Source organism: Altererythrobacter chaiwopuensis, from assembly GCF_054957755.1.
Map to the genome: position 1 here is coordinate 115,344 of NZ_JBTXJG010000002.1, position 56,804 is coordinate 172,147.

The 56,804-nt window shown below is 63.0% G+C and carries 53 protein-coding genes (2 of these 53 cut by a window edge); 31 read left to right on the forward strand and 22 right to left on the reverse strand.

Annotation, left to right across the window (positions count from 1 at the left end; all coding sequences use genetic code 11):
* The 3 genes from ACX2DJ_RS11125 to ACX2DJ_RS11135 all read left to right on the forward strand — a co-directional run.
* Positions 1 to 114: the end of an acyl-CoA dehydrogenase family protein gene (locus ACX2DJ_RS11125; protein WP_462572697.1), read on the forward strand. The gene continues 1,530 nt to the left of window position 1, outside the view; only the last 114 of its 1,644 coding nucleotides appear in the window; its start codon lies off the left edge, out of view; its stop codon occupies positions 112 to 114.
* Between the two features lie 110 nt (positions 115 to 224).
* Positions 225 to 1,376, forward strand: a complete 1,152-nt coding sequence (locus tag ACX2DJ_RS11130) for an acyl-CoA dehydrogenase family protein (RefSeq protein WP_462572698.1) — start codon at positions 225 to 227, stop codon at positions 1,374 to 1,376.
* Positions 1,376 to 2,128 carry an acyl-CoA dehydrogenase family protein gene (locus tag ACX2DJ_RS11135; protein ID WP_462572699.1) on the forward strand — a complete coding sequence of 251 codons (753 nt, stop codon included), beginning with the start codon at positions 1,376 to 1,378 and terminating at the stop codon, positions 2,126 to 2,128. Before ACX2DJ_RS11130 ends, ACX2DJ_RS11135 begins: the two co-directional genes overlap by 1 nt.
* Positions 2,129 to 2,141: 13 nt before the next feature.
* Here the strand turns inward: ACX2DJ_RS11135 and ACX2DJ_RS11140 are convergent, their stop codons facing one another.
* Entirely contained in the window at positions 2,142 to 2,309 is a 168-nt protein-coding gene (locus ACX2DJ_RS11140; RefSeq protein WP_462572700.1) for a hypothetical protein, read from the reverse strand.
* 1 nt (position 2,310) lies between these two features.
* A complete protein-coding gene (locus ACX2DJ_RS11145) occupies positions 2,311 to 2,484 on the reverse strand; it encodes a hypothetical protein (RefSeq protein ID WP_462572701.1) in 174 nt (57 codons plus the stop codon).
* A 173-nt stretch (positions 2,485 to 2,657) separates the two neighbouring features.
* Here ACX2DJ_RS11145 and ACX2DJ_RS11150 point away from each other — a divergent pair, with 173 nt between their 5' ends.
* Together ACX2DJ_RS11150 and trxB are read left to right on the forward strand one after the other, a co-directional pair.
* Complete coding sequence (locus ACX2DJ_RS11150; protein WP_462572702.1) at positions 2,658 to 3,437, forward strand: tyrosine-protein phosphatase; 780 nt, start codon at positions 2,658 to 2,660, stop codon at positions 3,435 to 3,437.
* 77 nt (positions 3,438 to 3,514) lie between these two features.
* On the forward strand, positions 3,515 to 4,489 hold the full coding sequence (gene trxB / locus ACX2DJ_RS11155) for a thioredoxin-disulfide reductase (RefSeq protein ID WP_462572703.1): 975 nt from the start codon (positions 3,515 to 3,517) through the stop codon (positions 4,487 to 4,489).
* Positions 4,490 to 4,511: 22 nt separating this feature from the next.
* Here trxB and ACX2DJ_RS11160 read toward each other — a convergent pair whose 3' ends face one another.
* Genes ACX2DJ_RS11160 through ACX2DJ_RS11170 form a run of 3 tightly spaced genes read right to left on the reverse strand, consistent with a single transcriptional unit; the run spans position 4,512 to position 6,423 of the window.
* Positions 4,512 to 4,958: an MAPEG family protein gene (locus ACX2DJ_RS11160; RefSeq protein ID WP_462572704.1), complete on the reverse strand. Its 447-nt coding sequence runs from the start codon at positions 4,956 to 4,958 to the stop codon at positions 4,512 to 4,514.
* Positions 4,955 to 5,404 (reverse strand): MAPEG family protein, encoded by a 450-nt coding sequence (locus tag ACX2DJ_RS11165; protein WP_462572705.1) that lies wholly within the window; start codon positions 5,402 to 5,404, stop codon positions 4,955 to 4,957. The genes ACX2DJ_RS11160 and ACX2DJ_RS11165 overlap by 4 nt, the downstream gene beginning before the upstream one ends.
* Before the next feature lie 59 nt (positions 5,405 to 5,463).
* A complete protein-coding gene (locus tag ACX2DJ_RS11170) occupies positions 5,464 to 6,423 on the reverse strand; it encodes a threonine ammonia-lyase (protein WP_462572706.1) in 960 nt (319 codons plus the stop codon).
* 201 nt (positions 6,424 to 6,624) lie between these two features.
* Between ACX2DJ_RS11170 and ACX2DJ_RS11175 the strand changes: the two genes are divergently transcribed.
* From ACX2DJ_RS11175 to ACX2DJ_RS11185, 3 genes are all read left to right on the forward strand, one after another.
* A complete protein-coding gene (locus ACX2DJ_RS11175) occupies positions 6,625 to 7,848 on the forward strand; it encodes a saccharopine dehydrogenase family protein (RefSeq protein WP_462572707.1) in 1,224 nt (407 codons plus the stop codon).
* Between the two features lie 249 nt (positions 7,849 to 8,097).
* A complete protein-coding gene (locus ACX2DJ_RS11180) occupies positions 8,098 to 9,276 on the forward strand; it encodes a carboxynorspermidine decarboxylase (RefSeq protein ID WP_462572708.1) in 1,179 nt (392 codons plus the stop codon).
* A 183-nt stretch (positions 9,277 to 9,459) separates the two neighbouring features.
* Positions 9,460 to 10,680, forward strand: a complete 1,221-nt coding sequence (locus ACX2DJ_RS11185) for a type III PLP-dependent enzyme (RefSeq protein WP_462572709.1) — start codon at positions 9,460 to 9,462, stop codon at positions 10,678 to 10,680.
* 56 nt (positions 10,681 to 10,736) lie between these two features.
* On the opposite strand, the gene ACX2DJ_RS11190 is transcribed toward ACX2DJ_RS11185, so the two are convergent.
* From ACX2DJ_RS11190 to murI, 6 genes are all read right to left on the reverse strand, one after another.
* Positions 10,737 to 11,513 (reverse strand): hypothetical protein, encoded by a 777-nt coding sequence (locus ACX2DJ_RS11190; protein WP_462572710.1) that lies wholly within the window; start codon positions 11,511 to 11,513, stop codon positions 10,737 to 10,739.
* Positions 11,514 to 11,601: 88 nt separating this feature from the next.
* On the reverse strand, positions 11,602 to 12,036 hold the full coding sequence (locus tag ACX2DJ_RS11195) for a hypothetical protein (protein ID WP_462572711.1): 435 nt from the start codon (positions 12,034 to 12,036) through the stop codon (positions 11,602 to 11,604).
* A 215-nt stretch (positions 12,037 to 12,251) separates the two neighbouring features.
* Positions 12,252 to 12,944, reverse strand: coding sequence for a nitroreductase (locus ACX2DJ_RS11200; RefSeq protein ID WP_462572712.1), 693 nt, complete (start codon positions 12,942 to 12,944; stop codon positions 12,252 to 12,254).
* 80 nt (positions 12,945 to 13,024) lie between these two features.
* A complete protein-coding gene (hemA, locus tag ACX2DJ_RS11205) occupies positions 13,025 to 14,245 on the reverse strand; it encodes a 5-aminolevulinate synthase (protein WP_462573081.1) in 1,221 nt (406 codons plus the stop codon).
* A gap of 128 nt (positions 14,246 to 14,373) precedes the next feature.
* Positions 14,374 to 14,847 (reverse strand): hypothetical protein, encoded by a 474-nt coding sequence (locus ACX2DJ_RS11210; protein ID WP_462572713.1) that lies wholly within the window; start codon positions 14,845 to 14,847, stop codon positions 14,374 to 14,376.
* Positions 14,848 to 15,648, reverse strand: coding sequence for a glutamate racemase (gene murI, locus ACX2DJ_RS11215; RefSeq protein WP_462572714.1), 801 nt, complete (start codon positions 15,646 to 15,648; stop codon positions 14,848 to 14,850).
* A gap of 116 nt (positions 15,649 to 15,764) precedes the next feature.
* Between murI and plsY the strand changes: the two genes are divergently transcribed.
* The 5 genes from plsY (at position 15,765) to ACX2DJ_RS11240 (ending at position 21,046) form a co-directional block, all read left to right on the forward strand.
* On the forward strand, positions 15,765 to 16,355 hold the full coding sequence (gene plsY / locus ACX2DJ_RS11220) for a glycerol-3-phosphate 1-O-acyltransferase PlsY (protein ID WP_462572715.1): 591 nt from the start codon (positions 15,765 to 15,767) through the stop codon (positions 16,353 to 16,355).
* A gap of 16 nt (positions 16,356 to 16,371) precedes the next feature.
* Positions 16,372 to 17,487: a DNA-processing protein DprA gene (gene dprA / locus ACX2DJ_RS11225; protein ID WP_462572716.1), complete on the forward strand. Its 1,116-nt coding sequence runs from the start codon at positions 16,372 to 16,374 to the stop codon at positions 17,485 to 17,487.
* 84 nt (positions 17,488 to 17,571) lie between these two features.
* Complete coding sequence (gene topA / locus ACX2DJ_RS11230; RefSeq protein ID WP_462572717.1) at positions 17,572 to 20,100, forward strand: type I DNA topoisomerase; 2,529 nt, start codon at positions 17,572 to 17,574, stop codon at positions 20,098 to 20,100.
* A gap of 92 nt (positions 20,101 to 20,192) precedes the next feature.
* Positions 20,193 to 20,465, forward strand: coding sequence for a hypothetical protein (locus ACX2DJ_RS11235; RefSeq protein ID WP_462572718.1), 273 nt, complete (start codon positions 20,193 to 20,195; stop codon positions 20,463 to 20,465).
* Complete coding sequence (locus tag ACX2DJ_RS11240; protein ID WP_462572719.1) at positions 20,462 to 21,046, forward strand: response regulator; 585 nt, start codon at positions 20,462 to 20,464, stop codon at positions 21,044 to 21,046. The genes ACX2DJ_RS11235 and ACX2DJ_RS11240 overlap by 4 nt, the downstream gene beginning before the upstream one ends.
* An 11-nt stretch (positions 21,047 to 21,057) precedes the next feature.
* On the opposite strand, the gene ACX2DJ_RS11245 is transcribed toward ACX2DJ_RS11240, so the two are convergent.
* From ACX2DJ_RS11245 to lepB, 4 genes are all read right to left on the reverse strand, one after another.
* On the reverse strand, positions 21,058 to 22,311 hold the full coding sequence (locus tag ACX2DJ_RS11245; RefSeq protein WP_462572721.1) for an MgtC/SapB family protein: 1,254 nt from the start codon (positions 22,309 to 22,311) through the stop codon (positions 21,058 to 21,060).
* A 184-nt stretch (positions 22,312 to 22,495) separates the two neighbouring features.
* Positions 22,496 to 23,392, reverse strand: coding sequence for a GTPase Era (gene era / locus ACX2DJ_RS11250; RefSeq protein ID WP_462572722.1), 897 nt, complete (start codon positions 23,390 to 23,392; stop codon positions 22,496 to 22,498).
* Positions 23,393 to 23,501: 109 nt separating this feature from the next.
* Positions 23,502 to 24,173, reverse strand: a complete 672-nt coding sequence (rnc, locus tag ACX2DJ_RS11255; RefSeq protein ID WP_462572723.1) for a ribonuclease III — start codon at positions 24,171 to 24,173, stop codon at positions 23,502 to 23,504.
* Positions 24,170 to 25,000, reverse strand: a complete 831-nt coding sequence (gene lepB / locus ACX2DJ_RS11260) for a signal peptidase I (RefSeq protein ID WP_462572724.1) — start codon at positions 24,998 to 25,000, stop codon at positions 24,170 to 24,172. Before lepB ends, rnc begins: the two co-directional genes overlap by 4 nt.
* Before the next feature lie 49 nt (positions 25,001 to 25,049).
* Here lepB and pgi point away from each other — a divergent pair, with 49 nt between their 5' ends.
* Complete coding sequence (gene pgi, locus ACX2DJ_RS11265; RefSeq protein WP_462572726.1) at positions 25,050 to 26,591, forward strand: glucose-6-phosphate isomerase; 1,542 nt, start codon at positions 25,050 to 25,052, stop codon at positions 26,589 to 26,591.
* Here pgi and ACX2DJ_RS11270 read toward each other — a convergent pair.
* Entirely contained in the window at positions 26,583 to 27,329 is a 747-nt protein-coding gene (locus ACX2DJ_RS11270; RefSeq protein ID WP_462572727.1) for a DUF2189 domain-containing protein, read from the reverse strand. The genes pgi and ACX2DJ_RS11270 overlap by 9 nt on opposite strands.
* Positions 27,330 to 27,752: 423 nt before the next feature.
* Here ACX2DJ_RS11270 and ACX2DJ_RS11275 point away from each other — a divergent pair, with 423 nt between their 5' ends.
* A complete protein-coding gene (locus ACX2DJ_RS11275) occupies positions 27,753 to 29,165 on the forward strand; it encodes a DEAD/DEAH box helicase (RefSeq protein ID WP_462572728.1) in 1,413 nt (470 codons plus the stop codon).
* A 100-nt stretch (positions 29,166 to 29,265) separates the two neighbouring features.
* On the forward strand, positions 29,266 to 30,612 hold the full coding sequence (gene gorA, locus ACX2DJ_RS11280; RefSeq protein WP_462572729.1) for a glutathione-disulfide reductase: 1,347 nt from the start codon (positions 29,266 to 29,268) through the stop codon (positions 30,610 to 30,612).
* A 1-nt stretch (position 30,613) separates the two neighbouring features.
* Here the strand turns inward: gorA and ACX2DJ_RS11285 are convergent, their stop codons facing one another.
* Complete coding sequence (locus tag ACX2DJ_RS11285; protein WP_462572731.1) at positions 30,614 to 31,726, reverse strand: NAD(P)/FAD-dependent oxidoreductase; 1,113 nt, start codon at positions 31,724 to 31,726, stop codon at positions 30,614 to 30,616.
* Positions 31,727 to 31,793: 67 nt separating this feature from the next.
* Here ACX2DJ_RS11285 and ACX2DJ_RS11290 point away from each other — a divergent pair, with 67 nt between their 5' ends.
* From ACX2DJ_RS11290 to ACX2DJ_RS11325, 8 genes are all read left to right on the forward strand, one after another.
* The gene (locus tag ACX2DJ_RS11290) at positions 31,794 to 32,813 is read left to right on the forward strand and encodes an NAD-dependent epimerase/dehydratase family protein (protein WP_462572732.1); all 1,020 of its coding nucleotides are present in this window, start codon (positions 31,794 to 31,796) and stop codon (positions 32,811 to 32,813) included.
* On the forward strand, positions 32,813 to 33,535 hold the full coding sequence (locus ACX2DJ_RS11295; RefSeq protein WP_462572734.1) for an SDR family oxidoreductase: 723 nt from the start codon (positions 32,813 to 32,815) through the stop codon (positions 33,533 to 33,535). The genes ACX2DJ_RS11290 and ACX2DJ_RS11295 overlap by 1 nt, the downstream gene beginning before the upstream one ends.
* A 67-nt stretch (positions 33,536 to 33,602) precedes the next feature.
* Positions 33,603 to 35,150 (forward strand): acyl-CoA carboxylase subunit beta, encoded by a 1,548-nt coding sequence (locus tag ACX2DJ_RS11300; protein WP_462572736.1) that lies wholly within the window; start codon positions 33,603 to 33,605, stop codon positions 35,148 to 35,150.
* Positions 35,151 to 35,409: 259 nt separating this feature from the next.
* Complete coding sequence (gene mce / locus ACX2DJ_RS11305) at positions 35,410 to 35,859, forward strand: methylmalonyl-CoA epimerase (protein WP_462572737.1); 450 nt, start codon at positions 35,410 to 35,412, stop codon at positions 35,857 to 35,859.
* A gap of 27 nt (positions 35,860 to 35,886) precedes the next feature.
* Positions 35,887 to 36,672 carry an enoyl-CoA hydratase-related protein gene (locus ACX2DJ_RS11310; RefSeq protein WP_462572738.1) on the forward strand — a complete coding sequence of 262 codons (786 nt, stop codon included), beginning with the start codon at positions 35,887 to 35,889 and terminating at the stop codon, positions 36,670 to 36,672.
* Between the two features lies 1 nt (position 36,673).
* Positions 36,674 to 38,923, forward strand: a complete 2,250-nt coding sequence (gene scpA / locus ACX2DJ_RS11315; RefSeq protein ID WP_462572739.1) for a methylmalonyl-CoA mutase — start codon at positions 36,674 to 36,676, stop codon at positions 38,921 to 38,923.
* A gap of 232 nt (positions 38,924 to 39,155) precedes the next feature.
* On the forward strand, positions 39,156 to 40,181 hold the full coding sequence (gene bioB, locus ACX2DJ_RS11320; protein ID WP_462572740.1) for a biotin synthase BioB: 1,026 nt from the start codon (positions 39,156 to 39,158) through the stop codon (positions 40,179 to 40,181).
* A gap of 171 nt (positions 40,182 to 40,352) precedes the next feature.
* On the forward strand, positions 40,353 to 42,377 hold the full coding sequence (locus ACX2DJ_RS11325; protein WP_462572741.1) for an ATP-binding protein: 2,025 nt from the start codon (positions 40,353 to 40,355) through the stop codon (positions 42,375 to 42,377).
* Here ACX2DJ_RS11325 and ACX2DJ_RS11330 read toward each other — a convergent pair.
* Entirely contained in the window at positions 42,358 to 43,104 is a 747-nt protein-coding gene (locus ACX2DJ_RS11330; RefSeq protein ID WP_462572742.1) for a hypothetical protein, read from the reverse strand. The genes ACX2DJ_RS11325 and ACX2DJ_RS11330 overlap by 20 nt on opposite strands.
* A 754-nt stretch (positions 43,105 to 43,858) precedes the next feature.
* Here ACX2DJ_RS11330 and ACX2DJ_RS11335 point away from each other — a divergent pair.
* Positions 43,859 to 44,929, forward strand: a complete 1,071-nt coding sequence (locus ACX2DJ_RS11335; RefSeq protein WP_462572743.1) for an MBL fold metallo-hydrolase — start codon at positions 43,859 to 43,861, stop codon at positions 44,927 to 44,929.
* 11 nt (positions 44,930 to 44,940) lie between these two features.
* Entirely contained in the window at positions 44,941 to 45,921 is a 981-nt protein-coding gene (locus tag ACX2DJ_RS11340) for a glutathione S-transferase family protein (RefSeq protein ID WP_462572744.1), read from the forward strand.
* Here ACX2DJ_RS11340 and ACX2DJ_RS11345 read toward each other — a convergent pair.
* Positions 45,918 to 46,868: a formylglycine-generating enzyme family protein gene (locus ACX2DJ_RS11345; protein ID WP_462572746.1), complete on the reverse strand. Its 951-nt coding sequence runs from the start codon at positions 46,866 to 46,868 to the stop codon at positions 45,918 to 45,920. The two genes, ACX2DJ_RS11340 and ACX2DJ_RS11345, sit on opposite strands and share 4 nt — an antisense overlap.
* A gap of 207 nt (positions 46,869 to 47,075) precedes the next feature.
* On the opposite strand from ACX2DJ_RS11345, the gene ACX2DJ_RS11350 reads away from it, so the two are divergent.
* On the forward strand, positions 47,076 to 47,321 hold the full coding sequence (locus tag ACX2DJ_RS11350; RefSeq protein WP_462572748.1) for a hypothetical protein: 246 nt from the start codon (positions 47,076 to 47,078) through the stop codon (positions 47,319 to 47,321).
* Between the two features lie 58 nt (positions 47,322 to 47,379).
* Positions 47,380 to 49,116, forward strand: coding sequence for an arylsulfatase (locus ACX2DJ_RS11355; RefSeq protein ID WP_462572749.1), 1,737 nt, complete (start codon positions 47,380 to 47,382; stop codon positions 49,114 to 49,116).
* Here ACX2DJ_RS11355 and ACX2DJ_RS11360 read toward each other — a convergent pair.
* Complete coding sequence (locus ACX2DJ_RS11360) at positions 49,110 to 49,955, reverse strand: hypothetical protein (RefSeq protein WP_462572750.1); 846 nt, start codon at positions 49,953 to 49,955, stop codon at positions 49,110 to 49,112. The two genes, ACX2DJ_RS11355 and ACX2DJ_RS11360, sit on opposite strands and share 7 nt — an antisense overlap.
* A gap of 13 nt (positions 49,956 to 49,968) precedes the next feature.
* Positions 49,969 to 51,642: a sulfatase gene (locus ACX2DJ_RS11365; protein WP_462572752.1), complete on the reverse strand. Its 1,674-nt coding sequence runs from the start codon at positions 51,640 to 51,642 to the stop codon at positions 49,969 to 49,971.
* A gap of 340 nt (positions 51,643 to 51,982) precedes the next feature.
* On the opposite strand from ACX2DJ_RS11365, the gene ACX2DJ_RS11370 reads away from it, so the two are divergent.
* The 3 genes from ACX2DJ_RS11370 (at position 51,983) to ACX2DJ_RS11380 (ending at position 56,076) form a co-directional block, all read left to right on the forward strand.
* On the forward strand, positions 51,983 to 54,553 hold the full coding sequence (locus ACX2DJ_RS11370) for a TonB-dependent receptor (RefSeq protein ID WP_462572754.1): 2,571 nt from the start codon (positions 51,983 to 51,985) through the stop codon (positions 54,551 to 54,553).
* Positions 54,554 to 54,561: 8 nt separating this feature from the next.
* Complete coding sequence (locus tag ACX2DJ_RS11375) at positions 54,562 to 54,960, forward strand: hypothetical protein (protein ID WP_462572755.1); 399 nt, start codon at positions 54,562 to 54,564, stop codon at positions 54,958 to 54,960.
* An 81-nt stretch (positions 54,961 to 55,041) separates the two neighbouring features.
* On the forward strand, positions 55,042 to 56,076 hold the full coding sequence (locus tag ACX2DJ_RS11380) for an alpha/beta fold hydrolase (protein ID WP_462572757.1): 1,035 nt from the start codon (positions 55,042 to 55,044) through the stop codon (positions 56,074 to 56,076).
* A 30-nt stretch (positions 56,077 to 56,106) separates the two neighbouring features.
* Here the strand turns inward: ACX2DJ_RS11380 and ACX2DJ_RS11385 are convergent, their stop codons facing one another.
* A protein-coding gene (locus tag ACX2DJ_RS11385) for an MFS transporter (RefSeq protein WP_462572758.1) crosses the window boundary here: on the reverse strand, positions 56,107 to 56,804 show its 3' portion. 763 nt of this gene lie beyond the right edge of the window; only the last 698 of its 1,461 coding nucleotides appear in the window; its start codon lies off the right edge, out of view — the gene reads right to left on this strand; its stop codon occupies positions 56,107 to 56,109.

Genomic DNA, 56,804 nt, shown 5'->3' on the forward strand with positions numbered 1-56,804 from the left:
TGGATCGATGCGCGCGTGCTTTCGATCTTCGAAGGGGCGGAGGAAACGCTGGCGCTGAAGGTGATCGCGCGCGGATTGCTTGAGGATTGGGTCAAGAAGCACCCGGCTGGCTAGATCGCCGTTCACTCGGCTGGAACAAGAATGTGCTGTCAAAATTCGGCCTTGCGGATTTCACCAATGGCCCACATTCCCTTTACCCATGACCTTGAACACGGTGCGCACGCATGTTTGATGATTTCACTTTCGCTGAAATCCCGCCTGGCGATGATGATTTGCGCCAGCAGGCGCGTAGGCTGGCGCGCGAGGTGACCGCAGACATGACCATGGCGCAGCGTGCGCGTTCATGGTCCGGCTTCGATGCCGGGTTCAGCCGCAAGCTGGGGCAATCGGGCTTGCTTGGCCTCACCTTGCCGCAGCAATATGGCGGAGGTGGGCGCGGCCCGTTCGCGCGCTTCGTGGTGGTGGAAGAACTGCTTTCCGCCGGGGCGCCGGTGGCGGCGCACTGGATCGCCGACCGCCAGAGCGCGCCGCTGATCCTTAATTACGGCACAGAGGCGCAGCGCGAATTCTATCTTCCGCGTATCTGCCGCGGAGAGGCATTGTTCTGCATCGGCATGAGCGAGCCGGGCTCGGGATCTGACCTGGCATCGGTGCGCACCCGGGCGGAGCGGACGGATAGTGGCTGGCGGCTCAACGGCCAGAAGATCTGGACCTCCAATTCGATGCATTCGGATTACATGATCGCGCTGGTGCGGACATCGGGCGGGCCGGATGACCGGCACAAGGGGCTCTCGCAATTGATCGTCGACCTCAAGACACCTGGAATAAGCGTGAGGCCGATCGAGGATCTGGCGGGCGATGCCCATTTCGCCGAAGTGTTCTTCGACAATGTCGACCTGCCTGCCGAGGCGCTGATCGGCGAAGAGGGGCAGGGCTGGCAGCAGGTCACCGCCGAGCTGGCGTTTGAGCGCAGCGGACCGGAGCGGATCTATACCAGCGTGGTGCTGCTCGATGGCTGGCTGGCGCATCTGCGCGCGGTTGGGCTCCGTGACGAGGCAACCCTGGCTCTGGCGGGCAGTTTCATCGCGCGCATGGCTGCCTTGCGGGCGATGTCGATCGCCTGCACCGCGCGCCTCGCGGCGGGGGAAAGCCCAGTGGTCGAAGCCTCGCTGGTCAAGGACCTTGGCACTGGCTTCGAACAGGATTTGCCGCTGGCGATAGCTGACGACCTTGCAGCGCATCCCGATGAAGCAGTTGACCCTGAGCTGCGGCTGGCGCTCGACTACATCACCCTTGTCGCACCCAGCTTTTCGCTGCGCGGCGGCACGCGGGAGATACTGCGCGGCATCATTGCGCGCGGATTGGGGCTGCGCTGATGGACCGGAACGAACTTCTCGAACCGTTCGAGCGCATGCTTGCCAAGCTATTTCCGGCTGAGCGCGTGCGCGAGATTGACCGGGGCGCACGGTGGGATGCCGAACTGGCAGAGACCGAAGCCTCGGGCTTTCTTGACCTATTGGCAGGCGAGGGTGCGGGCGGCGCGGGATTGGCATTTGACGCCGCGATCCCGCTGTTCATGGCGCTGGGCGGAAGGCTAGCCCCGCTCGAGATTGGCAGCGCGATGATCGCGCGCGCCGGGCGCGGCGAGGCAAAAGCGCGATATGCAGAGGCAATCCTGCGCGCCGCAGCAATCGCCGGGGCCGCCAACCATTTGCTCGAGATGACGACGGCCTATGCCAATGAACGGGTCCAGTTCGGCAAACCGATCGGGCGCCAGCAGGCGCTGCAACAACAGCTTGCGGTGATGGCCCAGGATTGCATCGCCGCCAGGCTCGCCGTGGAGCTGACCGGCAGGGGCGGCGAATGGCCGGATGCCTTGCGCGCGGCGCTGGCAAAGTCGGCGGCTTCAGCTGCGGCACCGCGCATCGCCAATATCGCGCATGGCGTGCACGGCGCGATCGGCATCAGCGCGGAATACGACCTGCAACTCTACACCCGGCGCATGCATCGCTGGCGGGTGGAGTGCGGATCAGAGAGCCTGCACAATCGCATGATTGGCGCGGCTCTGCTCGGCAGCGATGCCAGTTCGGTCGATTGGCTGCGCGGGGAAGTGTTTGGCGAAACCTGACCTTGGGGCCTGATCAGTTGCAGGCGCCTTTGAACAGCGGCGGCAGGCCTGCCTTGCACGAAACGCGCAGCGCCAGCCTTCCGGCCAGCGCTACGACCACGCCGGTTACGCTCTGGCTGCGCGAGAACACTTCCATTGCGAAGGCGGTTTCCTTGCGGGTGAATTCGGCCAGGCGCGCCATTTCAATCCGGCCTTCTGCCTTCGGCCAGGTCGCGATCGGCAATGGCTGCCTGCTCGTAAGCTGCGGTGCGCTCTGCCTTGGCGATATGCGCCTCGATCACCCAGGGAAGCTCGACTGCAGTGGTCGCCAAAAAGCCGATTGCAACGGCAATGAAGGCGTCACGCTGGCTTTTCATGTGCGGCTCCTTTGGCAAGAGGGTTCACTTGGAAATTCGCACGAAATCCATGTCAGGTTACAGGCTCCTGACGCGACGCGGGGTTGCAAATCGGGCGAAACGCGATCGCTTGCGGCGGGCAACATCGGTTTCGCCGCTTGAAAGAGTGTGCATGCCCTGCCACGCCAGAATGCATGATTCGGGATCGTTTCCTCACCACTACTGCGATTCACAATTTCCGCGATTATGGCGGCTATGCAGTTGCGGGCGGAGGCCATGTGAAGACCGGCCAGTTGTTCCGTTCCGGCCATCATGCCGATGCAGACGAAGGCGATCTCGCCACGGTTGCCGGGCTTGATCTGCAGCACGTGATCGACCTTCGCGGCGATAGCGAGCGGGCGCAGAAAACCTGCCGCCGCCCTGCCGGTTTCGCGGCTGAAGTGCTTTACTTCGAAGGCGAAACCGCGGGTCTTGCGCCGCATCTCCAGGCTGCCGAGGGAAGCGTCGATGCCGCCAGCGCGCACCGCGCGATGGTCGAGCTGTATGGTGCCCTGCCCGAGCGAAAAGGGCTCAACGATATCCTCAAGCGTTATTTTGCCACTTTGGCGCAATCCCGGGGCACAAGCCTGGTGCATTGCGCAGCCGGGAAGGACCGTACCGGCATTGCGGTCGATCTGCTCCACCACGTGCTCGGCGTCCATCCCGATGATGCGATGGCGGATTACCTGCTCACCAATAATTCCCCTCGTAATGAACAGCGCATCGCGCACGGGATGGAATTGATGGGCGAGAAATATGGCGGCATCGATGAAGCCACGGTGCGGGTGCTGATGGGGGTCGATCCGGCATACCTCGAAGCTACGCGCAGTTCCCTGAAACGGCAGTTCGGTTCGACCGACGCCTATCTGGAGCAGGTTCTGGGCGTCGACGCGTCGAAACGAGATGCGTTGAAAGCTGAACTTGTGGATGTGTAACGCTTTCCTTGCCGGGGCGAATTGAAGCACGGGGAACGACCGCCTAAGTCAGTCGCCGACACCAACAGGATTTCACTATGGCAACCCATCGTACCAAGATGCTCATCATCGGCTCAGGCCCGGCTGGCTATTCCGCCGCGATCTATGGCGCGCGCGCCATGCTCGAGCCGATCGTGGTGCAGGGCATCCAGCCCGGCGGCCAGCTGACCATCACCACCGATGTCGAGAATTACCCCGGTTTTGCCGATGTGATCCAGGGCCCGTGGCTGATGGAGCAGATGCAGAAGCAGGCGGAACATGTCGGCACGCGGATGATGTGGGATACGATCGTCGAGGTTGATCTGGCGGGCGGTCCGCCCTTCCGTGCAGTGGGCGACAGCGGCGATGAATACATCGCTGACAGCCTGGTGATCGCCACCGGTGCGCAGGCCAAATGGCTGGGCGTGCCGGGCGAACTGGAACTGGGCGGCAAGGGCGTGTCAGCCTGCGCCACCTGCGACGGGTTTTTCTTCCGCGGCAAGAAAGTGGCGGTCATCGGCGGCGGCAACACGGCGGTCGAAGAAGCGCTCTATCTCACCAACCATTCCGACGATGTTACCCTGATCCACCGCCGCGACGAATTGCGCGCCGAGAAGATTCTGCAAGAGCGGTTGTTCAAGTCTGACAAGATCAGCACGCTGTGGAACAAGGCGGTAACCCGTTTCGAAGCGGGCGAGGACGGTGCGTTGTCGCACATTGTGCTGCAGGACACCCAGACCGGCGAGGAATCGACCCTTGCGGTTGACGGTGCCTTCGTTGCGATCGGCCATTCACCGGCAACCGAACTGTTCAAGGGCAAGCTCCCCATGGACGCGAACGGTTATCTGCTGACCGAACCCGGCTCACCCATGACCGAGATTCCCGGCGTATTCGCCGCAGGCGACGTGACCGACCACACCTATCGCCAGGCGGTGACTGCTGCGGGCATGGGCTGCATGGCCGCGCTTGATGCCGAGCGCTTCCTGGCAACGCTGGATTTTGCCGCGAAGGAAGCAGCCGAAGCCGCGGAATAGGCGGCTCCGGCAATCTTCCGGGTCAGAAGTGGATGTCGAACACGCTCACGGAAGCGTGAAAGACCAGTGCGATCAGCACCAGGCTTGACAGCGCGAACAGCACGAAACGCACCAGCACCACATTCGCGGTTACCTGGATCAGCGAGTGGATCACCCGCAAGCCGACATAAATCCATCCGAGCAAGGCGTTCATGCCGTCGCCCTGGCCGATGATCGCCAGCACTATCGCCACCGCGTAGAACACCGTGGGCTGTTCGTGCAGGTGATTGTAATTGTCTGCCTTCCAGTTGACCCGATCGGGCAATTTCGTGCGCAGGACAGCACCGGTCGTGCCAACCAGTTTTGATGGCGGGCCGATATCCTGTGACTTGGACATTGCCGGAATGCGGGTGGCGTACATCCACAGCCACATCACCATGGTCCATGCCGCAAGTGCGACGACGGGTTGCAGGATAGCCATTCCGATCATGCGACAACTCCGGGATCGGCCAGCAGGGTCACCGACAGTGCACGAACTGCCAGCGCAAGCAGAGCCAGCGTCGAGAGAATGAACAGCATGAAACGGACCGCAACCACATTGACCAGGGCCTGCCAGAGCGAATGAATGATCCGCAGCCCGACATAGGCCCAGGCCAGCAGCACGTCGATCGCGCCAGCACCCATGATCGCAAGGATGATGACCGTGGGATAGAAGATGGTGGGCTGTTCCATCAGGTGTGTATAGTTATGTGACTTCCAGTTCACCTTGTCGGGGATCGCACCTTCGAGATCCTGCCCACGACCCCCGGGCTTGCTGTTTTTGAGGTCCATTCCAGACTTGGCCATCGCCGGAAAACGTGTCCCGGCGGTCCACATCAGCATGGCCAGTGACCACAGAACGAGCACTACAGCCGGGGCGAGTATTTGAGCTTGCATGGGTTTCCCTCCTCCTGGATGCGAAACTGCGCAGGCGGCGTTCAATTGTCAAACGCAACCTATGACCGGCCTGAGATGGTTTGCGCAAATGTTGGCGGATCGACATTGCCGCCGGTGAGCATGATGACCGTGTTTTCGTCTAGCGGTACCTTGCCCGCCAGTGCCGCCGCCAGCGCCGCCGCGCCGCCCGGTTCGACCACCAGATGCAGCTGTTCGAAGGCCAGGCGCTGCGCCGCGCGCACTTCCTCGTCCGTCACGGCAATGCCAGGCTCGCTGCGCCCCAGCAGGAGGTCGAGGTTGATCTGTTTGGTCGCCAGCGGCTGCAAGGCATCGCAAATCGTCCGGGGCGGGTTTGGCCCCTGGCGCACGATTTCTCCGGCGCGCAGGCTCTGGCCGATCTGATCCCATCCGGCCGGTTCCACTGGCACGATGGCGCTGTCCGGGCAGGCGAGGGCGAGTCCCGCCACAAGTCCGCCGCCGCCGCAGGGCGCAACGATCCTGCTGGGTTCGCGGCCCAACTGTTCGGCGATTTCGATCCCGGCGCTGCCTTGCCCTTCGATCACCCAGGGATCGCCAAAGGCGTGCACCAATACTGCCCCGGTTTCTTCGCAGATCCGGCCCGCGATTTCGTCGCGATCTTCGACCGGGCGCTGATAGATCACCATTTCGGCCCCAAGCGCGCGGGTGGCATCAAGCTTCACCTGCGGCGCGTCATGCGGCATCACGATGGTGGCGGTAATGCCCAGCCGCCGGGCTGCCCAGGCCACGCCCTGCGCATGGTTGCCGCTGGAAACCGCAACTACGCCCGCCGCGCGCTCCTGCTCTGAAAGTGCGGTCAGCCGGTGCCAGCCGCCGCGAATCTTGAACGCGCCGATCGGTTGCAGGTTTTCCGCCTTCACCCAGCAGCGTGAGCCAAGGATTTCGACCGGCAATAGCGGAGTGGACGGCAGGATCGCGGCCACCTTGGCGGCAGCTTCGATAACGCCCTCGCGGGTGGGCATATGAAAAGTCAAGTTCATGCACGAAGGCCTACAGGATGGAACACATGGAACACAGTCCTGACATTGGAATCACTCCCGGTTTTTTCGAAGCTGCAAGGATGGCGTCATAGGCCGAACATATCGACTCGCCGAGTGGGTAGGAAAGCGCCGGATCGATTTACGCACCCTGCGCATTGCCCTAGAGAGCCCCGCAAGATTCGAATTCGAAAGGTAGCCTTCATGTCCACAGTACTCGTCATCGGTGCCGGCGGTGTCAGCTCGGTCTGCGTCCACAAAATGGCGATGAACAAGGAGATATTCTCCGACATCCACCTCGCCAGCCGCACGAAGCGCAAATGCGATGCGATTGCCGAGAGCGTGAAGGCGCGCACCGGCGAGGCCGTGGCGACTTACGAGGTCGATGCCGAGGAAGTGCCGGCGATGGTCAAGCTGATCCGCCAGATCCAGCCCAGCCTGGTGGTCAATCTGGCGCTGCCTTACCAGGACCTGCCGATCATGGATGCCTGCCTGGAAGCGGGGGTCAACTATCTCGATACCGCGAATTACGAGCCCAAGGACGAGGCCAAATTCGAATACAAATGGCAGTGGGCCTATCATGACCGGTTCAAGCAGGCCGGGCTTATGGCGCTGCTGGGTTCGGGCTTCGATCCGGGCGTGACCAGCGTGTTCACCATGTGGCTCAAGAAGCACAAGCTCAAGACCATCCGCACGCTCGACATCCTCGATTGCAACGGCGGCGATCACGGCCAGCATTTCGCCACCAACTTCAACCCTGAAATCAACATTCGCGAAGTGACCGCGCCCGCGCGCCATTGGGAGGATGGCGAATGGGTCGAAACCCCGGCGATGCAGGTCAAGACCGAGTTCGATTTCGAAGCGGTGGGGCCGAAAAACGCCTATCTGATGTATCACGAGGAGCTTGAAAGCCTCGCCAAATTCGTGCCCGAGCTGGAGCGCGCGCGCTTCTGGATGACCTTCGGTGAGCAGTACATCACCCACCTCACCGTGCTGCAGAATGTCGGCATGACCAGTATCGAGCCGATCAAGTACAAGGGCGTGGAGATTATCCCGCTGCAATTCCTCGCCGCCGTCCTCCCCAAGCCGGAAACCTTGGGCGAAACGACCAAGGGCAACACCAATATCGGCTGCATCGCGACCGGTGAAGCGCTCGACGGCTCAGGCGAGAAGACGTTCTACATCAAGAATATCTGTTCGCATGAGGCCGCTTACGAGGAAACCGGCAATCAGGCGGTCAGCTATACCACCGGCGTTCCCGCGATGATCGGCAGCGCGCTGATGGTGCAGGGAATCTGGAGCGGTGCCAATGGAGAAGGGGGCGTGTTCAATATGGAGCAGATGGACCCCGACCCCTTCATGGACATGCTGAACAAGCACGGCCTGCCGTGGACGGTAGAGGAGCTGGACGGGCCGGTGGATTTCTAGTTTTGTTTCACGCAGAGACCCACACCCTCTGCGGACTCCTTTCCTCTGCGGTCTCTGCGTGAACCAACAAAGGCACGATATCAGACATGCAAACCAAAGCAGGCGATCCGGGCCAACTCGTCATTGCGAGCGTAGCGAAGCAATCCAGCTTCGGACCCCTCGCTTTATTGCAGCGTCAGAAGATGGATTGCCGCGTCGCCCCGAAGCAAGTTCGGGCCTCCTCGCAATGACGGACAAGAGTAAGTGAGTATGCAAACCAAAGCAGGCGATCCGGGTGCCTTCGCCCACTTCGACCTCAATCGCGTCGACAGCCCCGCATTCGTGGTGGACGCGGCGAAGCTGCGCGCCAATTGCCAGGTGCTGGCGGACATTCGCGATGCGGCGGACATCAAGGTGCTCGCCGCGCTCAAGGCGTTTTCCATGTGGTCGACCGCGCATATCATCGGCGAATATCTGGACGGGGTGTGCACCAGCGGGCTGTGGGAGGCGCGGCTTGCAAGCGAGTTCTATGATGGCGAGATCGCGACCTATTCGGCCGCCTACAAGCCCGAGGAACTCGAGGAAATCTGCCGCCTGTCAGACCATGTGATCTTCAATTCGCCCGATCAGTTGCGCCGCGCCGCGCTGATCCTCGAAAATGCGCGGGCAGGGGGGCAGGATTTCGATGTAGGCCTGCGCGTCAATCCGCTGGTGCCGACCGGTGAAGTGACGAAATACGATCCTTCCTCGCCCGGATCGCGGCTGGGCTTCCCGCTCGACCAGCTGACCGAAGAGCATCTGGAGGGCGTGGACGGCATCCACTTCCACAATCTGTGCGAGCAGGATCTGGAGCCGCTCAAGCGCACCTGGGATGCGGTATTCGACGTGATCGAGCCGTATTTCGGCCAGCTCAAATGGATCAACATGGGCGGCGGACACCATATCACCCGCGCCGATTACCAGCGCGAGGAACTGGTCGAATTCCTGCGCGATGTGAAGGCAGATACCGGGGCCGAGCTCTATCTGGAGCCGGGCGAGGCGGTGGCTCTCGATGCCGGCATCCTCGTCGGCACGCTGCTCGATACCGGCTGGAACGGTATGCCGGTGGGGATCACGGATATCTCCGCCACCTGCCACATGCCCGATGTGATCGAGGCGCCCTATCGTCCTGCCATGCTGGGTGAGCTGGAGGACGCGGAGATGCTCCCGATCCGCCTCGGCGGGCCGTCGTGCCTGGCTGGCGATGTGATCGGCGATTACCGGCTGCCGGTTCCCGCCGAACCGGGCGCGCGCTTCGCCTTTCTCGACCAGGCCCATTATTCGATGGTAAAAACCAATACTTTCAACGGCGTGCAGCTGCCATCGATCTATCTGTGGGACAGTGACAGCGACGCACTCGAGCTGGTGAAGCGCTTCGACTACGAGGATTTTCGGAACCGTTTATCCTGACAGCGTTGGTTAGGAAAAGCCCGTCGAAAGATTCGCGTTTCCCCGGAGGGAATCCGCGATTTTCACTTGCGATTCGTCGCAGACGGCCTATATGCGCGCCTTCGCTGCCCCAAGGGGACTTCCTAACCGCAAGGCAGCTTGTCGTTTCATGGTTTCAACAAACCGTTTTGGGGGTCCCTTGAGTTGCACATCTATCCTGACGACGTTTTTGTAGATGCACGGGCTGTAGTCCGCGACCTCCGTCCGGACGAACCCGTCATCCTCAACCGCCCGCATGCTGCGGCGCGCGCTGCCCGCTTCTTTATCGAGAAGTTTCCGGGCAAGTCGCTCTATGCGGTGAAGGCGAACCCTTCGCCCGATCTGCTGCAGGTGCTGTGGGACGCGGGGATTACGCATTATGACGTCGCCTCGATTGCCGAGGTGCGGCTGGCGCGTGGCCTGTTGCCCGACGCCATCTTGTGCTTCATGCATCCGATCAAGACGCCCAGCGCGATCCGCGAAGCCTATATCAAACACGGCGTGAAAACCTTCAGCCTCGATTCGGCTGAGGAACTGCACAAGATCGTCGAGGCTTGCCGCAATCCTGAAACCGGTGAACCGGCGCGCGATCTGCGGCTTGCGGTGCGCCTGCGCGTGTCGAGCGAATATTCGGAGCTTTCGCTGGCGAGCAAGTTCGGCTGCGATCTGACCGAAGCGCCTGCCTTGTTGCAGGAAGCGCGCCAGCATTGCGACTGGCTGGGCATCTGCTTCCATGTCGGCAGCCAGGCGATGAGCCCGTTTGCCTTTGTCCAGGCGATTGATCGCACCCGCGCCGCCATTGCCGAAGCTTCGGTGGTGATCGACATGATCGATGTGGGCGGGGGCTTCCCCAGCGCCTATCCGGGGCTCGAGCCGCCGCCGATGGAAGATTACTTCGCCATCATCGCCCGCCATTTCGAAGCGCTGCCGATCGCTTACAACGCCGAGCTGTGGTGCGAGCCGGGCCGCGCGCTGTGCGCCGAATATTCGAGCATGATCGTGAAGGTGGAAAAGCGTCGCGGGGAAGAGCTTTACATCAACGACGGCGCTTACGGCGCGCTCTACGATGCCGCGCATGTCGACTGGCGCTTCCCGGTGGCTGCGCTGGAAGACGATTTGCGCGATCCGCCGATGGACTTCGCTTTCTACGGTCCGACCTGCGACGATGCCGACTATATGCAGGGTCCATTCGCGCTGCCGGGTGATATCCAGGCGGGCGACTATATCGAGATCGGCATGCTTGGCGCTTATGGCGCGGCGATGAAAACCGGCTTCAACGGCTTCGGCAATGCCGAGCAGGTCGTCGTCACTGACGAGCCCATGATGAGCCTCTATCGCGGTGACCGCGTGCGTCCCGAAATCGATAATGTGGTGAATTTGCGCTAGGCGAACAAGAACCCCGGCAGAGTTGCCGGGGTTCTCGCTGGTGTAACCTGGCTGGCTTACTGCCCGAAGCGGTAAAGGATCTGCACTCCGCCGCCCAGATCGGGGCTGCCGTCGGCAAAGCCGGTATAGCCATAACCCTGCAGGCGCAGTGCCTGACTGAGTTCGAAGGTCAGCGAACCGGTCAGCTCGCTGATGTCGGGCGAAGTCGGCGTTGAGCCCTGACGCCAGTCATAATCGAGGCCCAGCATCACCTTGTCCATCGTGGCATAGATGCCCGCGCCGCCAAGCCACACGTCGCGCAGGTCAAACAGGTCGCTGCTGCCATTGAAGCGCCGCCCGCCATAGGCACCCACGCTGACCGCGCCGAGGCTGTGGAGGACTTCACCCTGCGCGGTGAAATCGGTGCTTCCCGTGCCGAGGAACTTGGCCTCCGAAGCCGTGGGCAGCTTGACCTTGCCGACGGCGTCGAACCAGGTGCTGCTGCCGATTGGCATCGAATAGCCGGCAGTCAGCCATAGATCGCCAATGCCGCTGCGCGAAGTCACGGCGCCGCCGGGGCCGGTGTTCACCCCGCCATCGCCCGGAATGACGCCCGATGGCCCCTTCACATCAAGGTATGAAATCGAGGCCTTGAGGTAAAAATTGTCGGCCTGGTATTTCAACCCCACCGGGATCGCCAGAAAGTCAGTATCGATCGTGTCACCATAATCGCCCGAGGAATAATCGATCCCGGTATTGATCTGCACATATTCGTCCTGGGCCAGGGCCGGAGTGGTCAGCGAAGCCGCAGCTGCCAGCGCGGCAGCAAGTGCTACATGTTTGTGGTCCCTCATCGATATTTCCCTTTGCGCTTATGTGGCGCGGGCCGCGCCCTGGCATGCATCATGCCGCGCGGCCCGCCTCGTCAATTCACCCGGCGAGTTACGGGCGGCCACCCTTTTCAGGCTTTTCCGGTTTCTCGGGCTTTTCGGGTTTCTCGGGCTTTTCCGGCTTTTCAGGCCGCTCGGCCTTTTCCGCACGGGCAACCCGCTCCGGCCGCTCATGGGTCACGACCGCGCTGCTGCCTTCCTCCTTGGTGATGGTGTGGAAATTGCCCGACGGCGTCTCCACCGTCTGCACGAAACCGGTGGTGACGGTTTCGAGCACCGGGGCACCGTTCTCGTCGAGCACCGGTTCGCCGTTTTCGTCAAGCACTTCGCGTTCTTCGGTGATTTCCTCGCGGGTGACGGTCGCACCGCTGGGTTCCTCGGGCGTTTCGGCCTCCGGGTCGGTCGTGCCATCATCCTGCGCGACAAGGGGCGAAAGACCCACGAATGCGATCGACGCGGCTGAAATGGTTAGAAGTGATCTTTTCATGCTGTCCTCCAAAGGGCTGGCGCTACGGGCTTCGTATCACCTGCAAGCGGCATGGGAGGGAAATTGCACTTACCCGACCTGAACGAGAAGAGTTAACGCGTCCGACTGTGGGGTTGATGCGACAAGGCGTCGCATTGCCGGCGGGGCCAGCGTGGATATGGCCCCGGCTTGCGCGTGCCGGAGCATCTCGCACATTTCAGGACAGATTTGTCGCCTTACTCAAACCCCACGAAGCGCACGGCTGCAGTAACCGGCTTGCGGTGGCTGATCACGGCATTCGCCGGGAAGTCCGGGTCAGGCCAGCCCATCGCCACTGCCTTCATGATCACCTGATCGTCAGGGATCCCGGCGTGTTCGCGCACTACGGGTGATTGCATGATGCCCTGCGAGTTGATGACGCAGCCAAGCCCTCGGCTCCAGGCGGCGTTGACGAGCGCAGTGGTGACGGCCCCGCAATCGAAGGCGGTATCGTCGCTGCCCGATAGTTCGCGGTCATAGGTCACGATCACGCACACCGGCGCATCGAACTGGCGGAAGCCGCGCAGCACCCAGTCCTGCCGCCGTTCCTTGTCATCGCGCTCGATCCCCATCGCGCCGAACAGCTGCTTGGCTACCTCGACCTGTCGTTCGCGATGGACTCCCGCGAACGGTTCCCCGCGGCGGAATTCGCGGCTGTCAGGTTCGCCTGCCAGGATGCGTTCGGTGTTGCCCCGGCGGATGCGGTCGAGCGGCTCGCCGGTGATGACGTGGAAATGCCAGGGCTGGGTGTTCATCGAGGTGGGCGAGCGCATCGCCAGTTCCAGCACCTCCTCGATCAGCTCGCGCGGCACGGCACGATCAAGGTAGCCGCGAATGCTGCGGCGCCCGCGCACGATCTCTTCAAAGGTCTGCTCTGGTGTACCGCTCACGGAAATCTCCCCTGCTTGGTGCGGCGAGAGCTAGCGCAGGATTCAGGCATCGCAAAATACGCTACGGCAATGCAGATATTTCAGGCGGCTCGGCGCAGTTCCAGCTCCAGCCGGTCCCAGATTTCCACCAGCGCTTTGGCCAATTCGTCCATCATCGCTTCGTTATGCGCCGGGCCGGGGGTAAAGCGCAGCCGCTCTGTGCCGCGCGGCACGGTGGGGAAATTGATCGGCTGAACATAGGCGCCGTATTCGGCGAGCAATATGTCGCTGATCTTCTTCGCGCGCACCGGATCGCCCACCATCAGCGGCACGATATGCGTCACGCTGTCCATTACCGGCAGGCCGGCATCGCGGAATTTCTGCTTGAGCAGGGCCGCATTGGCCTGCTGCGCGTCGCGTTCCTCGCTCGATTGCTTCAGGTGCTTGACCGCCGCCAGCACGCCAGCGGCAAGAACCGGCGAGAGCGAGGTGGTGAAGATGAAGCCGGGGGCATAGGAACGGATGCAGTCAATGATCTTGCGGTCTGCCGCGATATAGCCGCCCATCACGCCGAATGCCTTGCCCAGCGTGCCTTCGATAATGTCGATCCGGTGCGCGGCCTCGTCCCGCTCCGAAATCCCGCCGCCACGGTTGCCATACATGCCCACGGCGTGCACTTCGTCGATATAGGTGAGCGCGTTGTATTTCTCGGCCAGGTCGCAGATCGCGTGGATCGGGGCGATGTCGCCGTCCATCGAATAGACGCTTTCAAACGCGATCAGCTTGGGCGTTTCAGCATCTTCGGCGGCGAGCAGTTCCTCGAGATGCTCGATGTCGTTGTGGCGGAACACGCGCTTCTCGCAGCCCGAATTTCGGATGCCCGCGATCATGCTGGCGTGATTGAGCTCGTCGGAAAAGATCACGCAACCGGGCAGCAGCTTGCCCAGCGTCGAGAGCGTGGCGTCATTCGAAACATAGCCGCTGGTGAACAGCAGGGCGGCATCCTTGCCATGCAGATCGGCCAGCTCATTTTCCAGCTCGACATGCATATGCGTGTTGCCGCCGATATTGCGCGTGCCGCCCGAACCGGCGCCAACATCATGCAGCGCAGCTTCCATCGCCTCGATCACCTTGGGGTGCTGGCCCATCGCGAGGTAATCGTTCGAACACCACACGGTGATCGGCTTTGGCCCGTTGTGGCCGTGGAAGCAGCGCGCGTTGGGAAACGCGCCCTTGTTGCGCATGATATCGATGAAGACGCGGTAGCGCCCTTCCTCATGCAGGCGATCGATCGCCTTGTCGAAGATCTGGTCGTAATTCACGCCGTCGTCCGCTTCGCTGCTGCAGCCAGGGCTGCTGTCCAAACGTGGCGGATTTAGGGCTTTCGGTTGCGTTTTGCCACTGCGATCTTTGCGAACGACTCGCAGTTTGGCTGGCGGTTCGTGGCGCGTTATTTCGCGGCTGCGGGAAAGGCGGGCAGCGGGTCGGAATCGTCCTTGCGCCAGAACTCCGGCCTGACCGATTCGATGAAGCCCGCTATCTCGGCACGGATCGTGAGCCACAACTCTCGCTCGCCCTGCGCACCGGGGGGAATTGTCTCCATCAGCTCGCCCAGCACCGCGTCGATCAGGCCGATATATAGGTGCGGGCCGATCACCAGCGTATCCTGGTGATGGACGATGGTGGTGCCCTGTTCGATCTTGGCAATGGCCGGGTTTTCCGCCCATCTCAGCAGCAGGAAAACGGTTTCCGCGACCATCCGCCCCTCAAGCTCGGCCTGATTGCCCAGCCCGTGATGGATGAATGAGGTGCGCGCATCGGGCATGTGCCGGTAATACCGCTCCAGCACGGGCGCGGTGATATCGCCTTTCTGCTCGGCCAGCCGGGCCATGCTCGTTTCGGCCAGCGCCATGCGGGTGGCCATTCAGAAATGCTCCAGCCGCTCGATCCCGTGACGGGCAAATTGGGGCGCCAGCGTTTCGAGGTCCGCCAGGGGGCCGGTCGTCACCGCCAGGTCGGGCACGGTGCGGGCGAAAACCTGCCCCTCGGTCAATTGCACGATCCGCCGCGCAATTCCCGCCGCCCCGTCAACCAGCTGCACATCGGGGCCGAAAGCCTGCGCCAGCTCCCCCGCCAGCAGCGGGAAATGGGTGCAGGCGAGCACGACCGTGTCGATCGATTCTCCATCCGGCATGGCGCGCAAGGCATCTGCTGCAGCCTTGATCACCGCCATGTCCACCGGCAGCCCGCGCAGCTTGGCCTCCGCCGCTTCGACCAGGCCGGGCGCGGCGTGGCGCAGCAAGCGGTGGCCGTTGCCAAATTCGGCCTCGAGCCGGTCAACATAGGCCTGGCGCACGGTCGCTTCGGTCCCCAGCAGCCCGATCACCCCGCTGCGCGACTGCGCGGCGGCAGGCTTGATTGCGGGCACCGTGCCAACCACAGGGATCTCCAGCACTTCGCGCACCATGCCCAGCGCGATCGTGCTGGCCGTGTTGCAGGCGATGCAGACAAGGCGCGGGCGATAGCGCTCGCTCAGCCGGCCCAGCAGGCCCGCGACGCGCGCCGCGATCTGCGCCTCCGACTTGTTGCCATAGGGAAGGCCCGCCAGGTCTGCGGCATAAATCACCGGGGCATCGGGCAGCAGTTTGCGAAGCTCGGCCAGCACGGTCAGCCCGCCAACGCCGGAATCGAACAGCAGGATGGGGGAGCTGGCATCAATCGTCATTCTTACTCCGTCCTGACCCTGAATTTGCCATAGCCCTGTTCTTTTCTTTTGCTGACAAACCATTAGAAGAAAGGACAACCCTTCGACAAGCTCGGGGTGAACGGTTAGGAATTTTGATGGGTACTGAAGTAATTCTGGCAGCATTGCTCGGCTATCTGCTCGGCTCGATCCCCTTCGGCCTGCTCCTGACCAAAGCCGCCGGATTGGGCGATGTGCGCAGCATCGGCAGCGGCAATATCGGCGCCACCAATGTGCTGCGCACCGGGAACAAGGGGCTGGCCGCTGCGACGTTGCTGCTTGATCTGGCCAAGGGTTTTGCCCCGGTGTGGATCGCGGGCGAGCTGTGGGGCGGACCAACGATGGCCTTCGCCGCCGGAGCAGCGGTGATCGGCCACTGTTTCCCGGTGTGGCTCAATTTCAAGGGCGGCAAGGGCGTGGCCACCAATGCCGGGGTCAGCTTCGGGCTCGCCTGGCCGATCGGGCTCGCCTATGCGCTGGTGTGGCTCAGCGTGCTGGCGATCTTCCGCATTTCCTCGCTCGCGGGAATGAGCGCGGTGGTGGCCGCAGCGGCCGCCGCGCCGCTGTTTGGTTATCCCGACTATTTCCCGGTGCTCGCGGCAATCGCGGGCCTGATCATCTATCTCCACCGCGCCAATATTGCGCGGCTGATGAAGGGTGAGGAACCGCGCCTGGGCGGCAAGAAATGATACGAACGGCCCGCTGATGGAAAGCGCAGGGTCGCAACCGGTGCTTTCCCAGGAAGAAGCATTCGCACGCATCCGCTTGCTGCGGTCGCCCAATATCGGCCCGGTCAGCTTTCGCCAGCTGCTTGCCCGATTCGGCGATGCGAGCACTGCGCTGGAGGCGCTGCCCGATCTGGGCAAGCGTGGGGGGCGGCAGTATCGCGCGGCGCCGGAGGAAACGGTCGAGCGCGAAATCTCTGCCGTGCGCCGGGCGGGCGCGAAATATCTGTTCCACGATCAGCCCGATTACCCGGCGATGCTGGCCCAGCTCGACAGCGCCCCTCCCATAATCACCTATCGCGGAGACGCCACGCTTGCCGCGCGGCCATGTGTCGCGATGGTCGGCGCGCGCAATGCCTCGGCCGCTGCGATCAAGCTGGCGCGCGAATTCGCCAATGCATTGGCGCAGGCGGGCTTCACCGTGGTTTCAGGGCTGGCGCGCGGGATCGACGGGGCGGCGCACCAAGGCGCATTGCCTGCAACCATCGGCGTGATCGCCAGCGGGATCGACATTGCCTATCCGCCGCAGCACCAGGATTTGCAGGATCGGATCGCGCGCGAGGCTTTGCTGCTGGCCGAACAGCCGCCGGGAACCGAGCCCAAGGGTAGCCATTTCCCCAGCCGCAACCGCATCATTGCCGGGATGGCGGCAGGCACGCTGGTGGTCGAGGCTGCGCCCAAATCGGGTTCGCTCATCACCGCGCGGCTGGCGGGCGAAGCGGGGCGGGAAGTCATGGCGATCCCCGGCAGTCCGCTCGACGCGCGATCGCAAGGGTGCAACCAGCTGATCCGCGACGGCGCGGTGCTGGTGCAATCGCCCGATGATGTGATCGAGCTGCTGAGCGGCTTTGACGGCACGCCGCGTTCCAGCTTCCGCGAGGAGGCGCCAGCGTTTGATTATGATGTGGATGAGCTGGCAGAGGCAGAACCGGCCGACATCGCATCGCTGCTTACCACCGCGCCCATCGCGGTGGACGAGCTGATCCGCCAGGCGGGCGCCGGTGCGGCGGCGGTGCAGATGGCGCTGCTCGAACTGGAGATTGCGGGCATGCTGGCACGGCATGCGGGCGGGCGGGTGTCCCTTAGTACTGCCTGATCAACCCTCTTGACGAAGCGCGAATCCCGGCCCCACCTTCGCGCGTGTGTACACGTATACGCGTAGGGGCTTCAAAAAACCGCAATGCAGCTAGTCATCGTCGAATCGCCAGCCAAGGCGAAAACCATCGAGAAATATCTGGGCGGGGACTTCAAGGTCCTGGCCAGCTATGGCCATGTCCGCGATCTGCCGCCCAAGGACGGCAGTGTGCGCCCGGACGAGGATTTCGCGATGGACTGGGAGCTCTATCGCGACAAGCAGAGCCGCTTCAAGGAAATCGCCGACGCCGCGAAGAACGCCACCCGCCTCATTCTCGCGACCGACCCTGACCGCGAGGGGGAGGCGATCAGCTGGCATGTGCGCGAGCTCTTGAAGAAGCGCAAGGCGCTGCCTGCGAAGGTTGACCGCGTCACCTTCAACGCGATCACCAAGAATGCCGTGACCGAAGCGATGAAGAGCCCGCGCGATCTCGACCAGCCGCTGATCGACGCCTATCTGGCGCGCCGCGCGCTCGATTACCTGTTCGGTTTCACACTTTCGCCGGTGCTGTGGCGCAAACTGCCCGGCGCGAAAAGCGCGGGGCGCGTGCAATCGGTGGCGCTGCGCCTGATCGTTGACCGCGAGCGCGAGATCGAAGCCTTCCGCGCCGATGAATACTGGTCGGTGGTGGCGAAGCTCGAACAGGACGGGACCGAATTCGATGCCCGGCTGGTCAGGTTCGAAGGCAGGAAGCTGGAAAAGCTCAGCCTGGGCAACCAGGGCAGCGCCATGGCCGCCAGGGCCGCAGTCGAAGGCGCGCGCTTCACGGTCGAGGATATCGAGACCAAGCCCCTGAAGCGCAATCCCTCGCCGCCGTTCACCACTTCGACCCTGCAGCAGGAGGCCGCGCGCAAGCTGGGCTTTTCCGCCAGCCACACAATGCGCTGCGCGCAGAACCTCTATGAAGCGGGCGCCATCACCTATATGCGCACCGACGGCGTGCAGATGGATGCGGGGGCGATCATGGCCCTGCGCGAGGCGATCGGCGAGCGCTATGACAGCGCCTATCTGCCCGAAAAGCCGCGTTTTTATGCCACCAAGGCCAAGAACGCGCAGGAAGCCCATGAAGCGATCCGGCCAACCGATTTCCGCCGCGATGCTGCTGGTTCGGGCGATGAAGCCAAGCTCTACCAGCTGATCTTCAAGCGCGCGATGGCAAGCCAGATGGCCGCCGCCCAGCTTGAACGCACCACGGTGACGCTGCGCGATCCTACCGGCACGCATGAATTGCGGGCGACCGGCCAGGTGGTGAAATTCCCCGGCTTCTTCGCCGTTTATCAGGAAGGACTTGATGACAAGTCCGACGATGAGGAAGACGGCCTGCTGCCGGTGCTGCGCAAGGGCGACAGCCCGCTCAAGAAGGGCGTCGAGGCCAACCAGCACTTCACCCAGCCGCCGCCGCGCTTTTCAGAAGCCTCGCTGGTCAAGCGGCTGGAGGAGCTCGGCATCGGGCGCCCATCGACCTATGCCTCGACCATCCAGACTTTGCGGGACCGCGACTATGTGCGGATGGAGAAAAACCGTTTCTTCGCCGAGGAATCGGGCCGTTTGCTGACCGCCTTCCTCGAGCGCTTCTTCCCGACCTATGTCGCATATGACTTCACCGCCGGGATGGAAGACGAGCTCGATACGGTTTCCGACGGGCGTGAGGAATACAAGGATCTGCTTTCCAAGTTCTGGGCGGACTTCAAGCCCAAGGCCGACGAGGTGATTGAGAAGCTGCCATCGGAAGTGACCGAGGTGCTGGACGAATATCTGTCGGACTATCTGTTCCCGCCGAGCGAGGATGGCACCGATCCGCGCATGTGCCCCCTGTGCCGCGATGAAGGCCGCGAGGGCGGCCGGCTGGCGCTGCGCGGCGGCAAGTTTGGCGCTTTTGTCGCCTGCAACAATTACCCCGAATGCAAATATACCCGCCGCTTTGCGCAGCCGGGCGGCGAGGGCGGAGCGGGCGAGGACGACGGCCTGATGGGCACGCATCCTGAAACGGGTGAGGAGATCCACCGCAAGACCGGACGCTTCGGCCCTTACGTGCAGATGGGGGACGGCAAGGAGGCCAGGCGCGCCTCGATCCCCAAGGACATCGACGATTTCGATCTCGGATGGGCGGTGAAGCTGCTCGATCTGCCGCGCATTGTGGGCACGCACCCGGAAACCGGCCAGGAAATCGAAGCCGCGATCGGGCGCTACGGCCCCTATCTTCGCCACGACGGCAAATACGGGAAGCTGCAATCGACACGCGACGTATTCGACGTGGGGATGAATGCAGCGGTCACCATCCTGGCCGAGGCAGCCAATCGCAAGAATGGCGGGGAAGGGCGGGCCAAGGCCGAGCCGATCAAGACGCTCGGCGTGCACCCTACCAGCGGCGGCGAGATCAAGGTGATGCCGGGCCGCTATGGCCCCTATGTCACCGATGGCACGACCAACGCGACCCTGCCCAAGGACGTGAAGCCTGAAGATGTTACCGAAGCGCAGGCAGTCGAGTTGATCAATGCCCGTGCGGCCAAGGGGCCGGCCAAGAAAAAGCGCAAGAAATCAACCGCGAAAAAGAAACCGGCAAGCGCAAAGTAACCATTATGCGTCGGGGCGTGTTCACTGCGGCTTGTTCGTAAATCATCAAGGATTGCGCGTTACTGGTTAACCCTCATCAAGGGTTTGCGAGCGTGATCGAGATCGAAGTCCAGAACGAGACCCACCAGACGCAATCACGGCTGCGCTTTGCCGCAGTGCCGCGGATTGGCGAAGGCTTGCGTCTGCGCGAGCCGGACGGGATCTGGGCGAGTTATGACGTCCTCGACGTGTGGTACCAGAAGGCCGAATATGGCGATGTCTGGATTCCGTTCCTCCATGTCCGCATGACACCAGGCGAAGTTGCGCCTGTGCACCCGCAGCAAGGCTTTGACGCCAAAGGGGAGTTCGTGCCATTCAGAATTTGATCAAGCGGTCCGCCGGCCATAGCGCCGGAAAGAAAGGCCGGGCACTCGAAGGCATGACGCTGGCGGAAAAGCTTGCCGCAAACCGCTACGAGGCGGAGGCCGATGCGAGTGACGAGGTAGAGCCGGAGGATGCCGAGGCAGTGGAGTCAGGCACCGATGCCATCGTGCGCGCAGCCAAGGCAATGCGCGACGTGAACGAAACGCGCGCCGCGCGTGTGCGCACATGCCTGGTGGTGGATGACAGCCGCGTGATCCGCAAGGTGGCAACGAAGATTGCGACCAGCCTTGGCTTCAATGTGCTGGAGGCGGAGAATGGCGAAGAGGCATTGGCCTACTGCAGGCGCGCCATGCCTGATCTCGTGCTGACCGATTGGCAGATGCCGGTGATGAGCGGGCCTGAATTTGTCAGTGCCTTGCGCGCAATACCCACGGCGCATCCACCCAAGGTGGTATTCTGCACCTCGAAAGGGGCTGCAACTGATATCCATGAAGGGATCGCGGCGGGCGCGGACGATTACGTGACCAAGCCGTTCGACGAAAAGGCACTTGCAGCTAAGCTTGAAAAGCTTGGCGTCAGCTGATTGTCTGACACCTAAATCCGTAGATAGCCGATCAGAAGACTCGCGGCCAGCGCCACCATGCTTGCGCCCAATGCCCAGGCGGCTTGCCTGGCTGCGGCGCGGCCATAGGTAATCGTTACGCCCAGCTTTACGCTCATATTGGCCATGATAGTGCCTGCTATCGCCAGCGCGGCGAGCTGCGCGCTGATCGTGCCGGGCTCCAGCCCTCCGGCGGTGATGATCGAGGCGTCGACGTCCATGGTGCCCATCAGGAACAGCAATACGGCGATACCTTGCTCGCCGAAACTTTCCTGTGCCCAGCGTGCTGCCACGGCTGCCACAGCAACGAAGGCGACGAAGCCGAAAGCCGGGAGCAAGGCGATCGGGTTGCCCGGCGGGGCAGGGCCGCTGCTGTGTTCAGATTTGCGGTAAAGCCAGTAGCTCACGCCAAAGGCAACCAGCACTGCTGGGGACAACACTGTCACGAATGGTACCAGCAGCGGGGTGGCGATCAGCGCCACCAGCACGATCACGCGAATAAACATGACTGCTGTGGCCAGCGCGATTCCGGCGTTTTCAGCGCCGCTTCCGTGGCCAGCCCCAAGCCGCTGGGAAAAGCTCTGCGTCACTGCGGTGGAGCTATAGGCTCCGCCGATCACTGCCGTCGCAATCGTTCCGCGTTTGGCGCCGAAAATGCGGTTGGCGACATAGCCCAGGAAGCTGAAGCCGGTGACGATCACCACCACGAGCCACAATATTTGCGGTTCCCACGCGTCATAGGGGCCATAGCGCCCCTCGGGCAGGAAGGGGAACACCGCCAGCGCGATCACGGCATAGCGGGCAAAGGCTTTCACATCCTCGGCGTCGAGCGCGCTGACGAAATTGTGCAGTTCGGCTCTGAGCGCCAGGATCAGCGTGACCACCGCACCGCCCGCGACCGCCAGAGCCGGCTCGCCGCTGCCACCCAGGAAGCCGAGCGCCAGCGTGACAATCGCGGCAATGGCCGATGTCGCATCGGGCTTGCCGTCGGCTCTGGACGCTTGTGCATAGCCAATCGCAATTACCGCCGCCGCGCCGATCACGATTGCGCCGGAGGCGATCTGATACTGTAAAGCGGCAAGCAAGCCCGCGAGCCCCGCCACCAGCCCCAGCAGGCTGAAAGTGCGCACTCCCGCAACCCGCATGCCTTCCTGTGCGCCCCGCAGGTTCCATCCGCGCTCAACGCCAACCAGCAGGCCGACCGCGAGGGCGGAACCAATCTGGAGAAGCACTTCGGTGGAGGGCATGGGGGTTTGTAGTCAGCGCCTCAATCCGGGCCAAGCGTGAAATTGATCGGCTTACCCATGCTTGTCATTGCGAGGAGCCTCGTCAGAGGCGACGTGGCAATCCAGCTTCGAACATCCGCGAGAGGGGCTACCTCTGTATCTGGATTGCTTCGCTGCGCTCGCAATGACGAAATGGGCAATTGGGCTACCGTACCCAGTCGAGCCCGATTTCCTCGAAAATCTCACGGTCCTCGGCCCACTTCTCGCTGACCTTCACATGCAGGAACAGGTGGACCTTCACGCCCAGCATTTCGCTCAGTTCGGCACGCGCGGCCTCACCAATCGCCTTGATCCGTGACCCGCCCTTGCCAAGGACAATCGGTTTCTGGCTGTCGCGTCCGATCACGATTTGCTGGTGGATCTCGACGCTGCCGTCGGGCCGGTGCTGATAGCTTTCAGGCCGCACGGCCGAGTCATAGGGCAGCTCTTCATGCAATTGGCGATAGAGCTGTTCGCGGGTGACTTCGGTGGCTAGCAGGCGTTCGCTCGCATCCGAAACCTGATCCTCGGGGTAATGCCACGGCCCCTCCGGCATCAGCTTGGCCAGCGCCGCCTTCATTTCAGGAACGCCGTCACCCGTCAGCGCGGAGACAAAGAACACATCGGCGAAATCGACCTTGCTGCCAAGCTCTTGCGCCAGTGCCAGCAGCGGCTCCTTCTTCGCCACATCGACCTTGTTGAGCACCAGAAACTTGCGCTCAGGGCGCTTGGCCAGCGCTTCCAGCAGTGGTTCCAGTTCGTGCCGCCGCTGCTTGACCGGATCGACCAGCAACAGCACGGCATCGGCCGCCTCGGCGCCTTCCCAGGCCGCGCTCACCATCGCGCGGTCGAGCTTGCGCCTGGGTGCGAAAATGCCCGGTGTATCGACCAGGATCATCTGCACATTGTCGTGCAAGGCAATGCCCAGCATGCGCGCGCGGGTGGTCTGCGCCTTGGGGCTGGTGATCGCGACTTTCTGGCCCACCAACTGGTTGACCAGCGTGCTCTTGCCCGCATTGGGCGCGCCGATCACTGCCACTACGCCGCATTTTTGATTGGTCATTGCATGACTTCCTCGCCGCTGTTCTTCCGCTGCGCTCCAGAGCGGCTGCGGACGGCCGCTTGGCCTTGCGAAACCTGTCGGTTTCGATCGTGTGGCTCCATCAATTCCTTCATGCATATTGCTCCATAAAGGCGGCGGCGGCGAGCCGCTCGGCCTCTTGCTTGCTGGCGGCGGTGGCTTGTGCCTCGCCGACATTCTTTACGCTGACGCGCACGGTGAACCGCGCCGCATGGTCCGGCCCCTCGCGCGCAACCAGTTCGTATTCAGGCGGCCTGCGCTGGTTGCCAGCCGCCCATTCCTGCAGCGCGCTTTTGGGATGCTTGGTCTTGCCGGCTCCGCCAGTGAATTGCTGCGCCCACAAGGTGCGGATCAGATCGCGCGTCGGGGCAAAACCGAAGTCGAGGAAATGCGCGCCCAGCAGCGCTTCGATTACATCGCCCAGGATATTGGTGCTTTCGCGCGCGCCATCGTCGCGCGCCTGCTTGCCCAGGCGGATATGGTCAGGAAGGCCGAACTCGGCGGCGACCCGGGCGCAGGTCTGGCGGCTGACCAGCGCGTTGAGGCGCTGCGACAGCGTGCCCTCGGCGGCCTTGCTTTCTTCGAACAGCCATTCCGCCATCGCCAGGCCCAGCACCCGGTCACCCAGAAACTCCAGCCGTTCATAATTCACATTGGCCGCCATGCTGCCGTGGGTAAGCGCCGCAAGCCAGCGCGGCTCATTTTCGGGTGTGATGCCAAGCCCTGCCAGCCAGTCGCGCGTTTCAGCGGAAAGCTCGGTCACAGCAGGTCCCCGATGCGGCTCCAGCGCGCAGATGTGAACCAGGTCCACGGCTTGATCCATTCGGCGCTGCCATCGGTTGACCACATGATTATTGTCGCGCGGCCCACCAGCAGATCTTGCGGCACCAGGCCCACCCCGCCGCCGGGCCGGGACTCAAAGCGGCTGTCCTGCGAATTGTCGCGATTGTCGCCCATCACGAACAGGCGCCCTTCGGGCACGATCAGCGCGCGGGTGTTGTCGACCGGGCGCTCGCCGAAATCGATCACTTCATAGCTTATGCCCGAAGGCAGGGTTTCGCGGAACCGGGCATAGCGGCAGGTCACGATGCCAGCCGCATCTTGCTCGCGTGCGGCGGCAGTGGCGCAACTGGTATTGGCGGATGCGGGGATCACGAAATCGCCGATTCGCTCCTTCGCGATCGCTTCGCCATTGAGCACGACCTGCCCGCCCACCATCGCCACGCTATCGCCCGGCAGGCCGATCACGCGCTTGATATAGTCGCTGCCGTCGACCGGATGCTTGAAGATCACCACGTCGCCGCGATCGGGCTGGCTGGCCAGCACACGGCCGGGGATCAGCGGCAGTTCGAACGGCAGGGAGTATCTCGAATAGCCATAGGGCCACTTGGCAGCGAGCAGATAGTCGCCATTCCACAGCTGGGGCAGCATGCTTTCGCTGGGAATCGAGAAGGGCGAGAACACGAAGCTGCGGAATATCAGCACCACCAATGCCAGCTTGAGCACGAAGGCGGCAAAACCGCCCCAGCTTTCGTGCTGCTGCGCCGCCTCGCCGGCCAATGCATTCGTATCTACAGGGTTCCCATCCATCGCCCACGTCCCTAATCGCGGTGACGCAAGTTGTGAAAGGCTTTTCGTGATGTCTGACAAGATCGCTGCCGCATGGAACCATCTGCAATCGCTGCCACGGCGCAGCCTGCAGGATCTGTTCGCGGCTGATGCGGGGCGCGTGGCCGAGCTGTCGGGGCGGATCGGATGGCCGGATGAGGGCGGCGAAAGCGGGATCCTGTTCGACTGGTCGAAGACCCACCTTGACGCCGATCTGATGGCCGGATTCGAAGCCTTGGCCGAAGCGTGCGATTTTGCCGGGCAGCGCGCAAAGTTGCTTGGCGGTGAAGTGGTCAACCTTACCGAAGGGCGTGCCGCCACGCACAGCGCGATGCGCGGCGTGGGCGATGATGCCGATGTGGAGGAGGGTGAGGCCCTGCTCGCGCGCATGGGCATGCTGGTCGAGGCGATTCATGGCGGCGCCTTGGGCGAGATCAACCACCTGATCCATATCGGCATTGGCGGCAGCGCGCTCGGCCCGGCGCTGGCGGTCGATGCGCTGACGCGCGATCTAAGCCTGGTGGATGTGCATGTGGTTTCGAATATCGACGGGGTGGCGCTCGAGGCGGCGTTTGCGGCCTGCAATCCGGCGACCACCATGATTGCGGTGGCCAGCAAGACCTTCACCACGATCGAGACCATGACCAATGCCGCATCGGCGCTGAAATGGCTGGCGGACAACGGCGTTTCCGATCCCTCGGGCCGCGTGGTGGCGCTCACCGCCTCGCCCGAAAAGGCGGTGGAATGGGGCGTCGATGAAACCCGCGTGCTGCCCTTCCCCGAAAGCGTGGGCGGGCGCTATTCGCTGTGGTCCTCGATCGGCTTCCCGGTCGCGCTGGCGGTGGGGATGGACGATTTCACCGCCATGCTGGCCGGCGCGCGGGCAGTGGACGAGCATTTCCGCGATCATGATGGCGCGGCAAACCTGTGCCTGCGCGCAGCCTTTGCCGATCAGTATTACACCCGCCTGCGCGGTTGCCAGACGCGCGCGTGCTTTGCCTATGACGAGCGGCTGGGCCTGCTGCCCGATTATCTCCAGCAACTGGAGATGGAATCGAACGGCAAGAGCGTGAAGGCGGACGGCTCGCCCGTCGATGGCTCAACTGCGCCAATCACATGGGGCGGGGTGGGCACTGACGCGCAGCACGCTGTGTTTCAGCTGCTGCATCAGGGCACGCATCTGGTGCCGGTGGATTTCATCGCCAGCATCGCGCCGGGCGACGCGCTCGATCCCGCGCATCACGCCATCCTGCTGACCAATTGCTTTGCACAAGGGGCGGCGCTGATGGCAGGCGGGAACATGGCGAAAGACGGGAATGACCCGGCGCGCGCCTTCCCCGGCGACCGGCCCAGCGCAACCATGCTGTGCGATGATCTTGACGCGGCAACGCTGGGCGCGCTGATCGCCTTCCATGAACACCGCACCTTTGCCAATGCCGTGCTGATGCAGATCAACCCCTTCGACCAGTTCGGCGTGGAGCTGGGCAAGAAGATGGCCAGGGATATCGAGGCCGGCGGCGGCACCTTCGATGCCAGCACGCAGGCTTTGTTGAAGGCGGCTGGGCTAGCCTGACACGTCCGTCGCCCGGCGATAAAGGTGCCAGGTGGCATGGCCCAGCACGGGCAGCACCAGAAGTAGCCCCAGGAACAGCGGCGCCATCGCCGCGAACAGCACGCTTGCCACGAAGGCGGCCCACACCAGCATCGTGCGCATATTTGCGCGCACCACGCGGAAACTCACGATGATGGCGGTTATGAAATCCACTTCGCGGTCGACCAGCATCGGCATGCTGACCACGGTCATGGCGAAGAAGGTAAAGGCCAGCACTGCGCCTATCGCCCCGCCGACACACAGCATCGCTATGCCTGCTTGCGAGGTCAGTGCCGCCAGCGGATCCGCCCCCAGACCGTTTGGGCCGAGGAACACGCCGAAAACCGTATGCGCGATGATCACCCAGAAGGCGAAGAACACGAATGCAAGCATGCCCAGCACAGGCAATTGATCGTCGCCGCGCCCGCGCACCGCGCCAAGCACCGGGCGCCAGCCGATCGGTTCGCCGGTTTCGATCCGGCGGCTAACCTCGTAAAGGCCGGCAGCGGCAAAGGGGGCGAGGATCGGAAAGCCCGCAGCGGCGGGAACCAGCCAGGCCCATTCGCTGCGGCTCTTGAGCGCGAAGAGGAGAAACAGGCCTGCCGCAGCGAAGATTCCGGCAAACAGCAGGCCAGGCAGGGGAAATCTGCGGAAATCGTGCCATCCTGCTGCCAGTGCCCGGCCAAGATCAGCCAGGGCCAGATTGTTTGCCACTGGCATGAATGCCACCTGTGTTGATCCCGCAGCGCTCATTTTCAATATCCCCCAATGATTTCATTGCCGGCCTGCCGGGGCAGACAATCCCGGCATGGCAGAATCGGCAGATCTTAGCGGTTTTCCCCGAATTCCCTCAATTTTCCAATCCCTGTCGTGGATGGCTGATGCGCACCAGCCCTTGTTGCAGCGCAGCGAATTCGTTTGACTTTTTCTGCGCTCGCCCCCACATGCCGCCGATCGAAGCGCGCTAGCCTGCGTGAAGCGGCGGAAAACTGAAAATATCCGCCCCGGCCGCGCCTCGGTTTTTCTAGAAGACTTCCCTTTTCACGCGGGTCGTTTGAGACACCCGCGCCGCGCGACGATTCCATCCGGAATCCGCCAAGGGGCAAGTCGCGCGCCGCATAAATTGCGAGTTAAATACATATAATGACAATCGAAACTCCCCGTCAGTTTGACGAACTCGGGCTGTCGCAGCCAGTGCTCCAGGCCCTCGAGTTGAAAGGCTACACCACGCCAACGCCGATCCAGGTACAGGCGATTCCGCCCGTGCTGGAAGGCCGCGACCTGCTGGGCATTGCGCAAACCGGAACCGGCAAGACGGCGGCATTCATGCTGCCCAGCATTGACCGTTTGCGCGATGCTGAAGGCCACATTCCATTCAAGAGCTGCCGCATGCTGGTGCTTGCACCGACGCGCGAGCTCGCCGGGCAGATAGCCCAGAGCGCCAAGGATTACGGCGCGCTTGCGGGCCTCAAGGTCCAGTCGATCGTGGGCGGCACTTCGGTGGGCAAGGATCGCAACAAGCTGCACCGCGGGACCGACATTCTGGTCGCCACGCCGGGCCGCTTGCTCGACCTGATCGACCAGAAGGCCTTCAACCTTTCGGGCGTGGAAATCCTTGTTCTCGATGAAGCGGACCAGATGCTCGACCTTGGCTTCATCCATGCGCTGCGCCGCATCAACGAGCTGGTTCCAGCCGAGCGGCAGACGCTGTTCTTCAGTGCCACCATGCCCAAGGCGATCAAGGAACTGGTCGGCAAATATTGCCGCAATCCGGTGCAGGTATCGGTTACGCCCGCAGCCACCACGGCTGAGCGCGTCGACCAGTATCTGTTCATGGTCCAGCAGGACGAGAAGCAGACATTGCTCGAAATGATGCTGCAAGAACGCCACAAGGTGCCGGGCAAGTTCGAGCGTGTGCTGATCTTTACCCGCACCAAGCACGGCGCGGACCGGGTGGTGAAGAAGCTGCACCAGTGCGGCATTCCCGCCAATGCGATCCATGGCAACAAGAGCCAGCCGCAGCGTGAGCGCGCCCTGGCAGAATTCAAATCCGCCAAGACGCCGATTCTGGTGGCAACCGATGTGGCTGCCCGCGGGATCGACATCCCCGGCGTCAGCCATGTGATCAATTACGAACTGCCCAATGTGCCCGAGCAATATGTCCACCGCATCGGACGCACCGCGCGTGCGGGCAAGGACGGGATTGCGATTGCGTTCTGCGCCGAGGATGAGCGCGATTATCTGAGGGATATTCGCCGCAATACCGATGCGGAGTTCGAACGTTTGCCGCTGCCGGACAATTTCCGTGCAGTTGTTGAAGGCGTCGGCCCTACCAAAAGGACGGCACCTGGCCAGCGCCAGCGGGTCGACCCCAAGCCGCGCGGCGGATCGCGTTCGCAAGGCGACGCGCCTGGCAAGTCGCAGGGCGCCCCCAAGCAGAAGCATACTGCGCGCAAGGGCAAGCCTTCTCGCCCGGGCGGCTTTCGCGGCAAGCCGGGCGGCGGCGGTCGCCGCGGGTCGGGCGGCAACAGGGGGCCGCGCGCAGCCAGCGCGTAACTGAGCCGCACAGGCCTGCGAACAATGCGCTGCCGGGCGGCGGCGGTTGGCAAGCGTGCTGCCTGTCACCATATGCCGCCCACCCAGCAGGAGCTTGTTCATGGCCGAATACGATTACGACCTTTTTACCATTGGCGCCGGTTCGGGCGGCGTGCGGGCCAGCCGCGTCGCTGCCGCGCACGGAGCCAGGGTGGCAGTGGCAGAGGAATACCGGGTTGGCGGCACCTGCGTGATCCGCGGCTGCGTGCCCAAGAAGATGCTGGTTTACGGATCCATGTTCGCAGAGGAACTTGGCCATGCCGAAACGCTGGGCTGGACGATCGAGGGCAAAAGCTTCGACTGGGCAAAACTGCGCGATTTCGTGAATGCCGATGTCGACCGGCTCGAAGGCCTCTATGGCCAGACGCTGGCCAGCCATGAGGTTGAAGTATTCGCCGAACGCGCGACCGTAACCGGTCCGCATTCAGTGCGGCTTGCCAGCGGGCGCGAAGTCACCGCGAAATATATCCTGATTGCGACCGGCGCCTGGCCCGCCATGCCCGATTTCCCCGGCGCCGAGCACTGCATCAGCTCGAACGAAGTGTTCCATCTGGAACAGCAGCCCAAGTGCCTGATGGTGGTTGGCGGCGGCTATATCGCGATGGAATTTGCCGGCGTGTTCAACGCACTTGGCAGCGAAGTAACGGTGGTCAACCGCACCGACCGGATCCTGCGCAGCTATGACCAGCAGATTGTCGACCGGATGCTGCATATCGCGATGGGGCGCGGGATCGATTTTCGCATGCACAGCCAGATCAAATCGGTCGAAAAGGCCGATGATGGCTGCCTGATCGTGGACCTTGGAGATGCCAATCCGGTCAAGGTTGACCAGGTGCTGATCGCCACCGGGCGCAACCCCAACAGCAAGGGGCTGGGGCTGGACAGCGCGGGCGTGGAAATGGCCGACAATGGCGCGATCAAGGTTGACGAATACAACCGCACCAGTTGCGACAGCATCTACGCCGTGGGCGATGTGACCGACCGGGTGCAGCTGACCCCGGTGGCGATCCGCGAAGGCCATGCCTTTGCCGATACGGTGTTCGGCGGCAACCCGCGCACGATCGATTATTCCGCCATTCCCAGCGCGGTATTCAGCCAGCCGCCGCTGGCTGGCGTGGGGCTGACCGAAGCGCAGGCGCGCGAAACCCATGGCGATGTCAAGGTCTACACCTCCGATTTTCGGCCGATGAAGAACATCTTTGCCCCCCATGCAGAGCGCGGGCTCTACAAGATGATCGTCGAATCGACGTCAGAGAAAGTGCTGGGCATCCACATGATCGGCCCGGAATCGCCCGAGATCCTGCAAGCTGCCGCAGTGGCGGTGAAGGCCGGGCTGACCAAGCAGGCCTTCGATGACACGGTGGCGCTGCATCCCTCGATGGCCGAGGAACTGGTGCTGCTGAAGTGAGCTAGCCGCGCAGCCGCGCGGGCGAAAGCATTTCCGGCTGGGCCCCCACGGCGCGCAATTCCTCCGGCCAGTCGTGCTGGCAGGCAAGCGCTTCGGCGGCCAATGCCATCGCTGGAGAGGTCTGCAGGCCGAACCCGCCCTGGCCCGCCAGCCACAAGAAGCCGGGCGCATCGGGATCGAAGCCCGCGACCGGGCGGCGGTCAGGCGCAAAGCTCCTGAGCCCCGCCCATTTGCTGGCGATCCGGCGGATTTCCAGCGTGGTCGCCTGTTCGACCCGCCAGGCCGCAAGCGCCACATCCTCTTCCTCCGGCTGCGCATCGCAGGGGGCGGAGGGATGCTCGTCCATCGGGCAGGCCAGCAACCTTCCGCGCCCCTCCGGCTCGATATAGAAGCCGGGGCCGACAGTTTTGGTGAAGGGCCACGCCGACACGTCCAGCCCCTTGGGCACATCGAAGGTAATGACCGTGCGCCGCATTGGCTGGATGCCGATCGCTGCGACGCCAGCCAGCGCGGCGACATCATCAACCCATGCACCCGCGGCATTGACCACTACCCTTGCAGCAAAGCTTTCCTGCGGCGTGTCGACAATCCAGCGCTCGCCATCGCGGCGCATCGCCCTGACCGGCGCATCGAGCGAGATCCTGCCGCCGTTTTCGCGCAGCACGCGGCGATGCCCCTCCAGCATGGCATGGGCGTCGAGCTTGCGCCCGTTCGGATCGATCAGCGCGCCGGTAATGCCGCCATCGCCGATATTGAGCACCGGCACCAGCGCCCGCGCCGCCTCAGGGTCGAGCCGCTGAACACCGGGCGCCCACGCGCGATAATCCGCCTCCAGCCGGTCAAGCGCGGCCTCCTGCCCACCGGGCGCCACGAACAGCGCAGGGTGCACCCGCGCTCCCGGTTCTTCGAGCAGCGGCAGGCTGGCAGCGGTCAGCGCACGGACGATGGGTTCGTCCATGTCGAAATGGGCGAATGCCGCGCTGCGCCCCGATGCATGCACGCCGGGCGCGCCTTCCGCCTCGCACACCACCACCTTGCCCCGCCGGGCCAGACGGGCGGCAGCAGACAGCCCGGCAATGCCCGCTCCGATCACCAGAAAATCGACCTGCTGCATTCACGTCCCTTCTCGTTGCCCATTGCCGCTATTTCGCATATTCCTCTCGCTCAAGGGGAGGCATGCAATGACAGGCACAATACTCGTAACCGGCGGCACCGGCTATATCGGCGGCGAGTTGATCGATCAGCTGCTGGCCAGGGGCTACACGGTCCATACCACGGTGAGGGACACAGCCCGCAGCGAGCCGCGCCTGCGCGCGCGCTGGCCTGCAGCGGGGGAACGGCTCAAGGTCTTCCAGGCCGATTTGATGAGCGATGCAGGCTGGGCCGAGGCCAATGCCGGGTGCGATGCAGTGGCACATGTAGCTTCACCCCTGCCGCTCGCTCCGCCCAGGCACGAGGATGATCTAATCGTTCCCGCGCGCGAGGGCACATTGCGCGCGCTGCGCTTTGCCAGGGCTGCGGACGTCAAGCGATTTGTCCAGACAAGTTCGATGGCGGCAATCGCCTATGGCAGAAGCGAGAAGGAATATACCGTCACCGAAAGCGACTGGACCGACGTCAACCACCCGGACGTTTACCCCTATGTCAAATCCAAGACGATAGCTGAACGGGCGGCACGCGATTGGGTGGCAGAACATGGCGCGGGGATGGAGTTCGTTTCGATCAACCCCTCGCTCGTGCTCGGTCCGGTCTACAGTGCCGATTTTTCCACATCGGTCAGCGCGATCGAACAATTGCTCTCGGGCGCGGTGCCGCTTGCCCCCGATCTGGGGTTTGCCGTGGTCGATGTGCGCGATGTCGCGGCGCTGCATGTCAAATGCCTCGAAGAACCCGGCCTTGCCGGCGAGCGTTTCATCGCATCGGGCAAGTTCATGAAATTCATCGATGTTGGGGCGGTGCTGCGAGAGAATCTGGGCGACAAGGCGCGCAAGGTGCCGACCCGCAGGATGCCGGACTGGCTCGTCCATGTGCTGGCCCTGTTCAATCCCGGTATCCGTTCGGTCAAGGCCGAACTGGGCAAGACCCGCAATGCCGATGCCAGCCATGCGCTTGAACGCCTGGGCTGGAAGACGCGCGATGAAAGGCAGACGATTGTCGATTGCGCGAACAGCCTCATTGAAAAAGGGATCGTGAAACTCTGATGGACGTCAAAGGCAAATCGGTCCTCCTCACGGGAGGGAGCGCGGGAATCGGGCGCGAGCTGGCGCGGCAGCTCAAGGGCAAAGGCGCCAGGGTTGCCATTACCGGGCGCGACAAGGAGCGGTTGGCGGCAATGCGCGACGAAGGGTTCGAAGCGATCGAAGCCGATCTCTCCAGCGCGCAGGGGGTAGACGGGCTGATTGCGGATCTGGGCAATCGCGAAATCGACATATTGATCAACAATGCCGGGCAGGGGGTCGATCATGACTTTCGCCAGGAACTGCCCGATGCCGATGCGGCGGACGCCTGTATCTATGCCAATCTCGACGCCCCCATTCGCCTGATCACCGCGCTGGTGCCGATGCTGGGCAGGAGGGGCGAGGCAGCGATCGTTAATGTCACCAGCGGGCTTGCCATTGCTCCGCGCGCTGGCGGCCCGGTCTATTGCGCCACCAAGGCGGGGCTGCGCAGCTACACCATGGCGCTGCGCGAACAGCTGAAAGACACGAATATCCACGTGATCGAGGCGCTGCCACCGGTGGTCGAAACGCAGATGACCGCGGATCGCCAGATGAAAAAGATGCCGCCGCAGGAATGCGCCGCGCAAATACTCGACGCGATCGAGAGCAATGCAGATGAGGCCAATGTCGGCCAGGTCAGGTTGCTGCGCTGGGTCTATTCGCTGTCGCCTGCGCTCGCGCGGCGTGTCATGCTGCGATTTTGATACGTTGACCTTGGCGGTTTTCCGTCGCTAGGCCCTTGGCGCATTTGCAGCCATTACAGGAAAACCGATGTCCGCCAATATCGCTGAAATGGAACGTCGCCGTGCCGCAGCCTTGCTGGGCGGTGGCCAGAAGCGCATCGATGCGCAGCACGCCAAGGGCAAGCTGACCGCGCGCGAACGGCTGGAGGTGCTGCTCGACGAAGGCAGTTTTGAAGAACTTGATACCTATGTCGAGCATGATTGCACCGATTTCGGCATGCAGGATCAGAAGATCACTGGCGACGGCGTGGTCACGGGCAGCGGCACCATCAACGGGCGGCTGGTCTATGTATTCAGCCAGGACTTCACCGTGTTCGGCGGTTCATTGTCGAAACGCCATGCCGAAAAGATCTGCAAGGTGATGGACAATGCAATGAAGGTCGGCGCGCCAGTGATCGGCATCAATGACAGCGGCGGCGCGCGCATTCAGGAAGGCGTGGCCAGCCTTGGCGGCTATGCTGAGGTGTTCCAGCGCAATGTGCTGGCGAGCGGTTTGGTGCCGCAGATTTCGCTCATCATGGGGCCGTGCGCGGGCGGGGCGGTCTATTCCCCCGCGATGACCGACTTCATCTTCATGGTGAAGGACAGCTCCTACATGTTCGTGACCGGGCCTGAAGTGGTCAAGACGGTCACCAATGAAGTGGTGACGCAGGAAGAACTGGGCGGGGCGGTGACGCACACCACCAAGACTTCGGTTGCCGATATCGCTTTCGAGAATGATATCGAGGCGCTGCTCGCGACGCGGGAATTCTTCGATTACCTGCCGCTTTCGAACCGCCCAAAAGCAAACGGGGATACAGTGCCCCTGCGGCCAACCAGCGACCCGTTCGACCGCGAAGAGCCGAGCCTCGACACGCTGATCCCCGACAATGCCAACCAGCCCTATGACATGCAGGAGGTGATCGCCAAAGTGCTGGATGAAGGCGATTTCTTCGAAGTGCAGGCGGCCCATGCGGCGAACATCATCTGCGGCTTTGGCCGGGTTGAGGGGCGCACGGTGGGCGTGGTCGCCAATCAGCCGATGGTGCTGGCGGGCTGCCTTGATATCAATGCCAGCAAGAAGGCGGCGCGTTTCGTGCGCTTCTGCGATGCCTTCGAGATCCCGATCCTGACCTTTGTCGACGTGCCCGGCTTCCTGCCCGGCACCGCGCAGGAGCTGGGCGGCATCATCAAGCACGGGGCGAAGCTGCTGTTCGCCTATGCCGAGGCGACTGTGCCCAAGATTACCGTGATCACCCGCAAGGCCTATGGCGGGGCCTATGACGTGATGGCGTCAAAGCATTTGCGCGGCGATCTCAACTACGCCTGGCCCACCGCCGAAATCGCGGTGATGGGGGCGAAAGGCGCGGTGGAGATCATCTTCCGCCAGGATCGGGGCGATGCGGAAAAGATCGCCGAAAAGACGAAGGAATATGAAGACCGCTTCGCCAACCCCTTCGTGGCGGCGAGCCAGGGCTATATCGACGAGGTGATCTACCCGCACGCGACGCGGCGGCGGATCGCGCTGGGGCTGCGCAAGCTGCGCGGCAAACAGCTCGAGAACCCGTGGAAGAAGCATGATAATATTCCGCTGTGAGTAAGCGTGGTTTCCTGATCGTGCTGCTCCTTACGGCCACAGTTTTCGCGATGATGTTCTATAGCGGAATGTTCATGCACGGGGATTCAATCGAATGAAATTAGGCCGCCTCGACCACATTGGGGCCGCGACGCCATAAACACCTTCGTCACCCTGAACTTGTTTCAGGGTCCATCCCGCCCCAAGCAACGGCGGAGCGGGCTGAAGAATGGATGCTGAAACAAGTTCAGCATGACGGTTTTGAGAGAGGATTGAGCCAGTGAAGCTGGGAAGACTGAACCACATCGGGGTCGCCACCTCAAGCATCGCAGACTCGATCGCGCATTACCGCGACGTCATGGGTGCGAGCGATATCGAGGAACCCTTCGACATGCCAGAGCAGGGGGTGAAGGTGTGCTTCGTCAACACGCCCACCCATTCGGGCATGAACGGCACGCAGATCGAGCTTATCGAGCCGCTCGATGCCAATTCGCCGATCAGCGCCTTTCTCGAGAAGAATCCGCTCGGCGGGCAGCACCATGTGTGTTTCGAAGTGCCCGATATTGCCGAGGCGCGCTCCGAATTCGAGGCGCTCGGCAAGCGCATCCTTGGCCCCACCCGCATCGGTGCGCACGGCACACCTATCTTTTTCGTCCATCCCAAAGACATGCAGGGCGTGCTTACGGAGATTATGGAAACGCCCGGCGAAGGCACCCATTGGTCGAACTGATCCTGCAAATCGAGAGAGAAACCAGAAATGTCCTATGAAACCATCATTGTCGAGCGCGACGGACCGCTGCTGACCATCACGCTGAACCGGCCAGAGCGGCTCAATGCCATGGCGCCCGCAATGGCGGACGAGATCGGTGCGGCCTTCTATAGCCTGGACGATGCGCGGGCGGTGCTGATCACCGGCGCGGGCAAGGGCTTTTGCTCCGGCGCGGACCTTTCTGCGCGGGGTGAAGCCAGCGCACTCGCAGCCAAGGGCGGCAGCCACCGTGCGCTGCAGAACCACTATAACCCGGCCATCAGCCACGTCATGCGCTCCCCCGTGCCGGTGATCTGCGCGGTCAACGGCCCGGCGGCGGGCGTGGGGTGCAGCCTGGCGCTGGCGGCGGATTTCACCTTGGCTGGCAAGAGCGCCTATTTCCTCCAGGCCTTCGTCAACATCGGCCTGGTGCCCGACGGCGGCAGCACCTGGCTGCTGGCCCGCGCGATCGGCCGTGCCCGGGCCACCCGCATGATGATGCTGGGCGAGAAGATCGGCGCGCAGCAGGCTGAAGAGTGGGGCCTGATCTACAAGGCGGTAGATGACGACGCACTGATGGGTGAGGCGCGCGCGCTGGCTGAAAGGCTCGCGAATGGCCCCACGCTGGCCTATGCCACGATGAAGAGGAACATCGCGCTGGCGCTGGATGGCGCGCTGCCCGAAGTGCTGATCGCCGAAGCTGAAGGCCAGCGCATTGCCGGGGCGAGCGAGGATGCGATGGAAGGCGGGATGGCGTTCCTCCAGAAACGCAAGGCGGAGTTCAAAGGCAGGTAAGATGGCGGATTTTGATGACTGGAAGGCCCTGGCCGAAAAGGAAGTCAAAGGGCGTGACCTGACATGGGAAACGCCCGAAGGCTTCGGCATCAAGCCGCTCTATACGGCCGAGGATGCCACAGCCGATCCCGGCCTGCCGGGTTTCGCCCCCTTCACACGCGGGGTGAAGGCGAGCATGTATGCCGGGCGCCCATGGACCATCCGGCAATATGCGGGCTTTTCTACCGCCGAGGAATCAAACGCCTTTTACCGCCGCAATCTGGCCATGGGGCAGAAGGGGCTGTCGGTCGCCTTCGACCTCGCGACCCACCGCGGCTATGATTCTGACCATCCGCGCGTGGTCGGCGATGTCGGCAAGGCCGGCGTCGCGATCGACACCGTGCGCGACATGGAGATCCTGTTCGACCAGATCCCGCTCGACCAGATGAGCGTCAGCATGACCATGAACGGCGCGGTGATCCCGGTGCTGGCCTTCTTCATCGTTGCGGCAGAGCGGCAGGGGGTGAGCCAGGACAAGCTCGACGGGACGATCCAGAACGACATCCTCAAGGAGTTCATGGTCCGCAACACCTATATCTATCCGCCCGAGCCATCGATGCGGATCGTTTCGGACATCATCGCCTATACCTCGGCCAACATGCCGAAATTCAACTCTATTTCAATTTCGGGTTACCATATGCATGAGGCCGGGGCGACGGCGGTGCAGGAGCTTGCCTTCACCATCGCCGATGGCAAGGAATATGCGCAGCGTGCCATGGCGGCAGGGCTGGACGTGGACGCCTTCGCGGGCCGCCTGTCGTTCTTCTTCGGCATCGGCATGAACTTCTTCATGGAGGTGGCCAAGCTGCGCGCCGCGCGCACCCTGTGGTACCGCGTGATGGACGGGCTTGGCGCGAAGAGCGAACGCAGCAAGATGCTGCGCACGCATTGCCAGACCTCGGGCGTCTCCTTGCAGGAGCAGGACCCCTACAACAACGTCATCCGCACCTGCGTCGAGGCGATGGCGGCTACGCTGGGCGGCACGCAGAGCCTGCACACCAATGCGCTCGACGAGGCGATTGCGCTGCCGACCGATTTCTCCGCCCGCATTGCGCGCAACACGCAGCTGGTGCTGCAGGAGGAAAGCGGCATCTGCAATGTGGTCGATCCGCTGGGCGGCAGCTATTATGTCGAGGCGCTCACTGCCACGCTGGTGGAGCAGGCCGAAAAACTGATGGCAGAGGTAGACGCGGCGGGCGGGATGACCGCCTATGTCGCCACCGGCGCGCCCAAGGCTGCGATCGAGGAAGCCGCTGCGAAAAAGCAGACCGCGATCGACAAGGGCGACACGGTGATCGTCGGCGTCAACAAGTACCGCAAGGACAAGGAAGACCCGATCGAGACGCTCGATATTGACAACCATGCGGTGCGCGAAGCGCAGATTGCGCGGCTGAAAGCAGTGCGTGCGGGCCGTGACGAGGCGGCCTGTCAGGCGGCGCTGGGGGCCTTGACCGAAGCCGCGAAAAATCCTCCCCGAAACGGGGAGGGGGACCACCCGCAGGGTGGTGGAGGGGAGTCGCCTTATGGCGCTCCTTTTGGCGGAGAGTCCCCTCCGTCATCGCTGCGCGATGCCACCTCCCCAGCCTGGGGAGGATCGAATTTGCTCGCCCGTGCGGTCGAGGCGGCCCGCCACGATGCCACGCTGGGCGAGATTTCCTCCGCGATGGAGGCGGCCTTCGGGCGTTATGACACCGTTCCGCATCCGGTGCGCGGGGTCTATACCGCTGCCTATGCGAACGATGCCCGCTTTGCGCAGGTGACAGAAGGGGTTGCCGCGGTCACGCGAAGGCTGGGCCGCGCGCCGAAAATCATGGTCGCCAAGATGGGGCAGGACGGGCACGATCGCGGGGCCAATGTGATCGCATCCGCCTTTGCCGACATGGGGTTCGAGGTGGTCAGCGGGCCGCTGTTCCAGACGCCGGAGGAAACCGCGAAGATGGCGTTGGAGAAGGATGTTGACGTGGTGGGCGCTTCGTCATTGGCGGCGGGCCACAAGACGCTGATCCCCGAATTGATCCGACTGCTGAAAGAAGCGGGCCGCCCCGACATCAAGGTGACGGCAGGCGGCGTGATTCCCCAGCAGGATTACGACTTCCTGCGCGAGGCGGGGGTGCAGGGCATCTATGGCCCCGGCTCCAACGTAGTGGAGTGTGCAGCGGATATTCTGACGCTGCTGGGCCACAACATGCCGCCGGTGGAGGACGAACTTTGACCTCAAATTCCGTCATTGCGAGCGACCGTCAGGTCGCGCGGCAATCCAGATACGGTGCTGGCTGGATTGCCGCGTCGCTATCGCTCCTCGCAATGACGAGGGAGGGGAGGAAGTGAGCGACACGACCCAACCCGTTCGCCCTGAGCTTGTCGAAGGGCTGCACTTTACTTCCGGTGCCGCGCTGTAGAAGAACGATGCTTCGACAAGCTCAGCACGAACGGAGACCAACAATTTGACCCACCCCCGCACCGACTGGACCCGCGACGAAATCGCGCAGCTGTTTGACCTGCCGTTTACCGAGCTGTTGTTCCGCGCGGCGACGGTGCACCGCGCGAACCATCCGCCTGAACAGGTGCAGCTCTGCACGCTGCTGAGCATCAAGACCGGCGGCTGCCCGGAGGATTGCGGCTATTGCTCGCAGTCGGTGAAAGCGGACAGCGGGGTCGAGGCGACCAAGTTGATGGATGTGCAGGCGGTGCTCCAATCGGCGGCGCAGGCCAAGGATGCGGGAAGCCAGCGGTTCTGCATGGGCGCAGCGTGGCGCAATCCAAAGGACCGCGACATGCCCGCGATTGTCGAGATCGTGAAGGGCGTGGCCGAGATGGGCCTCGAAACCTGCATGACGCTGGGAATGCTCGAGCCGCATCAGGCGGATCAGCTCGCCGAGGCTGGGCTCGACTATTACAATCACAATATCGACTCCAGCCCCGAATATTACGAGCGCGTGATTTCGACGCGCACGATGGCGGACCGGCTCGATACGCTGGCGAACGTCCGCGCTTCGGGCATCAACGTGTGCAGCGGCGGGATCGTCGGCATGGGCGAAACGCGCGAGGACCGCGTCGGCTTCATCCACACGCTCGCCACCCTGCCGCAGCATCCCGAAAGCGTGCCGGTCAACGCGCTGGTGCCGATCAAAGGCACGGTGCTGGGGGATATGTTGCGCGATACTCCGCTTGCAAAAATAGATGACATCGAATTCGTGCGCACGGTCGCGGTGGCGCGCATCTGCATGCCGATGAGCATGGTGCGGCTTTCCGCCGGGCGCGAGTCGATGAGCGAGGCCACGCAAGCATTGTGCTTCATGGCGGGCGCGAACTCGATCTTCACCGGCGACAAGCTGCTCACCGCCGCCAATGCCGGCGATGACAAGGATGCTGCCCTGTTCGCCAAGCTGGGGCTGACGGCGCTACAGGGCGAGGAGCCCCTTCGACAGGCTCAGGGCAGGGCTTGCAAGGCGATGGAGGCGGCAGAGTGAGTCTCCCGGCCGTCATTGCGAGCGAAGCGAAGCAATCCAGGGCACGGTTCCATGGATTGCCGCGTCGCCCCGAAACGAGTTCGGGCCTCCTCGCAATGACAAGGGAGGCGGCAGAGTGATCACTCACCAAGTCCGGCATGACGATTTTCCGGAATCACGAAAGACCTACTGATGTTCTCAAAAATCCTCATCGCCAATCGCGGCGAAATCGCTTGCCGGGTGATCAAGACCGCCCGCCGCATGGGCATCGCCACGGTTGCGGTCTATTCCGATGCCGATGCGCGTGCGCCCTTCGTCGCCATGGCGGACGAAGCGGTGCATATCGGCCCGTCGCCTGCGGCTGAAAGCTATCTGATCGCGGACAAGATCATCGCCGCCTGCAAGCAGACCGGGGCCGATGCGGTGCATCCGGGCTATGGCTTCCTGTCCGAGCGGACGAGCTTTGCCGAGGCACTCGCGAAGGAGAACATCGCCTTCATCGGCCCGCCGGTGAACGCCATCGCGGCGATGGGGGACAAGATCGAGAGCAAGAAGCTGGCGAAAGAAGCGGGCGTGAATGTCGTGCCCGGCTTCGTCGGCGAGATCGAGGATACCGAGCACGCGGTGCGGATTTCGGCGGAAATCGGCTATCCGGTGATGATGAAGGCCAGCGCGGGCGGCGGCGGCAAGGGTATGCGGCTCGCCTATAACGAACAGGACGTGCGCGAAGGCTTTGAGGCGACCAAGCGCGAGGGGCTCAGCAGCTTCGGCGACGACCGCGTGTTTATCGAGAAATTCATCCTCAATCCGCGCCACATCGAGATCCAGATACTCGGCGACCAGCACGGCAACATCCTCTACCTGAACGAGCGCGAGTGCAGCATCCAGCGCCGCCACCAGAAGGTGGTGGAGGAAGCGCCGTCGCCCTTCGTCACGCCCAAGATGCGCAAGGCGATGGGCGAGCAATGCGTCGCGCTGGCCCGCGCGGTCGGATATTATTCAGCGGGCACGGTCGAGCTGATCGTCAGCGGCGCGGACCCGAGCGGGGAGAGCTTCTACTTCCTCGAAATGAACACCCGCCTGCAGGTGGAGCATCCCGTGACCGAAGCGATCACCGGCGTGGACCTGGTCGAGCAGATGATCCGCGTGGCAGCGGGCGAAAAGCTGGCGATGACGCAGGCCGATATCGGCATCGACGGCTGGGCGATCGAAAGCCGCGTCTATGCCGAGGATCCCTATCGCGGGTTCCTGCCCTCCACCGGGCGGCTGGTCGAATACAAGCCGCCGCTCGAAGGCTGGACCGACGATGGCAGCGCCAACGGGCGGCGCGGGGTAAGCGGCGTGCGCGTGGACGACGGCGTCTATGAAGGCGGCGAGGTCAGCATGTTCTATGACCCGATGATCGCCAAGCTGATCACCTGGGCGCCCACCCGCGACGAGGCGGCGGATTTGCAGGTGCAGGCGCTCGATGCCTTCCGCATCAAGGGGCTGGGCCACAATGTCGACTTCCTCAGCGCGATCATGCAGCACCCGCGCTTCCGCAGCGGCGAGCTGACCACGGGCTTCATCGCCGAGGAATATCCCGAGGGGTTCCACGGCGCGGCGGCTTCGGACGAGCTGCTGCGCGGGCTCGCCGCGATCGGCGGGGTGATCGCCACGGCGGATGCCGACCGTGCGCGCCGGATCGATCAGCAGCTGGCGGACGAGGAGCTTGCCGCGCCGGGCGACTGGTCTGTCCGTATCGGTGACAGCGAATATGTCGTGGCGCTCGAGGAAGAGGCGATCACCGTAGATGGCGAGCCGGTGGAAGTCAGCTTCGATTACACACCGGGCGATGTGATGGTGGACCTTGAACTTGCGGGCGAGGCGCTGACGATCCAGCTCGCGCACACCCGCACGGGCTATGCCATCACCACGCGCGGCGCGACGCATCACCTGCGCATCCTGCCCGCGCGCATCGCCCATCTGGCCGGTCACATGATCGAGAAACTGCCGCCTGACCTGTCCAAGCTGCTGATCTGCCCGATGCCGGGCCTGCTGGTGAAGCTGCACGTGGCCGAAGGCGAGGAGGTTCAGCCCGGCCAGCCGCTCGCCACGGTGGAGGCGATGAAGATGGAAAACATCCTGCGCGCCGAAAAGCAGGCAGTCGTGGCCAGGCTCAACGCCGCCGAGGGTGACAGCCTGGCGGTGGACGCGGTTATTCTGGAGCTGGAATAGCCGCACCGCCCGCATCGCCCGCACTGCCCGCACCGCCCGCATCCCGCGCCGCCGCCGCTTCGCGCAGCATCCGCGCGTTTTCGTGCAGCGGTTTGGCGGTATCCAGCCCGGCAACAGCGGCACGGCCCGCCAGCCGGTTCGCCACCATGTGCTCGACCAGCGCCATCAGCTCGCCCAGCTCCTGCCGCTTGTGCTCCGCGATCAGCTCGCGCGCAGCCGCCATCGCCTGGCTCCGCGCCTCGGCATAAACGGCTTCGGCGGGCCTATCCCGCTCCGCCCCATAGCGTTCGCGCCGCCGGTGGCGCAGGAAGAACATCACCAGCGCCTCGTTATGGCGGCGCTCGGTGCCGATCAGCTTGCCGGAGCTGACGACCATGCGCTCCTCCCCCGCGATCGCGCGGGCGAGCGCGCCATCCTCCAGCCGGGAAACGCCGCGCTCCACCGCCGCATCCCACGCCGAGGCAAAGCCCTCGGCGCCGGGCCGGTGGCGCAGCTTGTAAAGCGCCTCCAGTGATTTGCCGATGCGGCGCGCGGCCTGGGTAACGATGCCGGTGGCGGCGAGCTGCGCGATGAAGCGGCGCTGGAGATCGGGGGTGATGGAATTGCCGCGCGGCGCCGCGTGGAGATAGGGGGTGAAGGAGAGCAGCGGATCGTCAGGCGCGGGGGGATGGCCCTCCACCGCAACCGCGCTGGTGGCCTGGCGGGGAATGGCGCGCTTGTTCCTCATGATCCTCCCCCTTGGGGGAGGGGGACCAGCGCGAGCTGGTGGAGGGGCACCTGCAGGGTTGCGCGACCGGCTGGGGCAGAGCAGTTTTTTCTCAAACGAAGACGCGAAGGCGCGAAGGGGCTGACAAGGATAGGGCGGTCCATAACCCACCCCAGATTGCAGAAATTGGGGGAGTAGGAAAATGCTTTGTATCTAAATCCTCCCCGACACGGGGAGGGGCACCTGCACCGCTCCCCGCTCATCCTGAGCTTGTGCGAGCCGCAGGCGAGCCAGATGCCTGGTCACGGCAGTCAAAGGCCGACTGGCCGCCCGCAGCGCTTGCGCGAGGAAATCGCACGCCGGGAAGCGAAGCTGAACCGCCGAAGGCGGGACATCGCGTGCGAAACTCAAAACGCGTTTGAGGGACCAAAGCAAACAAAACCCAAGTAGGAAAATGGTTTGTCTGAAAATGGGCCGGTTTCAGACATTCCGCTTGCAGATCAGAAGGTCGGCAAAGCGGACATTCAGTCAACGACCCCGTTCAGGATCATTTGAACGGCAAAATGAAACAGCTAAGAGGGTGTCGTCAGAGCCAAGGTGCCACATACACATTCGAGCTTTCAGGACACAAAGCCAGCAAGCTGCCGACCCGTTGCTTGCTCGTGTGCCGTGAGCAAATGATCGCCCATCGAAGCCGCCGCGTCATCATCAGACTTGCGCAAGAACAATTGCCTAATGCAATCAATTAATCCAAAAGGCCACCAAAAGGGGATCGATGATGAAGCGAATCGGAATCGGGCTGGTGGTTGTTGCGGCGATCGTGGCGGCGGCAGCATTTCTGTTTCAGAAGCAGATCGGTCATTATGTCGTGCAGCGGGCTACCCAGCAAATGGCTGGCCGTGACCAACTCACTAGCCTCGATGACGGCCTTCACGTCGGCCTGTGCGGTACGGGCTCGCCGATGCCCAATCCGCAGCGCGCCGGGCCCTGCAATGTTGTTATCGCAGGGGGCCAGGTGTTCGTTGTCGACATGGGCGAGAGTGGTAACCGCAACCTCAACCTGATGGGCATCAGCGCCGCCGAGGTCGACGCGCTGCTGCTGACCCATTTCCACTCCGATCACATCGACGGCATTGGTCCGATGATGCTTTATCATTGGACCCGCGGCGCGAGCACTGCGCCTTTGCCAGTGTATGGCCCGGAAGGGGTTGATCAGGTCGTCGCGGGATTCAATGCGGCCTATGCGCTCGATCACACTTACCGGGTCGCCCACCACGGCGAAACAGTCGTGCCGAGCAGCGGCGGCGGGGCAGAGGCGCGGCCCTTTGCTATCAAGGGCGACAGCGCAACCATCCTGCAAGGCGACGGCCTAACCGTGACGGCGTTCAAGGTCGATCACGACCCGATCAGGCCCGCGGTCGGCTATCGCTTCGACTACAAGGGCCGCGCGCTGTGCATCAGCGGGGATGCGGCGAAATCGGCCAATCTGGTCGCCGCCTGCAAGGGGGCTGACCTGATTGTCCATGACGCTTTGCAACCGAACTTGCTCAAGGAGGTCGAGGCGGCCTTCGCGGCACAAGGAAATGCCAATACCGCCAAGATCTTCCACGACATCCAGGATTACCATGCCACGCCCGAGCAGGCGGCGGAGAGCGCGCAGGAAGCGGGCGCGCAGATGCTGGTGCTCTCGCACCTCGTCCCGCCGTTGCCGGCGGCATACCTCTACCCTGCGTTCCTTGGCGATGCGCCCGCGCGGTTCGACGGCGAGATCGTGGTGGGCGAGGACGGGATGCTGTTCTCGCTCCCGCCGAACAGCGAGGCTATAGACCGCCGCAGCCTGATGTGAGGAAAGGCGCTGTGTACAAACTCCACGGCGCTTTGGCGTCACCCTATTCGATGAAGATGCGGGCGGTCCTGCGTTATCGCCGAATCCCGCATGTCTGGTCGCAAGGCCCGGCGACGCGCGCGGCGCAGGCGCATGTGAAGGCGCCGGTCATCCCGGTGCTGGAGTATCCCGAAGGGCATTTCGCCAATGACAGCACGCCGCTGATCCACGATCTCGAAGCAAGGCACCTCGAACGCTCGATTATCCCCGAGGATCCGGCGCAGGCGTTCATCGCGCAGCTGATCGAGGATTTTGCCGATGAATGGCTGACCAAGGCGATGTTCGGCTATCGCTGGCTTGAGGCAATGGATCAGGACCAGATGGGCCATTGGCTCGCTTTCGATTTGTATCAGGGGGGCGGCCTGGAGCAGATCAACGCCTTCGCCAGCGCCTTCCGCGACCGGCAGGTCGGGCGCATGGCGCTGGTCGGCTGCACGCGTGAAAATTTCCCGCTGATCGAGGCCTCGACCCGCCGAGTGCTGGCTGCGCTGGAAGCGCATGTGACGACGCGCCACTGGTTGTTCGGCACCCGCCCTTCGCTGGCGGAGTTCGGGATTTACGGACAGCTTTCTCAGCTTGGCGTCGACCCGACCGCGCAGGCGATGATGCGCCGCGACTATCCTTACACCTATCGCTGGCTCGCTCATGTTGACGATGCTTCGGGCGTGGAAGGCGATTGGGCGCCTGGATGGGCTCCTGTGGTCGAGGCACTGGTCAGCGAAGCGGGCCGCATCTATGTGCCGTTTTTGTTCGCCAACGAAGCCGCTGTTGCTGGGGGGCAGAGCAGCTTCCGAATTACAGTCGATGGCTTGCCCTACGAACAGGGTACCTTCCGCTATCAGGTGAAGTGCCTCGATGCCTTGCGCCGCAGCCATGCCGAATTGCCCCCGGCCGCGCGCGAGGAGGTCGATGCGCTGCTGACGCGCCATGATTTGCTCACGCTCTTCGCCTAGCGCGGCGCAGGCCGTTCGTTGTCCACGAGGCGAAACCCGATGTGATCGGTGCCGAGATCGCGCTCCTGGAACTGTCGTGCGGCAGGGCGGTAGCGTGCGCAATAGTTGGCTGCACACAGGAATGATCCGCCTTTGATCACATTGACCGGCTGGCCGGCGCGGGCCTCATTGGTGGTCCATTCCCAGACATTGCCGATCATATCGTGCAGGCCGAATGCATTGGCTGGAAAGCAGCCCACCGGTGCGCGCGCGGTGAAGCCGTCTTCGCCCGTATCGCGGGCGGGGAAGACGCCCTGATAGTAGTTGGCGGTCGGCTTGCCCAAGGCATCCTTTGGTTCAGGCAAAACGTCAGCACCGGCGCGCGCGGCGAACTCCCACTGCTCCTCGCTAGGCAGACTCAGGCCCGCCCATTGGGCATAGGCGAGCGCATCATTATAGGTGACCTGCACCACCGGATCGGTGTCGCGCCCGCGGATCGTAGTGTGCGGGCCAGAGGGGTGGCGCCATTGTGCACCCGGCACCCAATTCCACCAGTTGCGGTTGTCCGGCGTGGGCACCCGGAACACGGCGGAGCCGGGCTCAAGCATCTCGGGCGGCGCGCCGGCAAGCGGCGGCGGATCGCGCTCGGCCTCGGTGCGGTAGCCGGTCGCGGCAACGAATGCGGCAAACTGGGCATTGGTAACTTCGGTCCGGCTCATCCAGAACCCATCGACTTCCACCTCGCGCGGCGGACCTTCTTCGGGGTAATAGGCATCCGCACCCATGGTGAAACGGCCCCCGGCGATCCAGACCATACCGGGCTCGGCCAACCCCTCGCAGGCTGCGGCAGCAAGCGGAGTAGAGTCCTGACCATCGCTCTCTCCACAGGCGGAGACGGCGAGCAGAACGGGAAGAAATAGTCGCTTCACAACTGTCTTTCTGACGAGGTGCCGGGAATCTGCATCCATTGACACACATTGCAATGGTAATATACTACATTAACAAGTCGGTGAAGAGGGGTTTGCATGAAAGCGGGTCAATTGCTTCTGGCGGGGCTTGTCGCTTTGATAGCGCTATTCATGGGCTTGAACGCAATGCTCTGGCTGACCGCACCGGAGCGCGCGGCGCGGGCGCTAGAAATGCCCCTGCTGACAGGCGGTGGCTTGAGCAGTCAGATGGACATCGGTGCCCTGTTTCTGGGCGCTGCCAGCTTCGCCGCGCTGGGGCTGATCACCCGTGATCGGCCGTGGTTCGTTGCGGCGGCAGTGCTGATCCTCGGCGCAGCGGCATACCGCACCAATGCTTATCTGTTTCACGGTGCTTCATTCCTCGCCCATTTTGTCGCGATCGAGATCGTGATGGGCAGCGTGCTTCTTGTGGCCAGCCGCATCCTCGGACGCGCACCCGCCAGGGTTGGGTAAGGCTGTGACATCGCTGCGTGCCTGGCTGTTATTGCCTCTATTTGCGGTCGCCTCCCTGGTGGGCGCGAACAGCCCTGCCAACCCGGCTGGCAAGCCGCCCAACGTTGTCGTCATCCTCGCCGACGACGTGGCGCTGATGGACTTCGGTGCCTATGGGGGCGAGGCGCACACCCCCAATATCGACGCTCTGGCCGGACGCGGGGCGCTCTTTACCCAGTACCGCGCTTCGCCTTTGTGTTCACCTTCGCGCGCGATGCTGTTGACGGGGATGGACGCGCACCTCACCGGCATTGCCACCATTCCCGAAGTCCTGCCCAGAGAGCAGCGCGGCATGCCCGGCTACACAATGGCACTCGAGCCGGGGGTGCTGACGCTGGCCGACCGCTTGCGGGCACAGGGCTATCGCACCGTCATGGCGGGCAAGTGGCACATGGGCGAGGCGCCGGACGAGATGCCGCAGGCGCACGGCTTCGACCGCAGCTTTGCGCTCGCTGCATCCGGCGCGGACAATTGGGACGACCGGTCCTACATGCCCTATTACAAGGACGCGCCGTGGTTCGAGGATGGGGTCGAGACCAACCTGCCGGAGGATTTCTATTCTTCGCGCTTTATCGTCGATACGGCGATCAAATATCTGGAAGAGACCGATCCCGCCAAGCCGTTCTTCGCCTATCTGCCGTTTCAGGCGGTCCACATCCCGGTGCAGGCGCCGCAGGAATTCATCGACCGCTACAAGGGCCGCTATGACGCCGGCTGGGAGGTGCTGCGCAAGGAGCGGCATGAACGGGCGCAGGCGCTCGGTCTGATCCCGCAAGGCGCGCCGCTCGCCGCCCTGCCGCCCGATTTTCGTCCGTGGGCCAGTCTCTCGGACGAAGACCGCGCGCTCTATGCCGCGCGCATGGAGGTGAACGCAGCGATGCTGGAGGCGATGGACTTCCACATCGGACGGCTGATCGTACACCTCAAAACCATCGGAGAATACGACAACACGATCTTCATCGTCTCGTCGGACAATGGCCCGGAGCCTTCACGCGGCGACGATAGCGCAAACCTCAGCCTGTTCCACTGGCTGACCGGTTATGACATCGGGCTTGAGACCATGGGCGGTCCTGGGCACTGGGGCTTCATCGGGCCTGAATGGGCTGCAGCGGCCGCCACTCCCGGTGCGTGGTACAAGTTCTACGCGACCGAGGGCGGGATCAGGGTGCCGCTGATCATGGCGGGCCCCGGCATCGAGCCGCAACGCATCGACAGCCCGGCGATGGTGACCGATATCGCTCCGACCGTGCTCGAATGGTTGGAGGTCGATCCCGGAGCCAGCGCAGGCAAGCCGATGACCGGGCGCAGCCTGTTGCCGGTGCTCGCAGGCGAGGCCGAGAGCGCCTATGGCGCTGACGAAGCCCGCGCGATCGAGGTTTCGGGCAATTCAGCGCTCTATCTGGGCGACCACAAGATCACCCGCAGCGTGCCCCCGGTCGGCGATGGCCAGTGGAGGCTCTATAACATTGTGCGCGACCCGGGTGAGACGACCGATCTCAGCGCGCGCGAGCGAGCGGTCAAGGCGAAGCTGCTGGCAGCCTATGATGCTTACACCGAGCGGGTCGGCGCGCTGGCCATGCCGGAAGGGTATGATTCGATCGCCGAGGTCAACCGCAACATCGGGGCGCGGCTGTTGACCAACTACCCCTGGCTTTACGCCGTGCTTGGAGTTGTCCTGCTGGTGTTGGCGCTGATAATCAGGTTGGTGGTGCGAAGGGTCGTTGTGCTGGTGCGCCGGCGCAGGGCCGCTCAATAGGCGCGGGTGGCGACCACACGGGTGCGTTTGAGCCCCTCGTCCCGGTCGCCGAGTGCGCGGCGGTAGAATGGGAATTGTTCCATCGCGAAAATCGCGGTCGGATCGGGATAGATCATCGCGGCGAGATCGTCCCAGGGCTCCTGCCATTGCGGCTCTTGCGGTTCGGCCAGCACCGAAGTGATCTGGCCGGCAAACAGGAACTGGCCGCCAACAGCGTGAACGGCTCGCATGGCCTCGCGGCCATAGCGATGATACGCCGCGCGCCCATTCGCAGCGTCGCCTTTGGCGATGGCAGGATATTCGAGAAAGTTCATCATGGCCAAAGTCATGTCCGAAGGCAGCGCCTGCGCGTTGGCGATGGCTTCAATGGTGGGCAGCACATCGCGCCGCCCCTCGATATGGTCGAGTGCGCTCGGCAATGGCGCGGCAGGCCTGCGGGTGAGACCAAGCAAATGGCGCAGCCGCAGTACGCCAAGCGCAATTGCCGGGACCGGTGTAAGGGCGAGTTCCACCACATACAGGTCCGAAACCCCCGGCTGCGCCTTCAGTTCTGCCACATCCAAGCCGCCGGGCGGGAAGATCAGGTATTGGGTCCAATAGGGCTCGCCACCACCGATCAGCGTGAACAGCGCCGAGCCTCGCCACAGCGCCTTGTCGGCGATACGGTTGTCGGCGATCAGACGCGCGCCGGGTTGGTCCTGCCGGACGGCGGCCAGGATGACGGTGCGATAGCGGTAGATGCGGCGCGATGGCTGGCGCAGACCGATGACCCCGACCACGACGATGGCGAGCACGATAATCCCGCCAACCACAGCCATTCCGGAGAGCACGATGTTCATTCCGGTCACTCCCTCAATTGGGCCAGAGGATGTATTCATCCTCCTTGGCCACCGCCTGATCGATGGTCTTGTCGATCACGATCGGGCTGATCAGGCTGTGCGGCCACAGCGAGGGAACTGCATTGGCGTGATGCGTAGCGAGCAGCGCCTTTAGCTCGGCCACCTTCTTGGGCTGCTTGGCCGCAAGGTTATTGCGCTCCCCCGGATCAGCGGCGAGATTGAACAGCCACAGCTTGTTCTGGTAGCCATCCACCTGCAGCTTCCAGTCGCCCGCGCGCACCACCCGGTAGTTGCCCGATTGCCAAAAGATCGCATTGTCCTTGCGCTGCAAGGGTCCGGTGCCGAAGGCGGCGGGCATGAAGTCGACCCCGTCGATCACACGGTCGCTGGGGAGGGCCACACCGGCGGCTGAGGCGAGGCTGGGGAACAGGTCGATATGCGCCACCGGTGTATCGACCACCGTGCCCGCCGCGATGCGCTGCGGCCACTTGACGAACATTGGCACGCGGATGCCGCCTTCGAACAGGGTGATCTTCCAGCCCCGGAACGGCGCATTGACCTCGGGGATGCCGATATAACCGGGCGCGCCATTGTCGCTGCTCAGGATTACGATGGTGTTGTCCGCCAGCCCTTCGGCCTCAAGCTTGTCCATTACCCGCCCAATGCTGCGATCCACCGCGCGGATCATCGCGGCATAGACACGCTCGTGATGCGTCCCGAATTCGCCGACCGCGTCGAAATCCGCCTTGGTGGCCTGCAGCGGCGTGTGCGGCGCCCAGTGCGCAAGGTGGAGGAAGAACGGACGGTGGCGATTGGCCTCGATTACCCGCAGCGTTTCGTCGGTCCACCAATCGGTGAGATAGCCGCCCGGTGTGAACGGCTCACCGCCATTGTAGGATGCGGCAAAGCTCATCGCGGCCCACAGGAACTTGTCGATGGGATCGAATTCGAGCCGAGCGTTGACGACGTTCGGGTCATCCTCAGGCAGGTACAGCCCGCTGTGCATCAGCAGGCTCTCGTCGAAACCTTGGGCATTGGGCAGGAATTGCGGGCTGTTGCCGAGATGCCATTTGCCGATATGGACGGTGTGATAATCGCGCTGCTTGAGCAGCTCGGCAATGGTGATTTCCGATTGCGGCAGGCCCTTGTTGCGAAACGGCAGGTCTTCATCATTGACCGCGGGATTGACTTCAAGCGGGGGTAGGTGTGGTTGCTCGCGGCCTGCGGCGAAGGCGGCGATCACATTGGTCATGCCATCGGGCGTCGGGGTGAATTCGAACCCGGTGCGCGTCGGGTAGCGCCCGGTCATCAGCATCGCGCGGGACGGCGCGCAGGTGCCGGTGCCGGAATAGGCCTGCGAGAAGATCGCACCTTGTGCTGCCAGCCGATCGATATTGGGGGTGGGCACCTTGCCACCACCAATGCCCCCGCCGAAGGTGGTGATGTCGTTATAGCCGAGGTCATCGAGCAGGATAAAGACGATGTTGGGCGGCCGGTCGGCGAGCGGCGTGCTCGCCTCGGCGGGGCCCTTGCTCCACGGAACGGTCTGGGTCGGGTCGGCCTCGATCCGGTTCGCCTCGGCACGGTTCAGCGCGATCATCTGAATAATCGTCGCGCGGTTGAACCACCCGAGCGCTCCGATCAGCAACACAGCGACAAGCCCGACGATCCCGATCTTCTTCAGCATTCGCATCCCACTCCCTGCCGCGTTCCGGTCTCCGGCATACCAGTGCAGCCGGTCTTACCGCCGCTTGCAAACCCGTTTGCGCAATGGTTAATGGGTTCGATTAGAAAAGGCAATGCACCGCTACAAAGCGGGTGCTCCGGACCTTTGCCCCCTGCCTGCAACTCACCCCTTGCAGGCCACAAAATAATGTATACCATTAATGCAATCAATCATCCGGCACATTGAATGTCGGCTGTAGACTTGGGAGGGAATAGTGCTGCAATCTCGCCGGGGGGATCAACCCGTCACATTTTGTTCGAAGTTGGCACTTGGTGCCGCATTTCCGGCCCTCCTGATCGGCATGGGCACGCCGCTCCTTGCGCAGGAACAGGCCGATCCTGACCAGCCGGACGTGTCGACCCCGCGGGTCCCCGTCATTGTCGTGACCGCGACCAAGCGCGAGCAGACCCTCCAGGAAACCCCGGTCGCCGTCTCGGTGGTCGGTGCCGAGGAAATCGAGCAGGCCGAAATTCAGGACCTCGCTGATCTCCAGACACTGGTGCCCTCGCTGGCGGTGCGGCAGGGGCAGACTTCGGGCAATACCACCTTCTTCATTCGCGGCTTTGGCAACGGCCAGAACGCGATCGGGCTTGAGCCTTCGGTCGGTGTCTTCATCGACGGGGTCTACCGTTCACGCTCGGCAGCGGCGATCTCGGACCTGCCCAACCTTGAACGGGTCGAGGTGCTGCGTGGGCCGCAGTCGACGCTGTTCGGCAAGAACGCTTCAGCCGGGATCATTTCGGTGACCACCCGCAAGCCGCAATTCGAACTTTCCGGAGCGGTCGAAGCCAGCATCGGCAATTACGATCTGCGCCGCTTCGATGCCTATGTCACCGGGCCGCTGACCGAGAATCTCGCTGCCTCGCTTTCGGGCAATTACAACCGCCGCGATGGCTTTTTCGAGGATCTGGGCACGGGCGCCGATTACAACCAGCGCGACCGTTGGGGCGTGCGCGGGGATATCTTGTGGGAGCCGACGCTCGATGTCTCGTTCCGCCTGATCGGCGATTATGACAAGATCAACGAGGTCTGCTGCGGCGTCACCAACCTCGTCGAGGGTCCGACCGGCGCCAATATCCGCGCGCTGGGCGGACAGTTCGTCTCGGAAGATCCGTACTCTTACGAGGTGTTCTATGACGTTGCGCCAGCCAACGAGATCGAGAACGCAGGCTTATCGCTGCAGGGTGATGTCGATCTGGGCTTTGCCGCGCTGACCAGCATCACCGCCTATCGCAGCAACACCAATTCATCCGATTTCGATGCCGACGTCACTGATCTTTCGCTGTTCGGCACGGTAAATCAAAGCAGCGAGATCGAAACTTTCACGCAGGAAATCCGGCTGCAGTCGGTGGGCGCGAGCAATCTGATCGATTGGACCGTCGGCGGCTATTACTTTGATGAGACGCTGGATGTGAACAACCAGATTCTCAATGGCGCGGATTATCGCCGCTATCTCGACTCGCTGATCGGCAACCCGCAGGTTCTGGTCAATCTTCAGAACCTTGTCACCCAGTCCACCGGGACCCCATCGCCCACGCTAGGCGGCGAGGGTCAGGGGATCACCGATACCGGGCATCAGGACAACACGGCGTGGTCGATCTTCGCTTCGGCTGATATCAACATCACCGACCGGCTGACCGCCACATTCGGCATAAGCTACACCGACGACCACAAGGAAGTGAGCCTGAACGCGGTCAGCACCGAGGCGCTGGCCAGCCTCAATCTCGAACAGCTGGGCTATGCAGCGACCCTTGGGCAGCTGCTGACAGGCAGGGGCGTCAATCCTACCAACCCCGCACAGGTCGGCATGTTCATCCAGACCAACCCGCAGCTCTACGCCCAGCTCCAGCAACAGGCGCTGACGGTGGCGCAAGGGCCCACCAATCCATTCAACGCGGTGCGTGCCTTGCAGCCATTTCCGCCCTTTCTCGGCTTTCCCAACGCGGTCGAGGACGGGATCAGCAACGACAACAGCACCGATTTTACCGCGCGGCTGGCCTATGACGTGACCGACAACATCAATGTCTACGTCTCCTATGCGACTGGCTTCAAGGCGACCTCGTGGAACCTGTCGCGCCAGAGCCGTCCGTTCCCGGAGGATTATACCGCCGGCAATCCCGTGTTCGACCGGTTCACGCAGCGCCCGGTGTTTTCGACCCCCTCATCGCCGATCACCGATGCCGGGCTCAACCTTGTGAACCTGTCATCGGGCACTCGTTTTGCTGGTCCTGAGGATTCTGAGGTTTATGAGCTTGGGATCAAGGCGGCCTTCGACACGCTGAGCTTCAACCTCACCGTGTTTGAGCAGACTATTCAGAATTTCCAGACCAACGTCTTCACCGAAGACGGATTCGTGCTTGCCAATGCGGCCGAGCAGTCGACCTTCGGGGTCGAGTTCGACTTCACCTGGAGCCCGTATCTGGGGCTGGTCCTGTCCGGCGGCGCGACCTTCCTCGATCCGGTCTATGACAGCTTCCCCAATTTCGGAGACGGGATCGATATCTCCGGACAAAAGCCGCAGGGCATCGCCGAAACCCAGTTCAGCCTGGCAGCCGCTTACGGGTTCACGATCGGCGATCTCGACGCTTTCGTGCGGGCCGACTGGCAGCATATTGGCGATTCGCCCTTCTTCGACAATCCCGCAGAGCAGGCGATCATCGATGCGACCGATTACACGCGCGAACAGAACCTGATCAACGCCGCGCTCGGCATCCGCACGCAGAGCGGGCTTGGCATCAGCCTGTGGGCGCGCAACCTGTTCGATGACCAATATCTTGTGTTTGCATCGCCAACGGTGTTGCAGGCCGGCTCGTTCAGCGGCGCACCGGGCCAGCCGCGCACCTTCGGGGCGACCCTGCGCAAGACGTTCTGAGCCGGGTGGTGACAAGGTTTCTTAGATACCTCGTCCAGCTGCCGCCCGTGCTGCTGGCGCTGATCTTCGGCGCACAGGGCATCGTGTGGCTCGTCAATCCTGTGCGGGCCGCCAAGTTCGGCGGGTTTGGTGTGCCGGAAGGCGGGCTGGGGCTCAGCACGATGATCGGGGTGATGGCAGGTTGGTCGCTCACGATTGCCGTCTTTCTGTTGCTGGGCGTGATCCGCAAGGAACGCGTGTGGTATTATCCGCCGATGCTGATCTTCGGGGTGCTCGCGTTCGGACGGATCATGGCCACCGCGCTCCACGGCGCACCGCTCTTGCCAGAACGGATCGTGCCCGAGCTGGTGTTCGTCGGGCTATTGCTTTTCGCCGCACGCTCGGCCGGAGTGCCGCGAGAGGCTTGATTGCGGCATTGATTGGCCATAGAAGCCCAGCGTAATGCAATGCATTAATATAGTCTGCTCAAGGGCGCGGGAGATTTCTGGATGATGATGAAGTTGCTGATCGGGCTGGGTATCGTGGCGATTCCTGCGATTGCCGGGATCTGGTGGATGACCCGCGAGGGCGCGCTGGTCACGCCGCAAGGGTCAGGCACGGTGGTCACCGCTTCGGGCACGTTCGAGGGCTTTGCCCTGCCCGACTATGCCCATGAGGTGCTGCCCGCAGGCTACAAGAGCTATCTCATCGAGGTTGAGCCGGGCATCAAGATCCACATACTCGAAGCGGGATCGGGCACCCCGGTCTATCTTCAGCACGGCAACCCCACCAACGGCCTGCTTTATCGCAAGATCTGGCAGGAATTGCCGACCGACCGGATGCGGTTGATCATGCCGACCATGGTTGGGCTGGGCTTCTCCACCAAGGTTCCGGCGAGCCAGCACACGCTTGAAAACCACATCCGCTGGATGAATGCGGCGCTGCGCCAGCTTGATCTGGGCGGGACGGTCTATGTTGGTCAGGACTGGGGCGGCGCGGTCGGGCTTGGCGCTATGAGGCGCTCGCCAGAACTGCTCAAGGGTATGGTCGTTCTCAACACGGGCTGGACCGCCCCCAAGGAGAAGTTCGAGCTTTCGCGCCCCCATGCGATCGCCGCGACCCCGATTGTGGGCGAAATCCTGCTCGAAAATGTCGTCTCGGTGTTCGACCGGATCCATGAAGCGCAGGGCGATCCGTCATCAATCCCGCCAGAAGTCGCCGCGCTCTATTCCCGCCCGGTGCGCGACAGCGGCAATATCAAGGGCCCACTGGCGCTGATGCGGATGGTCCCCACCGGTCCCGACCACCCGAGCTCGCCAGCGATGGCAGAGGTTGAGGCCTATGCCAAATCGCTCAAGGTGCCGACCGAGATCGTGTGGGGGATGCGCGACCCGATCCTCTCGCGCATTCTGCCGGTGATGACGGAAATGTTCCCCGAGGCCCGCGTGACCGAAACCCAGGCCGGCCACTTCCTTCAGGAAGAGGTGCCAAGCGAGATTGCAGAAGCCATCGAACGCGTGGTCGCGGCGGTTGAGGCGGAGTAACCGGCGGGGGCCAACCGGCTTGGGGGAGCGTCAGCGGCCCAGCTGGCGCAGGTTCTCCTCGTGGGTGGCCTCGTCAATCTGATATTGCGCGATCAGCGCAATCATTGTCAGCCACAGCGCCAGTACCAGCGGCACATACAGCGTGCCCATCCACCACAGGGTGTCAGCGCTGACCTCCTCCACCCCGGCCCCGGTCGGCAGAGCGGCCAGCGTCAGCACCGCGCTTGCCGCCATCACACCGATCCCCCGCACCGATTTGTCGATGAAGGTCTCGGCCGCATTGAACACGCCTTCGGAGCGCCGCCCTGTCCGCAACTCGCTGTCCTCGACCAGGTCGGCCAGCATCGCTGCGAACAGGATCTGGAAACAAATGATGAGGCCGACATCGATGATCTGCGCCACCAAGACGAACCAGAACACGAAAGGATCGTCATTGGGCGGCAACAGTCCGACGAGCCGCAACACAATCGGCAAGGGCGCGCCGAGGAAGGCGACGAGCCCCACGATGATCGCCCCGCGCTTCTTGCCGATGCGCCGTGAGACAATCGGGGCAAGCACAAAGCCGATCAGCGCGGCAACGAAGGTTCCAAGGAACAGCATGCCGGTCTCGATCTCGCTGAAGCCCCAGAAATAGGTGAAGAAATAAAGCGACATGCCCGAGCTTAGCCCCGCCGCGATGCCGAACAGCATGGCGCCTGCGAAGAGTGCCAGAAACGAGCGATTCGACA

What these genes read in the sequence shown, in the direction of transcription:
- ACX2DJ_RS11130 (WP_462572698.1), top strand. Translation starts at nt 225, where the DNA reads ATGTTTGATGATTTCACTTTCGCTGAAATCCCGCCTGGCGATGATGAT.
- ACX2DJ_RS11135 (WP_462572699.1), top strand. Translation starts at nt 1,376, where the DNA reads ATGGACCGGAACGAACTTCTCGAACCGTTCGAGCGCATGCTTGCCAAG.
- ACX2DJ_RS11140 (WP_462572700.1), bottom strand. Translation starts at nt 2,309, where the DNA reads ATGGCGCGCCTGGCCGAATTCACCCGCAAGGAAACCGCCTTCGCAATG.
- ACX2DJ_RS11145 (WP_462572701.1), bottom strand. Translation starts at nt 2,484, where the DNA reads ATGAAAAGCCAGCGTGACGCCTTCATTGCCGTTGCAATCGGCTTTTTG.
- ACX2DJ_RS11150 (WP_462572702.1), top strand. Translation starts at nt 2,658, where the DNA reads ATGATTCGGGATCGTTTCCTCACCACTACTGCGATTCACAATTTCCGC.
- trxB (WP_462572703.1), top strand. Translation starts at nt 3,515, where the DNA reads ATGGCAACCCATCGTACCAAGATGCTCATCATCGGCTCAGGCCCGGCT.
- ACX2DJ_RS11160 (WP_462572704.1), bottom strand. Translation starts at nt 4,958, where the DNA reads ATGATCGGAATGGCTATCCTGCAACCCGTCGTCGCACTTGCGGCATGG.
- ACX2DJ_RS11165 (WP_462572705.1), bottom strand. Translation starts at nt 5,404, where the DNA reads ATGCAAGCTCAAATACTCGCCCCGGCTGTAGTGCTCGTTCTGTGGTCA.
- ACX2DJ_RS11170 (WP_462572706.1), bottom strand. Translation starts at nt 6,423, where the DNA reads ATGAACTTGACTTTTCATATGCCCACCCGCGAGGGCGTTATCGAAGCT.
- ACX2DJ_RS11175 (WP_462572707.1), top strand. Translation starts at nt 6,625, where the DNA reads ATGTCCACAGTACTCGTCATCGGTGCCGGCGGTGTCAGCTCGGTCTGC.
- ACX2DJ_RS11180 (WP_462572708.1), top strand. Translation starts at nt 8,098, where the DNA reads ATGCAAACCAAAGCAGGCGATCCGGGTGCCTTCGCCCACTTCGACCTC.
- ACX2DJ_RS11190 (WP_462572710.1), bottom strand. Translation starts at nt 11,513, where the DNA reads ATGAGGGACCACAAACATGTAGCACTTGCTGCCGCGCTGGCAGCTGCG.
- ACX2DJ_RS11195 (WP_462572711.1), bottom strand. Translation starts at nt 12,036, where the DNA reads ATGAAAAGATCACTTCTAACCATTTCAGCCGCGTCGATCGCATTCGTG.
- ACX2DJ_RS11210 (WP_462572713.1), bottom strand. Translation starts at nt 14,847, where the DNA reads ATGGCCACCCGCATGGCGCTGGCCGAAACGAGCATGGCCCGGCTGGCC.
- murI (WP_462572714.1), bottom strand. Translation starts at nt 15,648, where the DNA reads ATGACGATTGATGCCAGCTCCCCCATCCTGCTGTTCGATTCCGGCGTT.
- plsY (WP_462572715.1), top strand. Translation starts at nt 15,765, where the DNA reads ATGGGTACTGAAGTAATTCTGGCAGCATTGCTCGGCTATCTGCTCGGC.
- dprA (WP_462572716.1), top strand. Translation starts at nt 16,372, where the DNA reads ATGGAAAGCGCAGGGTCGCAACCGGTGCTTTCCCAGGAAGAAGCATTC.
- topA (WP_462572717.1), top strand. Translation starts at nt 17,572, where the DNA reads ATGCAGCTAGTCATCGTCGAATCGCCAGCCAAGGCGAAAACCATCGAG.
- ACX2DJ_RS11245 (WP_462572721.1), bottom strand. Translation starts at nt 22,311, where the DNA reads ATGCCCTCCACCGAAGTGCTTCTCCAGATTGGTTCCGCCCTCGCGGTC.
- era (WP_462572722.1), bottom strand. Translation starts at nt 23,392, where the DNA reads ATGACCAATCAAAAATGCGGCGTAGTGGCAGTGATCGGCGCGCCCAAT.
- lepB (WP_462572724.1), bottom strand. Translation starts at nt 25,000, where the DNA reads ATGGATGGGAACCCTGTAGATACGAATGCATTGGCCGGCGAGGCGGCG.
- pgi (WP_462572726.1), top strand. Translation starts at nt 25,050, where the DNA reads ATGTCTGACAAGATCGCTGCCGCATGGAACCATCTGCAATCGCTGCCA.
- ACX2DJ_RS11270 (WP_462572727.1), bottom strand. Translation starts at nt 27,329, where the DNA reads ATGCCAGTGGCAAACAATCTGGCCCTGGCTGATCTTGGCCGGGCACTG.
- ACX2DJ_RS11275 (WP_462572728.1), top strand. Translation starts at nt 27,753, where the DNA reads ATGACAATCGAAACTCCCCGTCAGTTTGACGAACTCGGGCTGTCGCAG.
- gorA (WP_462572729.1), top strand. Translation starts at nt 29,266, where the DNA reads ATGGCCGAATACGATTACGACCTTTTTACCATTGGCGCCGGTTCGGGC.
- ACX2DJ_RS11285 (WP_462572731.1), bottom strand. Translation starts at nt 31,726, where the DNA reads ATGCAGCAGGTCGATTTTCTGGTGATCGGAGCGGGCATTGCCGGGCTG.
- ACX2DJ_RS11290 (WP_462572732.1), top strand. Translation starts at nt 31,794, where the DNA reads ATGACAGGCACAATACTCGTAACCGGCGGCACCGGCTATATCGGCGGC.
- ACX2DJ_RS11295 (WP_462572734.1), top strand. Translation starts at nt 32,813, where the DNA reads ATGGACGTCAAAGGCAAATCGGTCCTCCTCACGGGAGGGAGCGCGGGA.
- ACX2DJ_RS11300 (WP_462572736.1), top strand. Translation starts at nt 33,603, where the DNA reads ATGTCCGCCAATATCGCTGAAATGGAACGTCGCCGTGCCGCAGCCTTG.
- ACX2DJ_RS11310 (WP_462572738.1), top strand. Translation starts at nt 35,887, where the DNA reads ATGTCCTATGAAACCATCATTGTCGAGCGCGACGGACCGCTGCTGACC.
- scpA (WP_462572739.1), top strand. Translation starts at nt 36,674, where the DNA reads ATGGCGGATTTTGATGACTGGAAGGCCCTGGCCGAAAAGGAAGTCAAA.
- ACX2DJ_RS11325 (WP_462572741.1), top strand. Translation starts at nt 40,353, where the DNA reads ATGTTCTCAAAAATCCTCATCGCCAATCGCGGCGAAATCGCTTGCCGG.
- ACX2DJ_RS11330 (WP_462572742.1), bottom strand. Translation starts at nt 43,104, where the DNA reads ATGAGGAACAAGCGCGCCATTCCCCGCCAGGCCACCAGCGCGGTTGCG.
- ACX2DJ_RS11335 (WP_462572743.1), top strand. Translation starts at nt 43,859, where the DNA reads ATGATGAAGCGAATCGGAATCGGGCTGGTGGTTGTTGCGGCGATCGTG.
- ACX2DJ_RS11345 (WP_462572746.1), bottom strand. Translation starts at nt 46,868, where the DNA reads ATGGATGCAGATTCCCGGCACCTCGTCAGAAAGACAGTTGTGAAGCGA.
- ACX2DJ_RS11350 (WP_462572748.1), top strand. Translation starts at nt 47,076, where the DNA reads ATGGACATCGGTGCCCTGTTTCTGGGCGCTGCCAGCTTCGCCGCGCTG.
- ACX2DJ_RS11360 (WP_462572750.1), bottom strand. Translation starts at nt 49,955, where the DNA reads ATGAACATCGTGCTCTCCGGAATGGCTGTGGTTGGCGGGATTATCGTG.
- ACX2DJ_RS11365 (WP_462572752.1), bottom strand. Translation starts at nt 51,642, where the DNA reads ATGCTGAAGAAGATCGGGATCGTCGGGCTTGTCGCTGTGTTGCTGATC.
- ACX2DJ_RS11370 (WP_462572754.1), top strand. Translation starts at nt 51,983, where the DNA reads ATGGGCACGCCGCTCCTTGCGCAGGAACAGGCCGATCCTGACCAGCCG.
- ACX2DJ_RS11380 (WP_462572757.1), top strand. Translation starts at nt 55,042, where the DNA reads ATGATGATGAAGTTGCTGATCGGGCTGGGTATCGTGGCGATTCCTGCG.